A 57671-nucleotide genomic window follows, 5' to 3' on the forward strand; every position below is an offset into this window, starting at 1 on the left:
TATCTTGAAAGGATGATAATTGAAAAACAGCAAATGAATCATACAAAAACAAATGGCTATATATTCTTTGTTGGTAATGGTTTTTTAACAAAAGGACTAAAGCCAAAAAAAATCCTATATATAAAAAACTACATTGAAAACAGAAAATTCTATTTTGATGGAAAATATAACCGAATAATAGACAAATGGAAACTAAAAGATTCATTGACCGATAAATACATAATATACTTTGTCAATGGCAATGAATTTATTCAGCCTAGATATTTAGAGTATCATTCTTACTATCCAATTGGTAAAGGAGAAAATGCCATTACCAATAAAATAAAAGATACACTTTTTTTTAAGTTGGATAATGATTATGTTTATGAATCAAAGATTACTCCTGGGAGTTATTTAATTGAAGATAGTAAAGGGAGTGAAATCATTTTCTTCGAGAAAATGAAAACCATATTTGGTCTAAAGCCAAAAAAAATACTGCATCTTAAAGAATTTGTAAGACACTCAAATTTTTTTGATGAAAATAAATTTGTTAAATTAGATTATTTTGGACTCAGTCAATATCTTAATAATTATGAAGTATTTTTGATTAAAAATAATAGTGAATATCTTCATGTAAATACAACTACTGTGATTTATGATTGATATGCTTCGATAAGGTACGTTTATACAGATAACAGGAACAAAGAATAAGAGAAAAATTAGAATTTGAGGTTAAATAATAATTACAATCCTATCAGGGTTTCGAACCTTGTGTTTCAACGTAGACAATGTGTATTTATACTCTTAAAAATACGATAAAACTACTTTTTTAATTAAAGATGGGGGAAACGAAGGTTTGGGAGTGTTATATTTTCAAAGAATAGATAATGAAAAGCCTGTCAATCATCCAATTGTTTTAGATTTCGAGAAGTATATTCGTCAATCAATTTTTTTTAATATAAAGGATAAAACTTTAGATAAACGGTATCTTGGGTCATTTTTGAGTAATTATGTATTGTTCTTTGTTAATAAAAAAGAGAATGATTGTGATTACATTCAAGTGCAACCAATGTACGTTATTGAATAGGAATACAACAACATTAACTAATTCTAATTCAATTAAGCTAATCTTTTACAATTAGCGACATTCAATCGGAAAGCGAGCACAAGAAGCTGCAAGTGCTACTTGCAAAAAATAAAAAATGAATATAAAAAATGCCGCAAAACATCCATTTTTCGGCATTTTTTATATTGTTAAATGATTTACTTCAAATGCTCCAACATATCGGCAGTCATCGTTTCTAAATTAAACTCATGTTTCCATCCCCAGTCCTTTCTAGCCTCAGCGTCATCAATACTCGCCGGCCAGCTGTCGGCTATTTTTTGACGGAAGTCTGGCTCATAAGTGATGGTAAATTCAGGAATGTGTTTCTGGATTTCGGCAGCAATCTGCGTTGGTGTAAAGCTCATTGCCGCCAAATTATATGAAGAATGAATTTTTATTTGTTCTACCGGAGCTTGCATAATTTGGATGGTCGCAGCAATGGCATCGTCCATGTACATCATCGGCATTTTTGTTTCGGAAGATAAAAAACATTCGTATGTTTTATCCGAAATCGCCTTGTGAAAAATATCTACCGCATAATCCGTTGTTCCGCCACCAGGAGGCGATGACCAGCTAATTAAACCAGGATAACGAATGCTTCTTACATCTACACCAAAAATATTATGGTAGTATTCGCACCATCTTTCGCCTGCTTGTTTACTGATTCCGTACACCGTTGAAGGTTCCATGATTGTGTATTGCGGCGTATTTTCTCTGGGTGTTGTTGGACCAAAAACGGCAATACTCGAAGGCCAGAATATTTTTTTTATTTTTCCGGCTTTCGCCAAATTCAAAACGTGAAATAACGAATTCATATTCAAATCCCAAGCAAAAGCTGGGTTTTTTTCTGCTGTAGCTGATAAAAGTGCTGCCATCAAATAGACCTCGTCAATCTGATGCAATTCCACCAGATGTTCAATTTGATTGAAATCCAAGGCATTTACCACTTCAAATGGACCGGAATTGACAACGTCAATATTTAACTTTCGAATATCCGAAGCAATTACATTTTCTGTTCCGTATATTTTTCGTAATTTTTGGGTAAGTTCCGTTCCTATCTGCCCGCAAGCGCCAATAATTAATATTTTAGTACTCATTTTTGTCTGTTTTAAAAAACAAAGATAACGTTTTCGTAAATAACATAATTTTGATAAAAAATACTGTTAAATTCTTAAAGTTGTAATTAAAAACAAGCTATGTTTCTTAATTTTATAGGTTTTAAATACAAAAACTGCTTTAGGGATATTAGATAGTTATTCCGATGCCGTAATTCGTAATTGTAAATTTACTTTGTAACTTTGCACCTAAATTAATGGCGATTTTTAAACGAGCATAATGGGTTTTCGTTTGCAAAAGTAAGAGCGTATAGCGATTGCATTCAGCCAGTACAAAACAACAAATAGCCACACATGAAATATAAAACAGCAATCTTCTTTGCTCTTGCTTTGCTCTTGTTTTCCTGTCAGGATAATAATCAAAAACGCCTTTCCGAAAATAAAAAAGAGATGCAGCGAAGAGAAATTATTTTTAAAAACATAGAGAAGGGTTGGGTTTTTTATGATACTCCAGTTACGGAGGCTTCTGAAAAAAGTTTGGCTACTTGGAATGCCTGGCGTATTTTTTTGGCTGAATTAGCGCTGAAACCCAGAAAATCAATTAAAGCGTTCCAACAAAAATCAAAAGCACTTTCTAAAAAAGTAATGGATTTAAACGAAAATATCCCTTATGAATACAGTAAACCTCAAATAAAAAGCAGAATTTCGACCTTAATTACTAAGGTACGATTGTTGGATTTATTTATTAATTTAGATGCTATTCCAGATAAAAAAGTAACGCAGCTAGTGTCAGAAATCAATTTAGAATTGGTTTCGCTTCAAAGACAGATGGACAAAATCACCGAGAAAAGTAAGATTCCCATCGAGGAAGGGGAATCTGAGTTAATGAAAATGATGGATACTACAAGAGCCATTCCCAATACACCGATAATCGACCCAAATATTCCACGCGTTGAGTAAAACAGCCTTATACAATACCTACGATAATTCGCCAAAAACCCAGCAAATCGTTGCTCGTTTATTAGAAAACAAGCAAATCAAAATACAGCTGTCGGGACTTTTGGGCTCTGCACTTTCATTTGTAATTCGATCCGTTTTTAAGAAAGCCGAACTTCCTCTTCTAATTGTTCTAAACAATAAAGAAGAAGCAGCGTATTACTTGAACGATCTGGAACAAATGATTGGCGAACAAGATGTACTCTTTTATCCCGGTTCATTCCGTCGTCCATACGAGATTGAAGATACGGATAATGCGAATGTTTTGCTTCGCGCCGAAGTCCTCAACCGGATCAATTCCCGCAAGAAACCAGCCGTTATTGTCACCTATCCCGAAGCCTTATTCGAGAAAGTGGTCACCCGGAAAGAATTAGATAAAAACACGTTGAAGGTTGCTGTTGGTGACAAAATTTCTATCGATTTTATCAATGAAGTATTGTTCGAATACGAGTTCAAAAGAGTCGATTTTATTACGGAACCCGGAGAATTTTCGGTTCGTGGCGGCATTGTCGACGTCTTTTCGTTTTCGAATGATAATCCGTACCGAATTGAGTTTTTTGGAGATGAAGTGGAGAGCATTCGTACCTTTGATGTTGCGACCCAATTGTCAATGGTACAACAGAAGAAAATTACGATAATCCCTAATGTGGAAAACAAAGTTTTTCAGGAAAACAGAGAAAGTTTCTTGGATTATATTTCAGAGAAAACGGTGATTTTCATCCAGAATACTGAAGATTTTTTATCACAATTAGACAAACAATTTGGCAAAGCCGAAGAAGCTTTCGCAAAATTATCGCAAGAAATAAAGCGGTCATCTCCGGAGCAATTGTTCTTGAATCAAGCCGAATTTATAAAACGAGCCTTGGATTTCTCGATTGTAGAATTGAGTTCAAAACCTATTTTTAGAACCACCAAAAAATTCGAATTTCACATTCAACCACAGCCGTCGTTCAACAAACAATTTGATTTGTTGTTGAATAATCTGAATGAAAATCATTTTAATGGCTATAAAAATCATTTGTTTTGTTCCAATGACGCCCAAGCCAAACGATTTCATGATATTTTCAAAACTTTGGATGAAGCCAATTCTGAGAATATCCGCAAGCAGTATCACACGGTTGTTTTGCCTTTGTACCAAGGATTTATTGATGAGGAAAACCAAATTACCTGTTACACGGACCATCAGATTTTTGAACGCTATCATAAATTCAACATCAAAAATGGGTACTCGAAAAAACAGAATATCACTTTAAAAGAGCTTACGACACTTTCTGTTGGGGATTATGTGACGCATATCGATCACGGAATTGGACGTTTTGGAGGTTTGCAAAAAATACAAGTCGAAGGCAAAACGCAAGAAGCCATCAAGCTTGTGTATGCCGATAATGATATTGTGTATGTGAGTATTCATTCGCTGCACAAAATTTCAAAATACAACGGAAAAGACGGAACGCCACCCAAAATTTACAAATTGGGTTCGAATGCCTGGAAGATTTTAAAACAAAAAACCAAGGCGCGTGTTAAACATATTGCTTTCAATTTGATTCAGTTGTATGCAAAAAGAAGACTCGAAAAAGGATTTCAGTTTGCGCCCGACAGTTATTTACAAAATGAACTGGAAAGTTCGTTTATTTATGAAGATACGCCGGACCAAACTAAATCAACGGCAGAAGTAAAAGCGGATATGGAAAGTGACCGTCCAATGGATCGCTTGGTTTGTGGTGATGTAGGTTTTGGTAAAACAGAAGTCGCTATTCGAGCGGCTTTCAAAGCTGTGGATAATAGCAAACAAGTGGCGATATTAGTGCCTACAACTATTTTGGCATACCAGCATTACCGTACTTTTACGGAACGATTGAAAGATATGCCAGTTTCCGTTGGCTATTTAAACCGTTTTAGAACTGCCAAACAAAAAGCAGAAACCTTAAAATTACTAGCCGAAGGGAAACTCGATATTGTGATAGGAACACACCAACTGGTCAACAAAAATGTAGTTTTTAAAGACCTTGGATTGTTGATTGTGGATGAGGAACAAAAATTCGGAGTTAATGTAAAAGACAAACTGAAAACCATAGCTGCCAATGTTGATACACTGACATTGACCGCAACTCCAATACCACGAACATTACAATTTTCGTTGATGGCAGCGCGTGATTTATCCGTAATTACAACTCCACCGCCCAATCGTTATCCTATTGAAACCAATGTAGTCGGTTTTAGCGAAGAGTTGATTCGGGATGCGATTTCGTATGAAATTCAGCGTAACGGACAGGTGTTTTTCATCAATAACAGAATAGAAAACATCAAAGAAGTGGCCGGAATGATCCAGCGTTTGGTACCCAATGCCAAAGTTGGAATTGGTCACGGCCAAATGGAAGGACGAAAACTGGAGGAATTAATGTTGGCTTTTATGAACGGAGAATTTGATGTTTTGGTGGCCACGACCATCATCGAAAGCGGTTTGGATGTTCCTAATGCGAACACGATTTTCATCAATAATGCGAATAATTTTGGATTGTCTGATTTACATCAAATGCGCGGTCGTGTAGGACGTAGCAACAAGAAAGCGTTTTGTTATTTTATTTGCCCGCCGTATTCCGCAATGACAGACGATGCTAGAAAACGAATTCAGGCTTTGGAACAATTTAGTGAATTGGGAAGTGGATTTAATATTGCGATGAAAGATCTTGAGATTCGTGGTGCCGGAGATTTATTGGGCGGTGAACAAAGCGGTTTTATCAACGAAATTGGTTTTGATACGTACCAAAAAATTATGAATGAAGCCCTTGATGAATTGAAAGAAAATGAATTCAAGGATTTGTATCCGGAGGAAAATAATTTGGAAACCAAAGAATATGTCAAGGACCTTCAAATCGACACTGATTTTGAGTTATTATTTTCGGATGAATACATCAATAATGTATCGGAACGATTGAGTTTGTACAGTGAATTAGGCGCTGTAAAAAACGAAGAAGAACTCATTATTTTTCAGAATAAATTGATTGATCGTTTTGGCCCAATGCCGCCACGTGCCAAAGCGTTAATGAATAGTATACGTATCAAATGGATTGCAACCCGCATTGGAATCGAAAAATTAGTAATGAAACAAGGCAAGATGATTGGGTATTTCATTTCGGATCAACAATCCGATTATTACCAATCGAAACGTTTTAATCAAGTCCTACTGTTTGTGCAAAAAAACAGTTCTATTTGTAAAATGAAAGAAAAACAAACGCCGGCTGGTTTGCGATTACTGTTGACTTTTGACAATGTAAAGAACACCAGGAGAGCTTTGGAATTGATGGAGCTATTGGGTGGGGAATAAATAACAAAGCTTCCAGTCTTTTGAAGGCTGGAAGCTTTGTTGATTAACCGAATTTTCTAATTCTTCAAATCCTTAATTACTTTGAAAGCCACATCTACTTGTTCTTCACTTACTAAAATTGTGAATTCATTAGAAGTCGAAATTACTTCGTTTATGATGATTCCTTCCCAAGCCAAACGCTGGAAAATAAAATAGTAAATCCCAGGAACAACGATGTTTTCTTTCGGTAATTTCACGGTAATCGAAGCCAGATTATCCAGTTTTTGAATTAATTTCTCAGAAGCAAAATGCTTGTCAACCAAATTGTTGATGCTGTTGCTGACCACAATATTTGTTTCATTCACACCTCTGGACGAAGTGTAAAAAATATCCGGCAGCGTATTAATATCGGTAATTAAATCTGCTTGTTTATTTAAAACAGTGTCAGAAGCAGCAAATGTATAATCCGTCAAAGCAGAACGAACGGTAATTTCCCCAATATTTTTAATTACTTTATTGATCTTGTGATTCAGTCTGAAATCCAGTTCTTCAGTGAGTCTTTTTAAAGCCATAACCACTGCGCCTTGTTTTACTTCCTTTCCAAATTCACTTTCTAATTCAGTCATTATATTCCGGGATAATGAGGTCAGATTAATGATCCCTAATGATAACGCATTCAACAAAAATGGCTTTGTTTTGATGTAGTTCTCTACAATGGAAGAAACAGTTTTCATAATTTAATTTTTTTAGTGGTTGTAAATATACGCGTAGTCAGTGTGTACATATAACGCAAATGTAAATAAAAAAACAATTTGTTACAAATATAACATTAAAAAAACGAATTAAAAATGATAAAACGCATCGATAAGATGCTCAATGACATAAGATTTGCCTTCTTTATGTATTGCAATAATGTCAAAACGGACATCTATATCTAAATTTCTTTTGTTGACAAAGGCATGAACGGCCTTTACAAGGAGCTGGATTTTTTTTGGTTTTACAAAATCTTGTGGTAAGCCAAATTCTAATGAGGAACGCGTTTTGACTTCAACAACAGCAAGTGTGTTTCCTTTTTGGGCGAGAATATCTATTTCGGCTTTTTGGAAGGTCCAATTGGTTTGCAAAATCGTGTAGCCGTCTTTCCGTAGAAATTCGACTGCCATTTCTTCTCCTAGTTTTCCAAGTTCATTATGTGCAGCCATAAAAAAGTTTTCAGTTAATAAACCTGTGAAATTAATTCCTACAATTCAGAATGGTAATTTATAACCAAAAACCCAAAATGATATGTAATATTACAAACAATTATCCTGAGTCTATTTCTGTTTAGCCTCTCCCTCATTCGGAGGGAGCCGGAGGGAGGATTTCTTTATTCAAAAACTAGTGTGCTGCTTTTTTCGCTGACATTGATCGTTACAGTATTGCCTAAAATTAAGGCTCTGTTATCTTGTATGTGTCCCGCCGGGAAATTATACAAAATAGGAATAGAGTATTTTTTGGTTACATCCTCGATAATTTCGATGGCATTTTTCCCCCACGGAATATCATTATCCTTCATCTTTGTCATCGAACCTACCACAATTCCCTTGACGCTTTCCAGGCAACCATTTCGTTTTAAATTCATCATCATACGGTCAATGTGATACAAATATTCGTCTAAATCTTCTAGAAACAAGATTTTATCGGAACAATCAATCGCGGAGGGTGAACCCAACAAACTGTATAGAATGGATAAATTTCCACCCACTAATTCTCCGGTAGCTTTCCCGGGTCTATTCATTACAAAAGGCGTTATATTGTAGGATAGTTTTTCACCAAATAAAGCAGTCCGCATAGTTTTTATAGCTTCAGGAGTGGCTCTTGGAGCGGTTATCGGCATGATTCCGTGAATGGATTTGAAACCCATAGTGTTCAAATGATTGTGTAAAACAGTCACATCACTAAAGCCAATAATCCATTTCGGATTTTTTCTGAACGCAGTAAAATCTAACAAATCAATCATACGCACGGTTCCGTATCCGCCTTTTACGCACCAAATGGCTTTGATGTTTGGATTGTCCAGTTGCTGCTGAAAATCAGTTGCTCGCTGTTCGTCAGTCCCAGCTAATTGGTTGTTGTCTAAACCTATTGTGCTGCCTATGACCACTTCCAGGCCCCAGCTGCGCAGCAAATCAATAGCGGGTTTCAAGTTATCATCTGTGTTTTTTCGGGCTGTTGCCAAAATAGCTACGGTATCTCCTTTTTGTAAACTAGGGGGTGTAATCATATTGTATTGGGCTTGACTGTTGAAAGATTGTAACACAAAAATAAGCAATAGCAATTGATATAAAATAGAATAACGGGATGTAAAAGTAAATTGATTTTGATTCATGCGGTATTGCTTTTCTGAGAAATTCTAATGATAAAGGCGTTAAATGACAAAAACAAAGATAGACATTTAGAAAATAATTCTAAGTTCACACTCAAATGACTATTTTTACAATAACCAGATTCTAAAAGGGATCTCAGCAACAGCGGTAAATAAATGATATTTATGAGAATTACGTACTGGATTCCTATTCTTTTTTTATTCTTTCCAATTGCAAAAAATACTGCGCAACCAAAAAAATATGTTATTCATACCGTTGCGTTTTATAATTTTGAAAATCTTTTTGACACCATAAACGATCCGGATACTTTTGACGAAGAGTGGACTCCAAAAGGGTTGCAACGCTGGAATTATGGGAAGTACCAAAAAAAATTGGGAAACTTAGCCCGAGTGTTAGCTGAAATTGGTTCAGCTGAAAACACGGATTCGCCCACATTTATTGGCGGTTGTGAAATAGAAAACAGAGGCGTTTTAGAAGATTTAGTAAAACAGCCCAAACTTATTGATAAAGACTACGGAATCATCCATTTTGATTCACCGGACAAAAGAGGAATTGACGTGGCGCTGTTGTATCAAAAAAAGAAATTTCAGCCCACGAGTTATAGTAACATTCCGTTGTACATTTATAAAGAAGGAACCACCACAAACGAAAATTCTAAAGCCAATTCCGAAGAAAAAACAGATGACGAATTGCAAATAAGCACCAAAAATTATCGGGTTTACACACGAGATCAGCTATTGGTAACCGGATTTCTGGACGGAGAGGAAATCAATATTATAGTCAATCACTGGCCGTCGCGTTCTGGCGGCGAGAAAAAATCAAGTCCGTTCCGGGAAGCCGCTGGAGCATTAAACCGAAAAATAATCGATTCTTTGCAACGCATAAATCCAGAAGCAAAAGTGATTACTTTAGGTGATTTGAATGACGGACCATATAATAAAAGTGTCAAATTTGGGCTTGGCGCCAAAGCAAAAAAAGCAGACGTGCTACCGTTTGGGATTTATAATCCCTTCGAGGAAATGGCCAAGAAAGGATTTGGAACTATCGCATTTCGTGATGCATGGGATGTTTTTGACCAAATAATGGTTTCCGAAACCTTACTGCAATCAGACTATTCTAGCTTTCGGTATTGGAAAGCCGGAATTTACAACAAATCTTTTTTGATACAAACCAGCGGACAATACAAAGGCTATCCGTTGCGGCATTCCCCCACCGAAATAGGATTTAGCGACCATTTTCCCGTGTATATTTATTTGATTAAGGAAAAACGGAACTAAAGTACTTGTACTTTTGGAGAGAATTAGTAGGTTCTATCATTTAAAATCTTAGTACCTTAGTACCTTAAAAACTTTGACCTTCAGAAAAAATGGCAATTGCAAAACCTTTCAACCTCAATAAATGGATTGACGAAAACCGTCATCTGCTGAAACCACCCGTTGGTAATAAAAATTTATACACGGAATCCGGTGATTATATCGTCATGGTTGTTGCCGGCCCAAACGCCAGAAAAGACTACCATTACAACGAAACTGAAGAATTGTTTTACCAGCTTGAAGGCTACATCAAAGTGATTATTCAAGAAGATGGGGAACGCAAAGAAATGGAATTACATGCGGGTGATATGTATCTTCATCCTGCTAAAATCCCCCATTCTCCAGTGCGTTCCGAGGGTTCTATAGGACTTGTCATCGAAAGAAAAAGAGCTGGAAAAGGATTCACGGACGGATTACTTTGGTTTTGTGATACTTGTAATCATAAGCTGCACGAAGTCTACTTTGAACTTCATAATATCGAGAAAGATTTCCTGCCTCATTTTGAACAGTTCTATACTTCTACAAAGATGCGAACTTGTGAAAAATGTGGAACCATAATGGAAACCGACACCAGATTTGTAGCCAAAAAATAATTTTAAGTCGCTGCTTAGCGTCAGTTCGCTTCCTTCATGTCCCAATATTTCTGAAAATATTTTGTTTTTAGCAGCAAAAAACAAAATATTTTTTAGGATAAGAACAGCTCGCGACTTGTCTGTACTACGGAGAAATTGTTTGTATTTTTTGGAGCTATTTCCCGCTATTCGTTGCAATCCACGCCCAAAAGCGTGGGATTTCCACTGCTATCGGGGCTAGGGGATTTGGTATTTTCAGTCACAGCAGAGCCAAAAGCATAAATATTTTTAACATTATGACTTTTGCATAATGTTAAAAATTCCGCTAATCTCATTTGTATAGACTCTTTCATTTTCATAAAGTTAAGATAGTTTATTTTTTTAAAAGATATTTTCTGTTTTATAGATAACAAATCCAGAAAGAGTGGTCTCTTTTATATCTTTGTAACGGTAATTAACAAAGTTTCTACATTATGGCAAAAGGACCCGAAAAAAACACCAAAAATAAGGCGTTGCATACCAAATTGCTCAATCGGAAAAAGACCAAACTTCAAGAAGAAAAAAAAGAAAAAGCGATGCGTTTGAAAGCGTTGGTTACCAAAATGAATCAGAAAAAGCGTAGTGACGAATCTGATGTCATTTAAATGGTTGCGCTAATCAATCGGTGCTAATCTGTGGCTAAAAAAAAACATTTCGATTCTTCACTATTTTGCCCGAAATTTGCAGCACATATTCAAATACAAAACCTATGGAATTCGGTAGAATAATTATTTCAGAAACAGCAATGAACAGTGGAAATCTCCAAGATGTAATTCACTCTAATATATCGGTAATCAACTTAATGCGTGAGGAAGGCGTGAACGATGATTTGATTCACGAAGATGCCATAATGAGTTATTATTTAGATTATTATACCTCACAATATACCGAAGGAAATTTTGCTCAATTTGTTCACAATTCGGGTTGGGATAAAGAACTAAACGAATTGATCGAAGAAGGTTTGGCTTTGATTGGTACTGAAAAGCACTTGGAATTGTTTCAACAACAATCCAAAAAAGTGAAATTAATGAGCAGTGTCAAGCTGAATAAATTCCTGAAAGGAAAACTCGAAGGCGTAAATCCTACTCGAGATTTGCTTAACAACGACACTTTTTTCGAAATTGAAGAAAACTTGATTACGTTGAATGCTACTTTCTTAAAAACACACCCAGATTTTGAAGTTCTTTCTGTAGATGATATGTTTGCAACCTTAGAAGAATTTGTGGGACATGAGATTAAAAGGGAGTAGTTATTTTACATAGAAAAAGTACAAATAAACGTGGAGAGAGTTAAAGTATAACGTAGCGAATCTCTGTGTTTTACATTTGTGTTTTTCTATGAAGTAACTTAAAGCATTCCATTCTTAATCTATCAAGACACAATCGCTTTGGTGTGAAATTTATAGTTGTTGTATTCTATTTCTAAGATGTAGATTCCAGATGCCAAGGTATTATCTGGCGAAAATGTTAAGGTATTTCCATATACTTTGAACGATTTTTGGAAGACTTTTGTTCCTTGAATCGTAAACAACTGCACATTTATGTAATCACTTAAACTGTCTTTAAAATTAATATTGATAGTATTGTTTGTAATTGGATTTGGATAAACAACAAAAAAGTGCTCATTTTCATAAGAAACGGTGTCTAAAGTTGCAGTTTTGAACAGGGCTAATTTTGTAAAAGTGCCACCCAAAACTTCCGCAGTTTGTGCTTCACTCATAGACAACCAATCTTGCATAATCGAAGAATAAATTTGTCTAAAGTCAAATTGCATCGCAATCTGGTCTGAAACGGTTGGGTTTAAAGGTATGTTTGGTGAGGTTCCCATCATTCCTGAAACTGGATTTTGAGCGGTTATAGCACTAGATCCAGTATTCAAGGCGGCTCCAAAGAAAATTACAGGCGCTCCAGATCCATGATCGGTACCAAGGCTACCGTTGCTTTTAATTCTTCGACCAAATTCGCTAAAAGTCATTCCTGTTACTAAATTTGATTTCCCCATAAGCTCTAAATCTTGTTGAAATGCATGTATTGCCTGCGATAAAATACTGAGATTTGTAGCATGAGCACCTTTGGTCTTATCAGCAGCATCCACTTGACCACTGTGTAAATCAGATGTATTAGGGTGATTGACAATGTAAATAGGAGTTTGTAATCCGCCGTTGATTAATTTAGCAACAATTTTTAATTGATCACCTAGTTTATTAGCACTGGGATATGTTGCGGTTTGTGACTGAGCAGTGTTAAAAGCAGTTTGTATTGCAGTGCGATACACATTGCTTTGGTCTTTCATTAAACGTAAAAAAGTCAACTCCGTTCCGTAATCAGAATTAGGTGCGGGATCCGTAATTTGATTAATAACGTTCAAAAGTGCATTTGGATCAGGAGCATTATAACCCATATTAATAGTAGGTCCTTGTAAAGAAAAAGGCAAAGTAGAACCTATTTGAATAGCCAATGGATCAGGCATGGCGCTATTAGGATAACCAATAGGGAAATTAGGATATATGGTATCTAGCGATCGTCCTAGCCAGCCATCATCAAGAGTTTGATTGCTATTAGAAGCTGTAAACCAAATATCAGTTGCTCTAAAATGACTGAAACTTGGATTGGGATAGGAAACCCCTTGAATAATCATTAATTTGCCATTATCATGCAAAGTTTTCATTTCAGACATTGCAGGGTGTATGCCAGTAGTGGTATTATTGGCCAGTGGCAGAACAAAATTTTGGGTCATCAATATATTCGAACGTGCGTTATTTAAATTTGTCCATTTATCTAAAGGGAAAACGGTATTTAACCCATCGTTACCGCCATTCATTTGAATGATAACCAAAATTTTTCCGCAATTTACCGCTGCGTTTGCCAAAACATCTAATGCATTACTTTCAATTGAAGCTGACGCCATTACAGGAATTCCATTCAAAGCTAAAGGGATGGAGGCTAATGCACTTGTTTTTATAAAACTTCTTCTTTTCATAACTTCAAAAGATTACATTAATTGGTATTCAGCAAGTTGAGTAAGAGTCACAAGCAAGGATTTAAGTCGAGATTTCACAATGTTTCTATTGGTTGTATTTGACGTGTCATTTAGGTAAAGTGTCCAAGCTGAGGTCCAGTAATCATTGCTTGTTTGATTGGAAAGTAGCGATTGAATTTTTATTTGCTCTTTTTGTGTACTACTAATATCAATGGGCAGTAAGTACTGTATAGATTCAGCAACTAATAAATCTGGATTAGCACAAATAGCAGGACTAAATTGTTGAATAAAACCTATTATATCTACTTCTATCCGAGTTGTGAGCAAGTTGTAAGTAAGATTGTAACCGTTGAAAATTTTATTTAAGAAATCGAATCTTTTTTGAGTGGTACTGGAATTGATCCAATATTCATGAAAAGACGGATTTTGATAAAAAGCAACCCAACCGGAAACATTTGGAATTTCCCCCATAGTTTGTTCTAAACCGCTCAAAACAGTATTGTTGAAGTAACTCCAAACTCTGTATTGCGCTTCAAAATTAGTTGCGTCTGTAACCGTATAATTCAAGTTAAAAGTCCGCAAACTACCAATGACCAGATCAAAAGGCGATTTAATGTAAACGCCTCTATTGGCCATATCATAAAAATGTTGGCTTTTGAAAAGTTGGTTTAATACCGGTGCAATTTCCCAATTGTTAGCTACAAATGTTTGTGCTAATGGTCTAATAATGTTTGACTCTATTGTGGCATCGATATCGTAATATATAAAATAGCGATATAATCGGCGGCAAATATATTCTGAAACTACTTGTGATTTTGTGAAAATCATATCAATCAAAGCATCTAACTCTGAAGCACCAGCATTGCTAATGACGGTGTTGTTAAAAAACGAGGAGAACTGCTTATTGCTTGTATCGTGAAAATTGGTATCAAAATTAGTGCTGGGTGTAGCTGTATTTAAATTTACAACTCTCCATCCTGTTAAAACTTTTGCTGCTTGTAACACATCAGCTTCAGTATACTGGCTTAATGGGTCTTTTCCTAACGTAAAAAGCTCCATAAGCTCTCGCGCAAAATTCTCGTCTGGAGATGTTTTTGTGTTGGCTTGATTATTTAAATAGTACATCATAGCGGGCTGTGTAGCCATTTTTCTGATCAGTGTTTTGTAATTTCCAAGCGGATTATCTCGAAACATTTTCATGTAGGAGTACAATATGCGACATGAATTACTGCCCGCATACGAAAATGGTGTACTGCGTACGGTGTCAAAATCTACTGGAATAAAATGATACCAAAACCAAGTCATTTTTTCCTTAATAGTCAAATTTTGATTACAAGCTAAACCAAAATTCCACTGTGATAATGAATCTATTCTTCTCGAGTTAGTGGTATTGGTTCCCGCAGGCAATGGGTCATTTGTCCAGTCAGCTCCGTAGGGCAAGTTGCTCTCATCTGGAGAATAATTATTGTATGAATTTACGGGAGGCGCAGGCGCAGTAGTGCTGATGTTCAACACGGCATTGACTGCATTTGTCATATTTAAAGCGAGTAACACATCAACATCGGCTTTTCTAAAACCATAACCAGTACGTTTTAGCAAATGCAGTACTTCTTGCTTGCCCCAACTACCGCTGTAGGGATTTAATCCACTGTTAACAGGAACTACTCTATCGGTAAAAGCCGATTTTGTAGCGCTTTTAACGCTTTGATATCTTCTGCCTGTAAATATTTTTCGGGAATATTTTTCAAATAATGGATCTTTGGTATCCTGATTAATTTTTAATTTATTTAGTATTAAATTAAATAAATTTCTACGGTTAATAGTATTACTCATAACGATTTCAAATTTGATTTGTACAATCGACTCCCTACTACTTTATTATTTTCTAATAAGTAAAAATAGCTACTCAAAATTATGTTTTTTTACAATACGTTCAACGTGCTATAAATGTTGTACTTAAATAATGTATTGTTCAAATTGCTGCAAAAATTTATAATCGGGTCATTAAAACTACACAAAAAACTTTCTCGATTATTTATTTTATTTAAATCTATAGGCGCGCAAAAAATGGCGGTGCAATTCCCCTTTTTAATTCGATTTTTGATAAAATTTTTATCTCATACTACCAAACATTTCCCTAAATTTGCTTCCATTAATATATAAGTTAGCGTTAAAAAAATCAAGCTATGTTACAAATCGCATTTATTAGAGAGAATCAGGAAAAAGTAATCACCGCTTTGGCAAAGAGAAATATCGATGCTACAAGTGTTGTTGAAGAAGTGGTACAACTGGATGAAAAACGTCGCGCTACGCAAGTGGAGCTAGACAGCATTTTATCCGAATCTAATAAATTATCCAAGGATATTGGCGAATTGATGAAAGCGGGAGAGAAATCTAAAGCCGCAATCTTAAAAGAAAAAACTGTTTTAAATAAAGAGAAAAGCAAGAAATTAGCCGAAACTGCTGATGCACTTGCCGCTGAACTTTTAGAAAAATTATATACCTTACCCAATCTTCCTGCTGATATTGTTCCTATTGGAAAAACACCGGAGGAAAACCTGAACGTTTTTGAAGAAGGGGAAATCCCAGTTTTGCATGAAGGCGCGCAACCACACTGGGAATTGGTAAAAAAATACGACATTATCGATTTTGAATTGGGAGTAAAAATCACAGGCGCAGGATTTCCGGTTTATAAAGGAAAAGGAGCAAAATTACAACGTGCTTTGATCAATTATTTTCTGGACAAAAATACCGCTGCAGGATATAACGAAGTTCAGGTGCCACACATGGTAAACGAAGCATCTGCTTATGGAACGGGACAATTGCCCGACAAAGAAGGGCAAATGTACCATGATAAAACGGATGATTTATACTTGATTCCAACTGCTGAGGTTCCAGTAACGAATTTGTTTCGGGATGTAATTTTAAACGAAAGTGAATTACCGGTTTTGACCACGGCTTACACGCCTTGTTTTCGTCGTGAAGCAGGTTCTTATGGTGCGCACGTACGTGGATTGAACCGTTTACATCAATTTGACAAAGTCGAGATTGTTCGTGTAGAGCATCCCGATAAATCGTATGAAGCCTTGGACGGAATGGTGGAGCATGTAAAAAGTATTTTGCAGGAATTGAAATTACCCTACAGAATATTGCGTCTTTGTGGCGGCGATATGGGATTCACAGCAGCGTTAACCTATGATTTCGAAGTGTTTTCTACTGCACAGGACCGTTGGTTAGAAATCAGTTCGGTTTCTAATTTTGAGACTTTTCAAGCAAATCGGTTGAAATTACGTTTTAGAGATAAAGATGGAAAAAATCAATTAGCACACACCTTAAACGGAAGTTCATTGGCTTTGCCAAGAGTTTTGGCAGCACTTTTAGAAAATTACCAAACTCCGGAAGGAATCGTAATTCCTGAGGTTTTGCGTGCTTATTGCGGATTTGATAGTATCAATTAGTTAAAACACTACTGAAAAATATTTTGTTGATGAAAAAGATTACGGTGTTCTGTGGCTCCAGTTTTGGGAATGAAAAAAATTATGAGGTTCAAGCGATAGTACTGGGACAGGTAATGGCTAAGAAGAACATTGATTTGGTTTACGGTGGCGCAAAAGTTGGTTTAATGGGTGCGGTTGCTGACGGTGTTTTGAGTGAAAACGGAAAAGTATTTGGTGTTTTACCCCGTTTTTTGATGTCTAAGGAAGTGGCTCACGATAATTTGACCGAGTTAATCATTGTGGAAAGTATGCACGAAAGAAAAACCAGAATGAATGAATTAAGCGATGGCGTAATTGCATTGCCTGGTGGATTTGGAACTTTAGAGGAGTTTTTCGAAATGCTCACGTGGGGGCAACTCGGACTTCATAAGAAACCCATTGGGATTTTAAACGTTGATGGATTTTATGATTTATTATTGCAATTCATCCAAAAAATGGTTGATAACGGTTTTTTAAAAGAAATCAATCAAAAGATGATTTTGGTTAGTGATAATGCGGAAGAATTGCTGAACAAAATGGAAAATTACACCGCACCGGAAGTTGGAAAATGGATTAAAAAAGGAAATGAATAAAGACACGAATATGTATTCCAACACCTAATCTGAATTAGAAAAACAGATAAAAAATGAAAAAAATCGTTCTCTTAATACACCTGTTTTTATCGCTATTCGCTTTCGCCCAAAACGAACAATTGGCACAGTATTATTATGATAAAGGCGATTTTGAAAAAGCCAAAATCAGTTATGAAGAATTACTGCAAGAGATTCCATTAAACTCTCAGTATTTTTTAAGAATAATCGATTGTTCACAGCAATTGCAAGAGTTTGAAAGTGCCGAAAAAGCCATTCAAAAACGACTTGACAAGTACAATCAAGGAAATCTTCTGGTAGAATTAGGATATAATTTTCAGTTGCAAAAAAATGATGATAAAGCCAAGATGTACTACGATCAGGCATTAGACCGCATCAGAAAAAATCCAAATCAAGTGTACGGAATTTCAAACACTTTTGAGCGAAAAGTGCTACTTGAATACGCGCTGAAATCCTACCAAATCGCAGTAGAATTAGAGCCTAATTTTAATTTCAATTATCAAATAGGATTGCTTTACGGTCAATTGTCTAATATAGAAATGATGATTTCCACTTTTCTGGATGAAGCGTTTGCTAATCCTCAAAACTCCATTCGAATCCAAAATCAACTGGTTCGTTTTATGGCTGATGAAGGCGATGCAAATTTCAATGAATTGTTGCGTAAAGCTTTAATTGTAAGGACGCAGAAAAATCAAGACATTTTTTGGAACCATTATCTGAGTTGGTTTTATGTGCAGGAAAAGGAATTTGGGAAAGCATTTATTCAGCAAAAAGCCATTTATAAACGCAATCCGGAATCGCTTGCTACGATTGTAAATTTAGGGCAACTGGCAATTGAAGAAGAGAATGAGGAAGCGGCAAAGGAAATTTTAGGGTTTGTATTGCAAAACACACTAGATTTAGAATTGCTGATCCAAGCGAATTCGTATTTGATTGCGATGAAAATTGAAAAAGCAACCGAAAAAGACTTTGCCGCGATCAGCAAAGAATTAGACGGTTTGATGAAACAATTTGAAATAAGTCCTTTTACCTTATCTTTGCAGCTGATTCAGGCACATTTCACGGCATTTAAGTTAAAAAAACCGGAGGAAGGAAAGGCAATAATCAAGAGAGCGCTGGAATTGCAATTGAATGATTATCAGGTGGCTGATGCCAAAATGGAACTGGCAGATATTTTGTTGTACGAAGAAAAATTCAATCAGGCGTTGATCTATTATTCGCAGATTGAATTGGACTTGAAGAATGATGTAATGGCGCATGAAGCCAGTTTGAAAGCCGCAAAAACGAGTTATTTTAAAGCTGATTTTGCTTGGGCGTTGAAACAATTTAAGGAATTGAAATCAGCCAATACACAGTTGATTGCGAATGATGCTTTGGAATATTTTCTGTTAATCAATGACAATACGGTCGTTGATTCGACACAAACGGCTTTGAAACAATTTGCCAAAGGAGATTATCTGTTGTATCAAAATAGGAATCAGGAAGCGATAACGCAGTTTCTATCGATTTTAAAAAATCATAAAGGTCAGCAAATAGAAGCCGTGACGTTGTTGCGTTTGGGAAATATTTACGAAGAAACGGGCGATTTTACTTTGGCTTTAATCCAATACCAAACGATTATGGATCAGTATAGCGATGGGATTTACATAGACGAAGCGCTGTATTTTTCGGCAGAGATATATAAAAAAGAACTGCTATTGCCTGATAAAGCGAAACCTTTGTATGAGAAGATTATTTTTAATCATCAGGATAGTATTTATTTTGTGGAAGCCAGAAAGAAATTCAGGCAATTGAGGGGAGATACTAATTTATAAGTAAATGTTTAATCGGTTAAATGTTTAACCGATTAACCGAAAAAACAATTAACCAGTTAAACAAAAAAAATGATATTATACAACGTTACTACAAACATACACGAAAGCGTGCACGATCAATGGATGATTTGGATGCAACACAAGCACATTCCAGAAATTCTGGCTACAGGAAAATTCTCTTCGGCAAGAATGGTACGGGTTTTAATTGAAGAAGAAATGGGCGGAGTTACCTATTCCGTTCAATATGTGACGGACAGCAAAGACACTTTGGAGAAATATTATCTGGAGGACGCACCTGCTTTTCGTGAAGAAGGAGCGAAGCTGTTTGGAGACAAAATGCTGGCGTTTAGAACGGAATTAGAATTGATTGCGGATTATTAAAAAAGTGTTCAGTGTTCGTCTTTTTAGTGTTCAGTTTGGGAATAATAAATCTTGAAATGGGAAATTGCGATATTAAGTTCAAATTGTAAAAGTAAATATAATTGGAGGTCGCAATTTGCGACCTCCAATTCTGAAAAGATGGGTTTGCGATATGCTCCGATGGCTTTTACAGAACACGGCGTATTAATGTTATCGAGTGTTTTGAATAGTGAAAAAGCAATTCAAACCAATATTCAGATAATGCGGATATTTACAAAAACGAGGCAAATGCTCTCTGATAATTCGGATTTACGTATTGATTTTGAAACAATGAAAAAGAAAATTGAAAATCAGGGAAAAAACATAGTACTCATTTTTCAATATGTAGATGAACTTATGGAAAAGAAAGAAATCATTCCAGAACGAGGAAAAATAGGATATAAAAAGTAGTTGCAATATTGATTTTGCGATAGTTTTCTGGATATTTAATACAATACAGTAGTGCCTTAGGGACAAAATAAACCTAACAATAAAGTGAGATTGCTTCGTGCCTCGCAAAGACAAACATGGAAAAAGTAAAAGCAAAAAAACACCTCGGACAACACTTCTTGAAAGACGAAAGTATTGCCAAAGACATTGCAGATACATTGAACTTAGAAGGGTATGATGATGTACTGGAGATAGGACCAGGAATGGGCGTTTTGACAAAATATTTGTTGGATAAACCGGTGAACACCTACGTTATTGAAATCGATGCGGAATCAGTGACGTATTTAGACGAAAATTATCCAAAATTAAAAGATAAAATTATTTCTAAAGATTTCCTAAAATACAACATTAACGAAGTTTTTGAAGGAAAGCAGTTCGCAATCATTGGGAATTTCCCGTATAACATTTCGACACAAATTGTTTTTAAAACATTGGAATATCGCCACCAAATTCCGGAATTTGCCGGAATGTTCCAGAAAGAAGTGGCGCAACGCATTTGTGAAAAAAAGGGAACAAAAGCGTATGGAATACTGTCGGTTTTGGTACAGGCTTTTTATGATGCCGAGTATTTATTTACGGTAGACGAACATGTTTTTATTCCACCGCCAAAGGTAAAATCAGGTGTTTTACGTTTGCGCAGAAAAAAAGATTACAGCTTGCCATGTGGTGAAAAATTGTTTTTTACGGTAGTGAAAACTGCTTTTCAGCAGAGACGTAAAACGTTACGAAATAGTTTAAAAACCTTAAATTTGTCGGATAGTTTGAGAGAGGATGAAATTTTCAACCTTCGACCAGAACAATTAAATGTAGCACAGTTTATAGCACTCACCCAAAAAATAGAAGCCGATGGAGTTTAAAATCAGCAAAGGATTAATTCAGGAATTAGAGCAACTCATTCAAAACAAAAACGACCAGCAACTGGAAGTATTATTGAATGATATGCACCATGCTGATATTGCTGAAATTCTCGATGAGCTTGATTTTAATGAAGCGACCTATATTTTTAAAGTATTAGACAGTGAAAAAACTGCTGAAATTCTTCTGGAACTAGAAGATGATTTGCGGGAAAATATATTAAGCAGGCTTTCGCCAAAAGAAATTGCAGAAGAGTTAGATGAGCTGGAAACCAATGATGCAGCTGATATTATAGCGGAGCTTTCACAAGATTTGAAAGCCGAAGTAATATCAGAACTTCAGGATGTAGAACATGCCAAAGATATTGTTGACTTATTGCGCTATGACGAAGATACCGCCGGTGGAATCATGCACAAGGAATTGGTAAAAGTCAATGAAAATTGGAATGTGCTTACTTGTGTCAAAGAAATGCGCATTCAGGCCGAAAATATCTCCAGAGTCCATTCGATTTATGTGGTGGATGATGAAGACCGATTGAAAGGGCGTTTATCCCTCAAGGATTTATTGACCACTTCTTCCAGAACCCCAATTAATGATGTGTACATCCGGAAATTAAACTCCGTAAAAGTAGATACAGAAGATGTTGAGGTAGCCCGAATTATGCAGAAATATGATTTAGAAGCTATTCCTGTTGTAGATGAATTAGGAAGGTTAGTGGGTCGAATCACTATTGATGACATTGTGGATGTAATCAAGGATGAAGCCGATCAGGATTACCAGTTGGCTGCAGGTATCTCGCAAGATGTTGAGGCAGATGACAGCATATTTGAACATACAAAAGCACGGTTGCCTTGGTTAGTTTTGGCTCTTTTAGGCGGTTTTATCTCCGTAAAAGTGTTGGGATTGTTTGAAGGCGCAATGCTGCAACATGGTAATTTATTCTTTTTCACGCCCCTTATTGCTGCGATGGCAGGAAATGTCGGTGTACAATCCTCGGCAATTATTGTACAGGGTTTGGCTAATAATACGTTGAGCGGATCGCTATTTAATAGATTAGTTAAGGAAGTCTCCCTAAGTTTATTAAATGGATTGATTCTGGCTACAATATTATTTTTAGGAAGTCATTTTCTATTGGATGTTGAAATGATAATTGGCGTTATTATCTGCGTAGCATTAATTTCAGTAATTATTATTGCTTCATTAATAGGGACTTTTATCCCGTTATTGCTGGATAAATTTGGTATTGATCCCGCATTGGCAACTGGTCCGTTTATTACAACCAGTAATGATATTTGTGGCATTTTGATTTATTTTTCGATAGCAAAAATGATTTTAGGGTTTTAAGATAGAAGTAAGAGAAGAGAAAAAGAATAGAGAACAAAGAGAATAGATAGGAAATACAACAACAAACGAATACATCTATAACTATACAACCAACACTTTTTCCAGACGGCTTGCTTTCTTTTGGAAAGTCCCGAAGCTTCTGGAGGGGAGAGGAAAAACCACAACCAGCATGAAAGTACACATTATTGGCGGAGGAAACTTAGGAGTTTCTATCGCATTAGGATTATCAAAATTTTCGCCAGATGACCAAGTTACCATAACCCGAAGAAACACCTCCAGCATTCTGTATCTTGAAAAATTAGGAGCAACAGTTTCTACAAATAATATGCATCAGATTCAGGAAGCCGATGTCATTATTTTGACCATCAAACCATACCAAGTAGACACTGTTTTGGCCGAAATTCTTCCCGTAATTTCTAATAAAATCATCGCCTCGGCAGTGAGTGGATTGTCGATAGAAAATCTGCAAAACAAAATCGGTACGGCTAATAGTGCCATCCGAATCATGCCCAATATAGCGGCACAGTTTGGCGCCTCAGCCACCTGTATTGCGTTTCATGAAAAAGACAAAGAGCAGGCACAAGATGTTGTTTCCCTTTTTCAGAATTTGGGAACCGCTCCTATTATTGACGAAAAATTAATGGATGCTGCAACTGTTTTGGCGGCCAGCGGAACCGCTTTTGCCTTGCGCTACATTCGGGCCTCAATGCAAGCCGGTATCGAAATAGGATTTGACTGGCAAACCGCCTTAGCCATCTCGGCACAAACGGTAAAAGGTGCTGCCGAAATGCTACTAGAAGAAAAAGTACACCCGGAACAATTAATAGACCGCGTGACCACGCCGCAAGGTTGCACGATCGCGGGATTGAACGAAATGGAAATGCACGGATTCAGTTCGTCCCTAATCCGAGGCATCAAAACATCCTTGAAACAAATCAAGGGGTAGGCGCATAGTTTTGTAATTTTTTCGTTATATAAGCTGCGCAAACGTCTCCGACTTTGCGCAATTTTTTTCTTAAAAGGGATGAATATTGACATTTCATATTTGTATTAACACTCAAATAAATCTTATATTTGAAAAAAACAACCATGAAAAAACTACTCCTATTAATCCTTATTTTAATTTCAAGTTATACTGTGAATGCGCAAAAAGACGAACAAAAACAAATCCTTAAACATGTAGTGATGTTTGGTTGGAAACCCGGTACAGATGCAGCAGCAATTGACAAAGTAGTCACTGCTTTTGGAAACTTAGAACATAAAATCAAATTGATCAAAGCGTATGAATGGGGAATTAATAACAGTCCTGAAAACCTGAATAATGGTTTGACCCATTGTTTTGTGTTGACTTTCACCAGTAAATCCGACAGAGATGCATATTTAATTCATCCGGATCACAAAGCTTTTGTGGCTGTTTTGAGTCCGGCACCAGACAAAGTTACCGTAGTAGATTATTGGACGAATAAGTAAACAAAAATCGCAGTAAATAATTAAAGAACAATTTTTCTGCATAGTAAACCGTAAAAAATAAAACATGAATCAGAGCACAATTGTTTTCAGAATGTCTAAAAGCAGTGGTATTTACAATGAAGCCAATCGCTATGTAGTACGTATTGATAGCAAAACGGAGTGTGAAATGAACTACAGCAACAACCGGAAAGAATACCGTGTTTTGCCCGGAAAACATACCATAGAAATTGGTGATGGGACTTCTTTTCAAACAGAAGAGATAGTGCTAAAGGCGGGAGAAACGAAAGTACTGAGCATAAATCCCAGTCTTACGTACAATCTTGGATTCGGAATACTGACCGGAATGGTGGTAACCGGTTTGGTTATTCAATTTGCAGTACTTCAAAAATTTTCTCCTGTGATGATTATTCCATTCATGCTTTATTTATTTATTAAAAAAAGAGATTTTAAAAATAGTTTTGCGATAAGTTATTCAAAATAGAAGCAATTATTGAACATAAAAAAGCCTCGTTTAATTGCTTAAACGAGGCTTTTTAGGATCACAATATGTTTTATACTAGTGCTGTTTTCTCTTTTTTAGATTGTTTTCTTAAGGTATATTTCAACCAGAAGAAACCCGTCAGACCAGCAACAAAAGAAGCAATCAGAATGGCAATTTTAGAGTATGTAATAACCTCTTTACCACTTTCTTTGAAAGCAAGAAGGGTAATGAAAATGGACATGGTGAACCCAATTCCACCAAGCATTCCTGCCCCAATTATTTTTTTCCAATTTAAATCTTTGGGCAACGTGCAAATGCCTAAACTCACTCCTAAAAAGGAGAAAAGCCAAATTCCAAGAGGTTTTCCCACCACAAGTCCCAGCATGATCCCAATTGTATTGGTATGATTCAATCCTTCTGACCAATCAGAACCAATGGCAATACTGGTATTGGCGATGGCAAAAAGCGGCAGAATCAAAAATGCAACCGGTTTGTGCAAAAAATGCTGTAATTTATAAGATGATGTTTTCTTGCCTCCGTCTCCAAACGGAATGACAAAAGCCAATAACACTCCGGTAATTGTGGCGTGAACACCTGAATTCAGCATAAAATACCACATAGCAGCACCCCCAATTAAATAGGGGATAAGGTTGTGAACCTTTCTTTTGTTCAGGATAAATAAACCACCCATAATGGCAAAAGCAATAAACAGATTGGTAAAAGCAATTGTTTTTGTATAAAAAACAGCAATTACCAAAATAGCCCCTAAGTCGTCAATTACAGCAAGGGCAGTAAGGAATACTTTCAGCGAGGTAGGAACCCGATTTCCTAAAAGCGATAAAACTCCAATTGCAAAGGCAATGTCAGTAGCCATAGGAATACCGGCACCATTTTGTGTGGGAGTTCCAAAATTGAGCAGTAAAAAAATTCCCGCCGGAACAATCATCCCGCCTAAAGCACCAAAAACAGGTAAAGTGGCATTTCTAATACTTGACAATTCTCCTTTGTAGATCTCCCGTTCTAGCTCTAAACCAATCAAAAGAAAGAAGATAGTCATCAGTCCGTCATTGATCCAGTGGGTGATCGAATGGTTGCCGATATTGGTTTCCCAAAAGGCAATATAGTCAGTTTGAAAAGGGGAATTAGCAAATAGAAGAGAGAGTATCGTAACTAGGAGTAATAAAAGACCTCCCGCTTTTTCGTTTTCAAAAAAGGCTTTGAATGTTTTTGTTAATCTCATTTGTTGTTTTTCTTTTTCTATAATTAATAGTATAAATGATGAATAGGAATTCTGCAAATTTAAGCTTTTGAAAGCTAATTTCCGTTCTTAAAAGTATAAACCGTAATTTTTTTGTTTCTTTGATGTAGTAAAAACAAAGCAATTATGACCATCAAAATACTTCATATCGACAGCAATCATTCCTTACTGTGGAATGAATTGCAAAAATCCGGGTTTATCAATCACAGTGATTTTACTTCTTCAAAAGAAGAAATCGAAGCTAAAATTCAGGATTATCAAGGAGTTGTGATTCGAAGCCGTTTCAAGATTGACAAAACATTCTTGGACAAAGCTACTAATTTGCAATTCATCGCTCGCGTTGGAGCCGGACTGGAAAGCATTGATTGCGAGCATGCAGAATCTAAAAACATTACACTTATTGCCGCTCCAGAAGGAAATAGAAACGCTGTTGCTGAACACACCTTGGGTATGATCTTATCCATTTTTAATAAATTGAATCAAGCTGACAGCGAGATACGAGCAGGCCATTGGAACCGGGAAAGCAATCGCGGTCAGGAACTTGACGGTAAAACCGTTGGAATTATCGGGTACGGAAACATGGGAAAATCATTTGCCAAAAAACTCCGTGGTTTTGATGTCGAAGTCTTGTGTTATGACATTCAGGAAAATGTGGGTGATGCTAATGCGAAGCAGGTTTCCTTAGCAGAATTTCAGCAAAAAGTAGATGTAGTGAGTTTGCATGTTCCATGGACTTCTGAAACAAATAAAATGGTGAATGCTGATTTTATCAATGGATTTCTTAAGCCTTTTTGGGTTATTAATACCTCTCGAGGCAAGAATATTGTCACTGCCGATTTGGTTACTGCCATGCAATCCGGGAAAATTCTCGGAGCAGGTTTAGATGTTCTGGAATATGAGAAGTTGTCTTTTGAAACCCTTTTTAACGATAAAAACACACCAGAGGCTTTTCAGTATTTGTTGAAAGCCAAAAACGCAATTCTGACGCCACATATTGCCGGTTGGACTTTCGAAAGCCATGAACGATTGGCACAAGTAATCGTTGATAAAATAAAAGCAAAGTATCTTAGTTAGGTAAAATTTGTCGTGCCGTAGCAGCGCAATACGGGAATTGGAGTTTCTTCTTTAAAGTAAAAATCCCTAAAACTCGTCGCTTGTTGCGAAGATAACATATTGGTTTAAAGCCAATTCGTATCGTTTTACTTTTTGGTGGAAAGACAAAATGGGAAGGATTGTTCTATCCAATGGCAGCCGTTTATGGATGGTACCAATCATTTTAAGCCAAGCGAAAAACGGTTCGTGCAAAATTTTACAGTTGATGATTTAGAACGTTTATTGCAAAATTATCAGATGAAGGCGTAATAATTGTGGGCGTTATGGAGGTTTGTAACTCTAGAAAATTCGGATGGGTTTTGAATAGTGGAGGAAATAAAACCGAATTTTTGAACCAATTGGTAGAGTGTTTCAATAATTTTTATATTTTTAACCATTGAAAAACAATCTAATACAAATTATTTATGCAAAATTCGAAGATTGAAAATTGGAATAATCCGCTGCCAGTTCGTCAAAACAATAAAAAGCTGCCTGCCGGAATTTTAGCGATACTTTTAGGTCCTCTTGCGATTCATAAATTCCTATTGGGGTATACTACTGAAGGGATAATATGGCTGGTAATTAGTCTTTTTACCTGCGGAACGGTGACATACATTTTAGGTATTATCGAAGGAATAATTTATTTGACAAAATCTGACGAGGAGTTTTACCAAATGTATCAAGTAGGTAAAAAGGCTTGGTTTTAAAACATAAAAAAATCCCGGTTTTAGACTGTCCCCAAAAATTCAGACACTATTTGGGGGTATTTTTCTACCACAAATTTCACTAATTGCCACGAATTAATTTTGTGCTGATTTGTAAAATTTCTAGCAACTAAGTAATAACCATAGTATAATGTCGTATTTTAAAATCAGGATAAAATTATGTAACAATCTGATTTAAAGTTGTTTTACTTAAAGTTAATTCTTTTGACTTTACGACTTTTAAACTTTCGACTTACTTATTTAATGTAATTCTGAAATTAATCTTCTTTCTCGCTCAGTTTCCGCTCCAATTCTTTCTGGAATTCTTCCATTACGGGCTTCATGGTACTTTCCGGAATGTCTGCAATCCTGATGTACATCAATCCGTCTACGGCATTATTAAACAACGGATCCACATTAAATGCGACCACTTTTGCATTTTGTTTGATGTATTTTTTGATTAAAACCGGCAAACGCAAACTTCCCGGTTCCAGCTCGTCGATAATTTTATCAAACTTATTCAAATCCGATTCGGTTTCGTTAAAAATAAAATCCTTATCGGCATCTTTTAATTTTACTTTATACGCTTTTTTGGGATGAATGTATTGCGCAATGTACGGATCATAATAATTGGATTTCATAAATTCAATCATTAAGGATTTAGAAAAATCTGAAAATTGATTACTGATACTCACGCCTCCCAATAAAAATTTATGTTCGGGATAGCGTAAGGTGGTATGCATAATTCCTTTCCAAAGCAAGAAAAGCGGCATTGGTTTTTGTTGGTACTCTTTGATGATAAAAGCGCGTCCCATTTCGATAGATTTGTGCATCATATCATGTAATTCGGGCTCAAACCTAAACAGATCGTTGAGGTAGAATCCATTGATTCCATACTTCGGATAAATTTCTGAACCCAATCCCATTCGGTACGCACCGGCAATCTTATGGGCTTCATTATCCCATAAAAACAAGTGATGATAATATTTATCGTGCTTGTCTAAATCAATAGACTCATTGGTTCCTTCGCCTACTTCTCTGAAAGTGATTTCTCTAAGACGTCCTATTTCATGCAGGATATTTGGAATTTTAGTGGCTTCAGAAAAGAAAACCTCATAATTTTTACTTTGTAAAAGGCGGCAATCGCTATTTCTGGCGGCATCAACTTCGGCAATCATCTTTTCGCTGTTGGCAGCAGTGACAATTGTCTTTGGGCTTTTAGGAATTTTTAAAGTAGGCGTTGGCAAAAAAGGAATTTCTTTCTCAAAAGGATTGGCCAACATGTACGTTTTTTTTCTTAAAAACTCAGAGTATTCCTCTAAAGTCTTGTGCTCATTTTGTTCGCTTACGGAAATTGGTTTACCAATACGCACTTTGATCACACGGCGTTTCTGGCTAAAGACTTCCGAAGGCAGTTTTGCCGTTCTAAAAGTCCCGCTTATTTTAGAAAGCAAATAAAATAATCGACTGTTTTTAGCATGAAAATAAATAGGAACCACAGGCACCTGCGCTTTTCTAATTACTTTGATAGCTCCTTCTTCCCAAGGCTTATCTACCATTAACTTACCATCTTTATAGGTAGAGACTTCGCCTGCGGGAAACATGCCTAAGGGTTTTCCATCGCTTAAATGACGCAGTGTTTCCTTGATTCCCACCACGCTTGATTTAGCATCCTTATGATTTTCAAAAGGATTCACAGGCATGATGTATTTTTTGAGCGGCTTAATTCGGTGTAAAAGAAAATTAGCAATAATCTTGAAATTGGGTTCTCTCTCCAGCATTAATTTCAATAATAAAACCCCGTCAATTCCTCCCAGTGGATGGTTTGAAATCGTGATGTAAGCTCCTTCTTTTGGCAGGCGCTTTAAATCCTCTTCCGGAATTTCAAATTTTATTTGTAAATCATCTAATATTCCATTCAGGAAATTAACATCTTTCAAATGCTTATTTCTGTCGTACATTTTGTTTAAGGTAGAAATCTTTAGCACCTTCATAAGCATCCATCCTGAGAAGGTACCTAGAACTCCATACTTATCAGCATTTATTGCTTTTGCAACTTCTTTGGCGGTTACTAAACCCATGAATTTTTTTCTTTTAAAGCAAGAAACAAAGATAGCAAAAAACTCCATTTTCTCTATTTTTCTGAGTCAAACTTGTACTTTTTTATTACATTTGAAATCGTTATATACACACCATGATTTTTTCTGACAGATTCTAAAAATGCATTTCTAATACCATTTGGGAATTATTTATTTCTACAGAAATTCAAATACACACTTTATGAGAATTATTTCATACAACGTCAACGGAATTAGAGCCGCAATTTCAAAAGGATTTATCGATTGGCTGCAACAGGCAAATCCGGACATCATTTGCCTACAGGAAATCAAAGCCACTGAGGATCAAATTCCTGTGGAGGCTATTGCAAAGGCAGGGTATCCGTATCAATATTATTATTCAGCCACTAAAAAAGGGTACAGCGGCGTAGCGATTCTTTCAAAGATCAAACCTAATAATGTGGTCCACGGAACCGGAATTCACCACATGGATTTTGAAGGAAGAAATCTTCGGGCTGATTTTGATGATTTTTCCGTGATGAGTTTGTACCTGCCATCTGGGACAAATATGGAGCGACTCGACCATAAATTCATGTTTATGGATGATTTTAAGAATTATATTGATGAACTCAAAAAAGAAACGCCAAACTTGATTATCTGTGGCGATTACAACATTTGCCATGAGGCAATTGACATTCATGACCCAATTAGAAACAAGACCGTTTCCGGATTTTTACCCCATGAAAGAACCTGGCTTGACGGATTTATAAAGTCCGGATTTGTCGATAGTTTTCGCCATTTCAACAGTGAACCGCACCAGTATTCCTGGTGGAGTTACCGCGCTGGAGCCAGAGGGAATAACAAAGGGTGGCGCATCGATTATAATTTAGTTGCCAATTCTTTGAAACATAAACTCAAAAGAGCCGTTATTTTATCAGATGCCGTACATTCAGATCATTGCCCGGTCTTGGTAGAATTAGAGTAATCATCTTTAGCGCAGCCAAAGGAGGAGCTATTTCCCGCTATCCGCTACAATCTTTTCTCTCGTTAAAAAACGAGAGAAAAGGATTTTCACTTCTATCGGGGCTAGGGCATCCGAATGCAATTTAAATTTTTGATTTCAAAACAACAATAAAAACGATATAAACACCATTAAAATGATTAAAAAATTTTCCTTAGGATTACTCGTATTGGCACTTTCAACATCCTGCGTGTCAAAAAAAATATACAATGACTTAGAAAGCAAGTATGCGGATTCCAAAAAGGAAAACCGAAGCCTAACGGACGAAAATGAAGATTTGCTGAAAACTAAAAACCAATTGGATTTAGATAGAACTGCTTTAACTTCTGACTTGAGTGCTTCTAAAGCAGCACTTGATAAATTGAAAGCAGATTATGCTGCTGCTCAAAACAAACTCGAAGTCCTGCAGGATTCCTATGCCGCTTTAGAGAAAAACAGCGGAGAGGCTTTACAAAGTAACATGAAGAAAAATCGTGATTTGCTAGGCCAATTGGATGAGAAAGCAAAAGCGTTGGCAGTAGAACAAGAGCGTTTGAGCAAAAGTGCCCAGCGTTTGCAAGAATTAGAAGACTTGATCGCCGCCAAAGAAGCCAACATGAAAAAACTAAAAGAAACACTCTCTAATGCTTTGAATAGTTTTGAAGGAAAAGGATTGACTGTCGAACAAAAAAATGGAAAAGTATACGTATCCATGGAGAACAAACTGCTCTTCAATTCCGGAAGTTGGTCAGTAGGTTCCGAAGGGAAAAAGGCAGTAGTAGAATTAGGTAAAGTTTTAGGAGACAATCCTGAAATCTCCGTTCTTATTGAAGGACATACGGATGATGATGCTTTTTCAGCTTCTGGACCAATTGCGGATAACTGGGATTTATCAACCAAAAGAGCCACCGCAATCGTAGCTATTTTGAGCGAAAACTCAAAAATCAACAAACAAAGTCTTACCGCCGCAGGACGAGGAGAGTTCTCTCCGCTAGCCAGCAATGCAACTGCTGACGGAAAAGCGAAGAACCGCAGAATCGAAATCATTCTTACCCCAAGATTAGATGAAATTGCCGAAATGCTGAATGAAATAAATTAAGGTTTAAAGGTTAAAGTATAGAAAGGTTCAGAGTGTATGCTTTGAACCTTTTTTTGTTCTCTACGGGATATTTTATAAAATAATCTCCAGTTTTATAAGTTTAACCATTAAGGAATTAAGAAAATTATGCGTGAATTCTTAATGAAGCTTAATCTCTTAATGGTTTAAAAAAGGAACCTTTTCTTAACCGCTAATTCGCTAATTTTATCTTTCGTTTCAAGGGCTTTTAATTTGCGAATTCGCGGTTATTTTTTTAACATCCTGTAAACTTTTGTCAATTTTCTGTTAACACTAAATCGTAACCGCAAACTAATTTTATCTTTGTTTTCGAAAATAAAATACAATTTCCTTAAATATGAAATATACAACATTACCAAATACTGATATAAAAGTCAGCAAAATTTGCCTTGGAACCATGACTTTTGGGCAACAAAACACAGAAGCTGATGGTCACGCACAAATGGATTATGCTTTTGAAAATGGAGTCAATTTCTTTGATACTGCCGAAATGTATTCTATTCCGGGGCGTCAGGAAACCTATGGAAGTACAGAGAAAATCCTTGGAACCTGGTTCAAGAAAACAGGGAAAAGAGAAGAAATTGTTTTGGCCTCCAAAATTGCCGGACCCAATCCTAATTTTGGCTACATGAGAGAAAAATTAGATTTTTCGCCCGCCAGTATCAAGTTTGCATTGGACAGTAGTTTGCAACGCCTGCAAACTGATTATCTGGATGTGTACCAATTGCATTGGCCGGAACGTAAAACCAATTATTTTGGACAACGCGGTTTCAAAGTGCAAGACGATGCTTGGGAAGATAATATTCATAATGTGCTGGAAGCATTAGACGGTTTTGTCAAGGAAGGAAAAATAAATCACATAGGTCTTTCAAATGAAAATCCTTGGGGAATTATGCGTTTTCTGGAGGAAAGCAAATACAATAATCTGCCAAGAATAAAGACGATTCAAAATCCGTATTCGTTATTGAACCGACTTTTTGAAAACGGGTCCGCTGAAATTTGCTTGAGAGAAAATGTTGGTTTATTGGCGTATTCTCCAATGGCTTTTGGCGTTTTGTCCGGTAAATTCCTTACTGGCGAAGCGCATCCAAATGCCAGAATCAAATTGTTTCCGCAGTATTCCAGATATAGCAGTCCACAATGCACCGAAGCCACGCGGCTATATCAGGAAATCGCTAAGAAAAACGGATTGACCTTGACGGAATTGTCGTTGGCATTTATAGCCCAACAGCTGTTTGTAACCAGCACGATTATTGGTGCAACCACATTGGAACAATTAAAAGAAAATATTGATACCATTCAAGTGTCACTTTCGGATGAAATCTTAAAAGCGATTGATGAAGTGCAAGCCGTGATTCCGGATCCGGCACCTTAAATGAAACAACCCTGTCTGATTTTTGAAATTGGACAGGGTTGTTTTCAATATTACAGATCAAATTCATCGTCAACCGATAAAGAATCCACTTTTATTTGTGTTGAATCTTGTATTTTGAATTTGATAAAAGATTTTGCAGGTCCTGAAATCAATATTGGTAAGGACTTGTAAATCGTGTCTTCAGGAGTCAAAAGCCCTCTTCGAAACATAATATTGGTTAAGAACAACTCTTGTTTTACAGCAAAATCTTTCAACATCCCTTGATCGTTAAACTGATACATGAATTTCTTAGGACTTGGAATAATTCTGGCAAGATACAAGCATTCGTTCAGCGATAATTCCAAAGGCGTTTTTTGAAAGTAAAACTGACTTGCTTCGCCAATTCCATATACATTTGGACCCCATTCGATAATATTAAAATACACTTCGAGCATGCGTTCCTTGCTTACAATCCGGTTGTTTTCCAGAATATAAACCAATAAAATTTCTTCCAGTTTACGGGAAACAGTTTTTTCCCGACTCAGAAAAACATTTTTCACTAATTGCATGCTGATGGTACTGGCGCCGCGGGAAAACTTTTTAGTTTTTATGTTTTTGATGATGGATTGTTTGAAAGCTTCGCTGATAAAACCACGATGCGAAAAGAAAGAAGGATCTTCCGTTGTCAAAACCGACTTTCGTAAATAGGGTGAAATTTGGTCCAGTGGCGTGAAATTTGGATTAGCAGAGCCCACTAAAACCGGACGTTGCAACACGTTCTTTATAAGTGCGCGATACACAAATTCGCCATTGAGTTTGTTCAGGTTGGCTTCACCGTATTTTGTAATTTTTAGATTTTCTTTTTTTAGTTTGCTGTCAAAAACCAGTTGATTGGGTTTGTTTTGGTTGAATGCAAAGTCCAATTTGTAATCAAAAGTACCACTGGCTTTCATGCCTTGAAAATTGGCAAATAAACCGTCTGGAAGCGAAGTGATAAAATCCTGCGCGTTCATTTTTGGAATATTCACTTTGAGTTTATAAATCGTGTCTTTTTCAGTTTCATAAGCCACATAAGGATGAAATTTTATCTTGTTTAACTGAACTGTTGAGGTGCTGTCAATCGAAATAAAATCAGAACCCAAAAGAAAACGGTAGTCAAATTTGGCGTTTTTTAGCAATACATCTTTGCTGGCGATTTTAGGATGGTTGAGTTTTAAATTAGCAATAGCCATAAACCCATCGATATGCAATTCATCACCGTCTTTATCTATGTTTTGAATATTCAAACGAATGGAGTCAAAGCTTGATTTTAGGTTGAACCGCTCGTCTAAATACGGCATTTTGATGGCACCGGTGTCGATATTAACGAATCTAATATCGGCTTTTTTATTTCTGGGATCGGCAAATCCTTTAATTTTCCAGTGCTGAGTAAAGGTGTTGGTTTGCACTTGAATAGCAGTTTCAAGTTGCTTGTTGACCAATCGCAATTTTTGGAAATTGATGTTTGTTTTTTTTTCGTTATCGTTAATTCGGATCGAAAGATTGTTCAGAATCATATCAGTTGGAACTAAATTTAGTACTTTTGAGATGATTCTGTAGGCAAATTGAGCGTAATCTCTTTTCTCATTTTGTACTGGTGTTTGATTGTCCCTCTTTAAAAAAGCATCGTAATTTCCCTTTTTTCCTTTTTTTACTAATTGAATAAAACCATTCTGAACCTCTAAAGTACCAAGTTGTAGGTCGCCGGTTATCAAATGCCACAAATTAACGCTGGTTTTTAATTTTTTAATTTTAAAAAGCGTATCGGCATTTTTTGGAACCAAAATGATTTCAGTAAGATTTAGACCGGACAATCCTTCAAAAGAAGCTTTTTTTATCGTAAAAGTACTGTTGTAATCCATTTTCATTTCATGGGAAACTTTTGCAATGGTTTGCTGTAAAACGGCATCACGAAAGAGGTAAAAAGCAATAATTATAGTGGTAAACAATACAAAAAGTATTTTTGTTGCTAGAATTATGTTTTGTTTTTTGGTTTTCATAAACAGTTTTAAAAATAAAAGAATCTAAAATACAAGGCGTTTATAATATTATTCATAAAGAAAAGGAAAATAATACTAAAGCTGAGTTTTTTATAATTTTCTTTATAGTTTTGATTGGATAAAATTAATACTATTCCATTTTAGGACATAAAAAAACTACAACATTTCTGCGTTGTAGTTTTTGATATTAGCGGTAGCAGTGCCATTAGTAATTGGATTTCGGTTTTTTATATCCCGATAACGGATTTGCAATCCGTGCCCTTAGAGTATTTGAAAACAAATCAAGACTACAACTTCTGCGTCGTAAACCAAACAATCACAATTAGTTGCAACACTAAATATATAAGAGAAACGTTATTTTAGATTTGTCAACAAATATCATCCAAACAACTCACTCGCCACATCTTCAATTTTGGCTACTAATCGAATGTTAATTCCGGTATTTTTCAATGCAATTTTATTGTATTTAGAAACAAAAATGGTCGAAAAACCTAATTTTTCCGCTTCCTGAATGCGTTGGTCCACGCGGTTTACCGGACGTATTTCACCGGAAAGTCCCACTTCGCCGGCAAAGCAAAAACCTTTATTGACCGCAATGTCTTCATTCGAGGACAAAATGGCGGCAACTACAGCCAAATCTATCGCTGGATCATCTACTGAAATTCCTCCGGTTATGTTCAGGAAAACGTCTTTGGCGCCAAGCCTAAAACCGGCTCTTTTCTCTAAAACGGCTAGAATCATATTAAGTCTTTTGGCGTTATACCCCGTCGTGCTGCGTTGTGGCGTTCCATAAACTGCGGTGCTTACCAAGGCTTGAATTTCAATCATCAACGGGCGCATGCCTTCTAAAGTTGAAGCAATTGCTGTTCCCGATAATTCCTCGTCTTTATGCGAAATCAGTATTTCGGATGGATTCGAAACTTCGCGTAAACCATTGCCCAGCATTTCATAAATACCAATTTCAGCAGTGGATCCGAAACGGTTTTTTAACGAACGTAAAATGCGATATACGTGATTTCGGTCACCTTCAAACTGCAAAACTGTGTCCACCATGTGTTCTAGGATTTTTGGTCCGGCAATGTTACCGTCTTTGGTGATATGACCAATCAGAATCACTGGAATATTAGTTTCTTTGGCAAATTTGATTAGTTCGGCAGTGGTTTCCCGTATTTGAGAAATACTGCCGGGAGTGGATTCGATATAATCCGTATGCAAGGTTTGAATGGAATCGATAATCACGATTTCCGGTTGTATGGCTTCAATTTGCTTGAAGATGTTTTGGGTTTTGGTTTCGGTAAGAATATAGCAATTGTCACCGCTGGGCGTGATTCTTTCGGCACGCATTTTTATTTGTTTCTGACTTTCCTCGCCTGAAACATATAAAGTTTTATACGGTAATTTTAAAGAGATTTGGAGCAACAGTGTGCTTTTTCCTATGCCGGGTTCACCACCTAAAAGGATCAAGGAGCCGGGAACGATTCCGCCACCCAGAACGCGATTTAGTTCGCCATCTGTCGTGTCCATTCGGATTTCCTGAGCAGAATCAATTTCGTTTATTCGTAACGGTTTTGGTGCTTTACTGCTAGAAGTAGTTTCGCTTTTCCAAGCTGTTTTTTCTTGTTTCTGTATAATTTCTTCTGCTATTGTATTCCATTCTTTACAGGAATTGCATTGTCCTTGCCATTTGGCATATTGTGCGCCACAGTTTTGGCAAAAAAAAGTTGTTTTTACTTTTGACATTATTTTTTTGGTATTTGGCTTTTCATAGCATCCTGTTTTTCTAGTAGCAACCGTTTGGTTAAAGTACGGGTATTTCACGCTCACTAGGAGAAGCAATATACTACATTATAAAAAATTAGCCACTGTTGCTTTTCTTTTTCTTATTTAAAAAATAGAGCATCAGTGGCTGGAAGTGACAAGGGCCTTTTGCGTATCATAAACGATACCATAAAGAGCCGTTTTAGAATGGAATGTTTTAGGTCAAAGAATTGTCTTTTTCATTGGGAAAAACAACCCAAGGCTTGAAGGTTTTGGCTTCTTCAAATTCCATTGTTGCGTATGAGATGATGATGATGATGTCGTCTTTTTGCACTTTTCTGGCCGCAGGTCCGTTGAGGGTTATGGTTCCTGAATTTCTTTCGCCTTTGATGGCGTAGGTTTCAAAACGTTCACCATTATTGATGTTTACAATAGACACTTTCTCCCCCTCAATGATGTTAGAAGCATCCAGTAACGTTTCGTCAATGGTAATACTTCCGATATAATTCAGATCGGCTCCCGTTACTTTAACGCGGTGAATTTTTGATTTTAAAACTTGAATTTGCATGCTACAAAAGTAAATTAATTTAATGAAATGGTGTCAATCAAACGAATATTGTTGACTATTACAACAATAAAGGCACGGTATTTTTTATTTTTATATTTTCGGGTACACGGAAGCAGGGTTGCTTCATCAGCAATAACGAAATATTCCAATACAAAAGTAGGATTGTTCCGGAATGATTTTTGAACCCATTCTGAAATTTCTGCGGTACTTTTTGTAAAAAATTGGGCTTTTACAGAAGTTAATATTTTGTAGATGATAGCTGCTTCGGCTCTTTCCAGAGCTGATAAACGCTCATTTCTGGAACTCATGGCCAGATTGTTAGGCTCTCTAAAAATGGGGCAGCCAATTATGGTTATGTTTAAATGGTTTTTAGCTACCATTTTTTTTACGATTTGCAATTGCTGAAAATCTTTTTCCCCAAAATAGGCTTTTGTAGGTTGAACAATCTCAAAAAGACGTTTTACAATTGTACCGACACCATTAAAATGTCCGGGTCTGAACTTGCCTTCCATTTGATTTTCAAGTCCATCAAAATCAAAATGTTCAGCAAGGGGTGTTCCATCATAAATATCGACCACCTCAGGGGCGTATAAAATGATATTTGGATTCAAAGCTGTAAGTTTTTTTACGTCTTCATCAAATGTTCTTGGGTATTTTGCCAGATCTTCGGAATTGTTGAATTGAGTAGGATTGACAAAAATACTCACTACCGTATTCTCATTTTCCAACAATGATTTTTGCATTAATGCCAGATGACCTTGGTGTAAAGCACCCATAGTTGGAACAAATCCAATGGTGGAGTGAAGTGCTTTTATAGGTTTCAAATAGTTCATTAAAGATGCTTTTCCGTAGAAAATAGGCATGACTGTATTATTAAAATTAAATGCAAACTTACTATTTTAGTTAATAACTGCATAAATTATTGTAATTTTGCACTGTTTTTATTGCCAATAAATTAAGTAAATTATAATATGAAAGATAAGAGGATATTATACGTATCATCTGAAGTGGTGCCTTATCTCGCTGAAAACGAGGTTTCATTAATGTCTTATGACGTTCCGAAAATGATTAATGATCAAGGCGGACAGATAAGAATTTTTATGCCAAGGTATGGAAATATTAACGAGAGAAGACATCAGTTGCACGAAGTTATCAGACTTTCGGGCATGAATTTGGTAGTGAATGACTTGGATATGCCTTTGATTATTAAAGTGGCATCTATACCAAAGGAACGAATACAAGTGTATTTTATTGATAATGATGAATATTTCAAGCGCAAAGCGACTTTTGCAGATGAAGAAGGCGTGATGTATCCGGATAACGATGAGCGTGCTATTTTCTTTGCAAAAGGAGTGGTAGAAACCGTAAAAAAACTCAATTGGGTGCCAGATATTATTCATGTTCATGGCTGGATGGCGGCAATGTTGCCCATTTACATGAAACATTATTATAAAAATGAAGCATTGTTTTCAGAGACAAAAATCGTTACATCGGTTTACAGTCAGTCTTTTGAAGGAACTTTAGATGCTGGAATGATTAATAAAGTAAAATTTGATGGCATACCTAAAGAAGATATTGCTGATCTTGAAATCCCGGATTATGAAAATATTATTAAGGCCACGATAAAACATTCTGACGCTGTGATTATTGCCTCGGAAAACCTGTCTTCAAGTTTAACAAAATTTATAGAATCTTCAGGAAAACCTTTTTTATCTTTCGTCCCGAAAGATGCATTCGCGGAAGCTTATACTAATTTCTACAGAAACGAGGTTCTTTAAATTAAACTTTTTTATTAAATATGTACAATAATTCTTTCTTTAAGAAAATTCTGGTAGTGGCAAGTATTGCTTTTTTATATTCTTGTGATAAAGATTATAATGAAATTGGAGCGGGTTTAATAGGTGAAAATAATTTTAACCTGGAAAAAGAAACGTATGATGTAATAGCCTACAATCAAAAAACGGGGCCAATACAATCTAATAATCTTGCGGTAAGTCCTTTAGGGATTTTTAATAATCCTAATTTTGGCGAAGTAACAGCAAATTATGGTACACAATTGACATTGGTCACTCCTATATCTACTATAGGTGCAAATGCTTATATAGAAAGTGTAGTCTTAACAATTCCATATTTTAGCACATTGACCTCCTCATCTACCACAACAGGAAATGTGTATCGCTTAGATTCAATTTATGGTGTTGAAAAAGCTAAAATGAAAATTAGCATCTATGAGTCGGGTTACTACATGAGAGATGCGGATCCGGTAGGTGGTTTTCAACAGGCTCAAAATTATTTTACAAACCAAAATACAGAATTTGATAATGTTAAAGTATCCAGTCGTTTAAATGACGCTGTGGATACAGCACAAAACGATGCTTTTTTCTTTGATCCTGCGGAGCATGTAGTCGCGGTTACGGATTCCTTAACTAATGCTGTTACCACAACAAGAACGGCTCCAGGAATGCAAATTAGTCTAAATAGAGGTTATTTTAAAACAAGGATAATAGATGCTGTTGCTTCGGGGAAATTAGCAACAAATGATGTTTTTAAAGACTATTTTAGAGGCCTGTACTTTAAAATGGAGAAAGCGGCAGGAAGTGCCGGTAATTTAGCAATGTTGGACTTTAAAGCAGGAAAAATTACGATAAAATACAATGAAGATTTGGCCTCAACTACTGGAGGGAGCCCAACACGAGTTAAAAAAACCATAGTGATGAACCTGACAGGAAACTGTGTTAGTTTGTTAGAAAACAATTTTGGAAGTAGCGGACTTGCCTATAATGCTTTGCCTAATACGGGAAATACTTCGGAAGGAGACGAGAAATTATACCTTAAAGGGGGCCAAGGATCCGTTGCAGTATTGAGTCTTTTTAACACTCCGGGTCAGTTAGAAGCCATTAGGAACAGTGGCTGGTTGATCAATGAAGCAAGTCTTGTTTTTCATATTGATGCGGAGGCTATGTCAGGTAGTTATGAACCAAAAAGGATCTATCTATATGATTTTAATAATAATCGGCCTATTGTGGATTATTATATGGACTTAACGTCTAATACTGCCAATCTCAAAAAAGCAAAAACAGTTTTTGATGGGAATATTAACGTAAATGCTACTTCCAAAAAAGGGTTGACATACAAGATTAGAATAACCAATCAAATACGAAATCTTATCAATGTTAAGGATTCAACTAATGTCAAATTAGGTGTTGTTGTTACCGAAGACATCAGTGTATTTCCTTCCCATAAATTGAGAACTCCTAATTCTTTTATCACCGGAGCGCCAAAAGCTTCTGTTATGAGTCCTTTGGGAACTATTTTATATGGCTCAAAATCTACCGTCCCAGTTGATAAACGATTGAAACTTGAAATTTTTTATACAAAACCAAATTAAGTCAAATTTATGTGTGGAATCGTTGGATATATCGGTTATAGAGAAGCTTATCCTATTGTAATAAAGGGATTAAAAAGGCTTGAGTACAGAGGGTATGATAGTGCCGGTGTCATGCTATATGATGGCGAAAACTTGAAACTGTGTAAGACAAAAGGAAAGGTTTCTGATCTGGAGGAGAGCGCTTCTTCTAGCATTACTACCAACGGAACAATTGGAATAGGACACACACGTTGGGCTACTCATGGAGTTCCTAATGATGTAAATTCGCATCCGCATCTTTCTAATTCGGGAGATCTAGCTATAATCCATAACGGAATTATTGAAAACTATTCGCCCTTAAAGGCAGAGTTGATAAAAAGAGGGTATGTATTTCATTCAGATACGGATACCGAGGTGTTAGTGAATCTAATTGAAGAAGTACAAAAAAAAGACAATCTAAAATTAGGCAAAGCAGTCCAGGTCGCTTTAAACCAAGTGGTGGGCGCTTATGCAATTGCTGTCTTTGACAAAAAAAATCCAAATGAAATTGTGGCTGCCCGTCTGGGAAGTCCATTGGCTATAGGTGTTGGAGAAGGAGAGTTTTTCATTGCTTCTGATGCTTCCCCATTCATAGAATATACATCGAATGCTATTTATTTAGAAGACGGTGAAATGGCGAATATCAGGTTGCACAAACCGATGAAAATCCGAAAAATTAAAGATGATTCTTTAGTAAATCCGAATATTCAGGAACTTCAAATGAATTTGGAGCAAATTGAAAAAGGAGGATATGATCATTTCATGCTGAAAGAAATTTATGAGCAGCCAAGTGTTATCAAAGATACTTATCGTGGAAGGCTTCATGCTAATCAGGGATTGATTCAAATGTCTGGTGTGGAAGATAATTTAGAAAAATTTTTAAACGCCGATAGAATTATAATCGTTGCTTGCGGTACTTCTTGGCATGCCGGTTTAGTTGCGGAATATATATTTGAAGAATTTGCCCGTATCCCAGTTGAAGTTGAATATGCATCAGAATTCCGTTATAGAAATCCTATAATTAACAGTAAAGATGTTGTGATCGCCATCTCTCAATCTGGAGAAACAGCAGATACAATGGCAGCAATTAAGTTAGCCAAAGAAAACGGGGCATTTGTTTTTGGAGTATGCAATGTGGTAGGTTCTTCTATTTCTAGAGAAACACATGCTGGAGCCTATACACATGCCGGACCTGAGATAGGTGTTGCTTCGACCAAGGCTTTTACCACTCAAATTACGGTTTTGACTATGATTGCGTTGCGTTTGGCTAAAGCCAAAGGGACATTGTCAAATTCTGTTTTTCATGCTTATTTACAGGAATTAGAAATTATACCTGAAAAAGTAAAAGAAGCTTTAGAGACAAACGAGAGAGCAAAAGAAATTGCGGCGATGTTTAAAGATGCTCCAAATTGTCTTTATCTGGGGAGAGGCTATAACTTTCCTGTAGCGCTTGAAGGAGCCTTAAAGCTAAAAGAGATTTCCTATATTCATGCTGAAGGTTATCCTGCTGCTGAAATGAAACATGGACCAATTGCACTGATAGATGAACACATGCCAGTAGTCGTTATTGCGCCTAAACAAGGCCATTACGATAAAATTGTAAGTAATATACAAGAAATAAAATCCAGAAGTGGTAAAATTATAGCAGTGGTGACTAAAGGCGATACTCAAGTTAGGGAGTTAGCAGATTATGTTATCGAAATACCAGAAACTTCAGATGCTTTATCGCCGCTGATAACTACAATTCCGTTACAGCTCTTGTCGTACCATATTGCTGTTATGCGGGAATGCAATGTAGATCAACCTCGTAATTTAGCAAAGTCGGTTACTGTAGAATAAAATAAAATATAATAGGGATATTACTGATATCCTTTTTAGTAGTGCCAGCCTCGAAAGAAAAACTTTCGAGGCTTTTTTTATTAGTACTTCTTTTGTCTTTAATTTTTTTCCGAAATACAAACGAATCATAAATGTTTTGCTCTTTTGACACTTTTATCATATATCCAAAAATCAATAATAATTTTGTGATAAATGTATTTTTTATATGCATGCATAGTGAAATTTTGATTTTTTAATCTAAATTTTAACATTTTGAAATAAAATATAAATGTAGAATAACTGCAAATGAGGCAAAATTACTGATAAATATGAAATTTTACAGGTGATTTTTTATTAATATCAAAAATATTTGTACTTTGGCTTCCTAAACCAACAAAATAGAACCCAATGAGAGTGTATTTACTTTTTTTGTCATTGTTTTTTTGCAGTCTAACCTTTGCTCAAAACTCAATTTCAGGTACTGTTACTGATAGTAACAACCAACCAATTCCTGGAGCCAACATCAAGATAGTTGGAGATGCTTCTGGTACAATTACGGATCTAGACGGTTCTTTTGTATTGCAATCCTCTAAAAAACCACCTTATTCAATTGAGGTGACCAGTGTGGGGTTTGTTTCTCAACAAATTAGTGTTGTTTCTAGTAGTCAAAAACTACTCATAAAGCTTTTAGATGAAGAGAACAAGCTAGATGAGATCGTTGTTTCTGCTTCAAGAACACCAGAACGAGTGATCGAGTCTCCGGTTACTATTGAAAGAATGGGAATTCAGCAGATAAAAAACACCACGGCGCCAACCTTTTATGATGGTTTAGAAAACCTGAAAGAGGTGCATTTTAATACCAGTAGTATTTCCTTTAAATCGATTAATACAAGGGGGTTTTCAACTGTCGCTAATACGCGTTTCATGCAACTGGTAGACGGAATGGATAATTCATCTCCGGCCTTAAACTTTGTTTTGGGGAATTTAATAGGGCTTTCTGATATTGATGTTGCTAATGTAGAATTACTGCCGGGAGCTTCCTCTGCATTGTATGGTGCAAATGCTTTCAATGGTATTTTATTTATGAACAGTAAAAATCCGTTCACAAATCAAGGGATCAGTACCTACGTAAAATATGGACAAACAACCCAGAAAGTAGCAGGAACTAATGATTATTTTGATTTTGGACTTAGAGCTGCCAAAGCGTTCAGCAAGCATTTTGCCGCCAAAGGGAATTTTAATTTTATGAGAGCTACAGAATGGATTGCTGCTGATCAAAGAAGCGTTACTGGCGGATCAATAGGTCATGCTAATAATCAAAATTATGACGGATTAAATTTATACGGTGATGAGGTAACTACTTTCATCACTAATGTTGGTCAGGTAAGCAGAACGGGATACCGGGAACAAGACCTGAATGACAATAAAGTAAGAAGTGTAAAGGCAGATTTTTCTTTACATTTTAAACCATGGGAAGGGGAAACCGAAATTATATTACAGCACAAAATAGGTTTGGGGAGCACTATTTATCAAGGAGCGAATAGATATGCACTCAATGATTTCTTTATGCAACAAACTAAAATAGAAGTAAAAGGAAAAAATTTCTTTGTAAGAGGGTACATAACGGATGAAGATGCAGGGAATTCCTATGACATGCGTTTTGCTGCTTGGAATGTTAATAGAGCGGCAAAATCAGATACAGAATGGTTTACGAACTATGCTACAGCATATCAACTTTCAGGTGCAGTTTTGGGAACTAATGCACAGTTATCTGCTGCGAATGCAAGGAACTATGCCGATTACAATATTAAACCGGCTGGACTTCCTTTTTTGCCAACTCCAACAGGGAGTGCGCGATTTGAACCGGGTTCGGTACAATTCAATCGTGCTTTGGCGGCTGCAATCGCGGAACCGGATCTAACCAAAGGAGCTAAATTTATTGATCAATCAAAAATTTACCATTCAGATGTAAATTATAATTTTAAAGATCTAATAAAATTTGCAGAGATCCAATTAGGAGGGTCATTCAGACAATATGAAATGAATTCTCAGGGAACAATCTTTACTGATTTTGATGGTCCTTTACGTTATAATGAGTATGGTGCTTATACGCAATTAACTAAAAAATTCTTAGATGACCGATTGAAATTTACTGGGTCTGCACGGTACGATAAAAGTCAAAATTTTAATGGAAATATATCCCCTCGTGTCTCTTTAGTGTATTCTGCGGGAGAGTCAAAAAGACATAATTTCAGGGTTTCTTATCAAACTGGTTTTAGAAATCCAACAACTCAAGACCAGTATATTGGTCTTGACTTAGGGCCATTTGCTTTAATTGGTTCAGCTCCTGAAAACTTAGATCGTTTTACAGAGGTTAGAGGAGTTAGTGCGGCGGGACAAGCAATGGGCGTTCCTGCTACGTTAACATTAACAGGACAAAATGCGTATAACAATTCGTTTACGCTAGCTTCAGTTCGGGCTTTTAGTGCGGCAATAGCGGCTAATCCAGCTAATGTTCCGGCTGCAGCAGCTTTGTTGCAAGTGGCTAATATAGGGCTGGTAAAGCCAGAAGAAGTTCAGGCACTTGAGCTAGGATATCGTACGGTTGTAAATAATGACTTATCAATTGATATTAATGGATATTACAATGTGTATAATGATTTCATGAATGTTTCAAGAGTAATTAGTCCTTATTATGGGGACGTTAACACGACATTTGATTTTGGAAATCCAGCAACTTTAGCGACGCTTTCTGCATTAAGTAATGGAGATAGAAGAGTGTACCAAGTGTATACGAATACTACTGCAAAAATCACGTCTCAAGGTTTTGGTGTAGGCTTGTCTAAGAAAGTGTATAAAGATTTTGAGGTTGGTGTAAATTATAATTTTGCTGAATTTAGTTTTGATCAAGCAGAAGATCCAGGTTTTGTAGCTGGTTTCAATACGCCAAAACATAGGGTTAAAGCGTCTGTAGGAAATGATAAATTATTCAAAAATTTTGGTTTTAATATCAATGCGAGATACAATACGGAATATTTATGGCAGTCCTCTTTTGCTGATGGAATTGTTCCTGAAAACACGGTCTTAGACGCTCAGATTAATTATGGTTTTCCGGCCTTAAAATCAGTGCTTAAAGTGGGAGCTACTAATATTGGAGGAAGGGATTATATTCAGGTAATTGGAGCGGGTGCCATCGGACAGCAATGGTTTGCTTCTTGGACAATTAATCCGTAGTTCAGAAAAGTCAATAATTTTAAAAAATATATTATGATAAAAAATTTCAAATGGCTGTTGTTGATTTCGCTAACCTTCGCAGCATGTAATAACGAGGATGACAATGCTGGGCCAGTTGAGGTTCCTATAACTTCCGGAACAGCAAGTTTTTCAAAATACGTTGCTTTAGGAGATTCATTTGCCGCAGGATATAGTGATGGCGCTCTTTTCAAAAAAGGACAAGAAAATTCGTACGTAAACATCCTGTCGCAACAGTTCGCTTTAGCAGGTGGTGGTGAATTTAAAACGCCATACACCAATGATAATATTGGTGGCTTATTGTTGGGAGGGAATGTAATTGCAACAAATAGGTTGTATTTTAATGGTTCAGGACCTGTTCAGGTAAGCGGTACTCCTACCACAGTAGTTACAAATAAAGTAGCTGGGCCTATTAACAACCTAGGAATTCCAGGGGCTAAAAGTTTTCATTTAGTAGCCCCGGGCTATGGAAACGTAGCCGGAGTGGCTTCTGGTGCGGCTAACCCGTATTTTGCTCGTTTTGCTTCAGCTTCAGGAACGACTGTTTTAGCAGATGCCCTGACTCAAGCACCAACGTTCTTCTCCTTGTGGATTGGCGGGAATGATGTCTTGACGTACGCTACCTCTGGAGGTATAGGAGTGGACAGAACCGGAAATTTTAACCCTGCTACTTATGGTTCTAATGATATTACAGATCCAACTGTTTTTGCAAATGTGTATACCGGGCTGGTGAATGCCTTGACGGCTAATGGTGCAAAAGGGGTGGTTGCGAATCTTCCTTATGTAACTACACTTCCTTATTTTACAACAGTTCCTTATAATCCAGTTCCATTGACTGCCGCTGTGGCTGCACAATTAAATGGAGGTTATGCTGCTTATAATGGAGGTTTGCAGGCAATGGTCACTAATGGGTTACTTACAGCAGCTGAAGCAACAAGAAGAACTGTTAAGTTTGCTGCAGGAGCGAATGCCGTGGTGATTGTAGATAGCTATTTGACAAATTTGAGTGCTTTTGGAGTTCCTTCGTTCAGACAAGCAACTAAAGAAGATCTTTTAGTGCTTACGTCGAGAACTTTTATTGGAACACTAGTAGGAGGGAATGCTGCAGCCGTAAACGGCGTTTCGGTGCCTCTTGCTGACAACTGGGTTTTATCTAAAGCGGAGGTGGCGGAAGTCAAAGTTGCTACAGATGCTTATAATGTTACCATCAAAGCAGTTGCTGATGCTAAAGGATTAGCTTTTGTAGATGCTAAAGCCACTATGGCACAACTGTCTTCAAGCGGAATTCGTTTTGGGAATTTTCATATTACGGCGGCTTATGTTACTGGTGGTGCTTTTTCACTCGATGGAGTGCATCCCAGCGCAAGGGGATATGCATTAATAGCAAACCTTTTTGCAAATTCTATAAATGCTAAATATACAGCTACGCTAAGACCTGTTGATTTAGGGCTCTACCCTATTCAATATCCGGCTTCTATTCAATAATTAGAATTTGATTTTCTATAATAACAACCACCCGTTTGATGACGTGGTGGTTGTTTATTTTAGTGACAACTCGGTCTTTTGTTAGTTTCTAAGTCGTTTCTAAATAATCTATTAAAAAAATATCTTTTTTTATAAAAAAATATCTTGATTTTATATTTTAAAAATTATCTTTGCACACTGAAAAAAGGGTATAATCGATATGTTTCGATTGGTTCTGTTTCATAAACCTAAATAGCTATTTAATAAATACATAAGTGATGTCAAAAGTAATAGGAAAAGTTGCCCAAATCATTGGCCCAGTAGTTGACGTTGTTTTCAACGGTAAGGATGTTGAACTTCCAAAAATTTATGATTCATTAGAAATCACAAAAAAAGATGGTACACTATTAGTACTTGAAGTACAATCTCACATTGGTGAAAACACAGTACGTACCATTTCGATGGACTCAACAGATGGTTTGAGTAGAGGTTATGAAGTAGTTGGAACAGGGAATCCTATCCAAATGCCAATTGGTGCTGATGTTTACGGTCGTTTATTCAACGTGATTGGAGATGCAATTGATGGTTTAGGAAACTTGCCAAAAACAGGAGAAAACGGGATGTCTATTCACAGACAAGCACCGAAATTCGAAGATTTGTCAACTTCATCTGAAGTTTTATTCACAGGTATTAAAGTAATCGATTTAATTGAGCCTTACTCAAAAGGGGGTAAAATTGGATTGTTTGGTGGTGCTGGAGTTGGTAAAACAGTATTGATTCAGGAGTTAATTAACAATATCGCAAAAGGTCACGGTGGACTTTCTGTATTTGCAGGAGTAGGGGAAAGAACACGTGAAGGGAATGACTTACTTCGTGAGATGCTAGAGTCAGGAATTATAAAATACGGAGATGAATTCATGCACTCTATGGAAAATGGAGGATGGGATTTGTCTAAAGTGGATATGCCAGGAATGAGAGAGTCTAAAGCTACTTTCGTTTTCGGACAAATGAATGAGCCTCCAGGAGCTCGTGCTCGTGTAGCACTTTCTGGATTGTCTATTGCGGAATATTTCCGTGATGGTGCAGGAACTGATCAAGGGAAAGATGTATTGTTCTTCGTGGATAATATCTTCCGTTTTACACAAGCAGGTTCTGAGGTTTCGGCACTTTTAGGCCGTATGCCATCTGCAGTGGGTTACCAACCAACATTGGCTACTGAAATGGGTGCGATGCAAGAGCGTATTACATCTACAAATAAAGGTTCTATTACATCAGTGCAAGCGGTTTACGTTCCTGCAGATGATTTAACGGATCCGGCTCCGGCTACAACTTTTGCTCACCTTGATGCAACAACAGTATTATCTCGTAAAATTGCTGAGCTAGGTATTTATCCAGCGGTTGATCCATTGGATTCAACTTCAAGAATCCTTACGCCTCAAATTTTAGGTGATGAGCATTATGACTGTGCACAAAGAGTAAAAGAAATTTTACAAAAATACAAACAATTACAAGATATCATTGCGATCCTTGGTATGGAAGAATTATCGGAAGAAGATAAATTAGCCGTTTCAAGAGCACGTCGTGTACAACGTTTCTTATCTCAACCTTTCCATGTTGCTGAGCAATTTACAGGATTAAAAGGAGTGTTAGTGGATATCAAAGATACTATCAAAGGATTTAACATGATTATCGACGGTGAATTAGATCACTTGCCAGAATCCGCTTTTAACCTTAAAGGTACTATTGAAGAAGCTATCGAAGCTGGAGAAAAAATGTTAGCGGAAGCATAAATTAGTGTTCAGTGTTCAGGCTCAGTATTCAGTACTGTGACTGTAAACTGAGACTGTAAACTAAAAAGTATGTTATTAGAAATAGTATCACCAGAAGCAAAATTGTTTTCAGCAGAAGTAACTTCGGTTACATTGCCCGGAGTTGATGGAAGCTTTCAAATTTTGAATAACCACGCACCGATCGTTTCTATTTTAGGAAAAGGTGTCGTGAAAATTACAGCTTCTACTTTTGCTTTTGCAAAAGAGGTAGTAGGTAAATTCACGAAGTTAGATGATCAAAATTATACGCTAACGATCACTTCAGGAACAATTGAAATGAAAGATAATAAAGTTATTATTTTAGTTGACTAAAATAATTTTGAGTTATAAATCAAAGCTTCACAATTTGTGAGGCTTTTTTTTTGGAGCTATGTCCAGCTGTCCACTATATCTTTTACAAAGCTTCCAGCCTTCAAAAGTCTGGAAGCTTTGTAAAAGGATGCCGTTTCCATCTGGGCTAAAAAGTCGAGAATAAGAGATTATTTATCCTTTACAAACTCCATAATATCTCCGGGTTGGCATTCCAGAATTTCACAAATCAGTTCTAGAGTCGAAAACCGAATCGCTTTTGCTTTTCCGGTTTTCAAGATAGACAGATTGGCTGTTGTGATTCCCATCCGTTCCGCCAGTTCATTGGAGCGCATTTTTCGTTTAGCGAGCATTACGTCTAAGTTGATGATTATAGACATGATTATATTGTTAAATTATTTTCAGTTTCTATAATATTTCCTTTTTTAATAACATCAGAAAAAGCTAATAACCCAATGCCAATTGCAAGTAGTAACAAATACATAATAATATCAGAAAGTATTTGGTCCTTTGGATTCTGACTCATGCCCAACAGTCTAATTATGATCCCATAAACGCTTAAAAGCAACAAAAGGTAGCCACTTCTTTTAAATCTCTCTGAGCCTTTGAAATTAAAAAAGCCTTCTTTAATAAATCCTTGTAGCCCTTTTTGAATATTAAACAACGCTAATATTAATACAGCTATCCGTACTATCATTATATAAGGACTTAAATTTCCGAAAATAGATTCCTTGTACATTATAGTTATTTCTTCGCTAGACATGTTATACCGTAAGCACTCGTTTATTGGGATAGCTAAGATTAATAATCCTATGAAGATCTTTAAAACCCAATTTAAAATAATAATTTTTCTCATATTTTTTCTTGTAAATATATAAAAATTATTGACAAACAATAATTAAATGTTTAAAAACAATAAAATATAAAAAAAAATTAATTACAGGTATTTTTTTTCTTTTTATTTTAAATCTGAATTAAAAACTGTTTTAGACAAAACTCATTTTTAATAGTTTTTTTTATAAAAAAGCCTAACAGGTTTCCAACATCTGTTAGGAGGTAGTTGATAAAATTAGATATTAAAACAAACCATTAAAACAAATCACCAACTTGATTATTTTTAGTTATTCGGCACCATCAATAAGAGCTCTTGCAACTGCAAAGCCACCCACTTTTTCGCCTAATTCAAGTCCTTTTTCACAATCGCTTCTATAATGAATGCATCCAAACATTCTGGAATCCGAAGCTTCTTTTGCCATAGCTACAAAACCTTGTGCTTTTGCAGGGATGAGATGTGATAAAACAACATAGGCCGCACCGCTGAAGGTAGAATGGCCGGATACATAAGCAGGGAAATTTGGAATCCCGGTTAATGTTTTTATAGACGGATCTATTTGGGAAGGTCGGGGGTTAAAGTACGTGTATTTTGCGTCCCAGCAGCAGATCGCCGCATCCATCATAGCAATATTTAGCAACGCTAGATTTCGTGCCCAGCGCACCTCACTATAATTGAGTGCTACAAATGACTCTGATGCAATTGCATTCCAGTGTCCGGGTGGCGTATAAGTTCCTACTCCATCAGCCCAAAAAGCAACAATTTCCATGTTTTTTCTAGTGGCATTTTTTCCATAGCTTTTTACTTCAGCTAATTCTTTTGCAAATTGTTCTGATTTTGTAGATGGTGGTGGAATCGGGCGGCTGGCCACAACCATTTCAGGAGTCATAAGAAATGATTTTACTTTTCCAAATAATGGTAGCATTGGAGGTCTTGCTGGTATATCTAATGATTTCCATGGAGTTTCTCCGGTTGCTGCCGTTTGAGTTTCCAGTTGTGTCCAAAGCGCTTGATTGCCAATAGCAGCTCCTGTTCCGTCAGCAGCTGCTCTTGCGATAAATTTGGTTGCTATTTTTCGCCCTAAAATAATTCCAGCATCCACATCACTGCGAACATTGGCACCACTAATGATTCGATACAATTTTTGTTCCTCTGCCTTTTCTTGTATGTAAGCGCTTTCTGTTGGGAATAATAATTTTAATAACTCAACCGTTACTCCTGCTAAAACAGCATCTTCAGAGGGATAGGAAGGCAAGTTGCTTTTTGGGATTAAAACCGGTAATGTAGCATCAACCGTAAAAGGTGCAGCTCTATTGTACAGTTTTTTATAATGCCAAGTTGCTATCATCGCATCGCATTGCGCCGCACTCACATAGGCATACGCTCTGGCTGCATAAGGCGGATTTGAGAATGGAAACTGCGGATTCGCAAACGGATTTGCTCCAGATGGTGCAGGGTAGGTTCCGTCTTCATTTTGATACGGCGGTCGATTGTGTCTTGCCACTAATGTTCGCATGATTTCATTCCAACGCAAAACTCCTCCGGCACTCCAGTATTTTATGATGTTTCTTTGGTCTTCCGTGATGTTTGCCTGATAGCTTTTTATCTCATTTATTTCTCTTGTAAAAGCCGCTGCAGTAGTTGCTATTGGTGCATCCAAAGAGAACTCATCCGGAGTAGTCAGTAAGAATGTTTTCCAGGTCCCTGCTAATTCGTCTGTATTGATAGGATTTAATTGAGGGAATTGCTCGTTGCGTTCTGTTAGCTCATCACTGCAAGATTGGTTCAATGTAAGAAACAGAACCAAAAGACTGTAATAGGCTATTTTTTGTGTTTTATTTTTCATTTTCTTGTGCTGTTTTTTTTAAATTAAGGATGTAAAATAAACCACCATAGAAGGTGTTTGATTGCCCAATATTTCTACCTTCCGTAACAAAATTGCACCCCCCAATAAGAGATAATCCCGGAATTTTCTGGAGTGTGTATTTAGTATTCACGCCAATTTTTAAGGCATTCATAGTATTGCTCGGGAAAGGCATGTTGTTGGTAGTGATGTCAAATCCTCCGGATAGTGATGCCCAATTGTCCAGAATCGCTTCGGCTATTAATCTAGTGGAACGATAGCCAATTCTCAAGTTAACCGAAATAGCATCTGGCATGTCTACTTCATTGGTGTAATGTATTTCGGTTGTGTAATAGGAATTTCTATCAATAATTATATTGGCCCTTTTTACATACGCTCCCGAAATAGTGGTAAAAAAATGACCTCTTTGATAATCACCCATGATGCGTAAAGATGCTGTCTTGCTTTTTAGGCCAAGACTCAAGGGTAAATAATCAGCTGAATAATCAGAAACTGGAGCCGAAAGTCCTCCCAAAGCATATAACGAGTAGGTAGCTTTACCAATTGTTTTTTCAAATGGCATGTATTTTACTGTTAGTGAAATATCTTGTAATCCTTTTTGGCCTTCCATTGTTCCAGCACTTGCATGTGTATCCACGTAAGGAAGACTGAAAATAATATTCAATTTATCAGAAACACCATAGTTTCCCATTAGAGCAATTGATTTTGTTGAAACAGTACCCAGATTAAGATTTTCTCTTTTGAAAGTTCCTTCCCAATACTCGTTCCAGCTGCTGTACTGGTAAACGGCTCCAAAACAAAAATTATTTTTACTCATCATAATTCCGTCAATCTCGGTTTGGGCATTTATAAATAGAGGAACCAATAGCAGGCAGTTCAGATAAATTTTTTTCATTAAAAAATGGTTTTTGGTTAATGGTTTTAGCCTTTTTTAGAATGGATAATGGTATAAAATAGTACAACAACAACAACTTTTTACCTAAGAAGGTCTGAGTTAAAAAATAGTGATTGTTTGTCAAGTAATATCGCTGTAAAACAAGATTTGTTTTTGGCTTCAGCCAAAAAACCTCTTTGAATTTACAAGGCTAAATGCATTGATTAAGGGCGTTTTTCAAACAGAGAACTGTTCTATAAATCCATTTTAGTCATGGTCCTAAAGGCTAGTTATACAAAGTATACCAGAATAGCAATGCAAAATGGCCTATCAAATTATTCACAAAAGTGAATTTAGAAAACACAAAAACCTGTTTTGTATTTATAACGGGCACAATTTCTATCGAAAGGGTGTAATAAATGTACAGATGTAGCTAAAGCAATCATGAATTATCTTGACTTATAAAAACCGGATAAAAGCGAATGATTCTACTAAAATGAATGAAGATTTAAACGAAATCAGGTGGTGAATACGAAATGGAAGTGTACCCGGAATCTAACGCCTGGTTTGGCGTAATGATAGGTTCAGCAGAAAGCATCGCTGTTTTTGGATAAAAAGCTACGCAAACAGTATTATTTGAAATATAATCTTGAAGAAAAGACTTCATGAGTTTTTTAACCGGAGACTCTTTAGAGGAAGATCCATTAAATAATTGATTGTCAACAATATCTTTTAAATCCTGGTTTATTGCATCTTGATGTGCATTGCGCAGGTAATACAAACTTAGTATGTTATTTTGAATTCTTTTCTTGAAAATATGATACCTTTTATTGTTGATAACCACATCTTCATTGACGTACTCAAAATCAGTGTCTTCAATAAAAGAATATAAAGTTGCATTCAATTGGATTACTTCAAACTCTGTATCATGTCTTTTTTCCATAGTAGATACCCACGCTTGCTCTTCTTGATAAGCAAACATTAGATAGTATCCCATCACGTTGTAAAACAACGTTACTATTAAAAAAAGTGATGCAATTCGTTTCATATTTGCCGAAAGTAGAAAACTATTTCATAGGTTATTATCTTCAATATTAATTTTAAGTTTTTTTTAACACAATTTTATAAAAATATAAAACGAAACCGTTTTCGGAAAAATTTGTAGATTTTTTTTTAATAGTTGTTTTTTAATTGTTAATTTTTATAGAATTATTTTTTTTTGAATAATGAAACAAGATTCTGTATTAGAATTTCTATTTCAAAATTCATTAATTGGAAGAAATTAGTAAACAAAAATGGCGCAAAATCCATAAACCAAAAAAGATGCTTATTTTTGTGGACTATGAAACATTTCCCAGAAAATCTATCCGCTAAACTTGAAATTCGAAAGCAAAATAATGCGTTGCGAAAATTGCCTTTATCAAGTAAAAGAATTGATTTTTCTTCCAATGATTACTTGGGATTTTCACAATCAGAAATTATATTTAATCAGACGCACGAGTATTTAATTACGAATACTATCATTCAAAACGGGGCGACCGGTTCCCGATTATTATCCGGGAACCATAAGCTGTATCAAGAAACAGAAAACTGTATTGCCAGTTTCCACCAATCAGAAACAGCCTTGATTTTTAATTCGGGTTACAATGCCAATATTGGTTTTTTTAGTGCCGTTCCACAAAAAGGCGATTTGATTTTATACGATGAATTGTGTCATGCTTCTATTCGGGACGGAATCCAACTGTCGAAAGCCAAAGCCTATAAATTCAATCATAATGATTTTGAGGATTTAGAAAAATTGATTTTACGGAATCCAAACACTATTATTTATATCGTTACTGAATCTGTTTTTTCTATGGATGGTGATTGTCCCAATTTGGAAGAATTGGTTTTGGTTTCAACTAAATACAATTGTTATCTTGTTGTGGATGAGGCGCATGCTTTGGGCGTTTTTGGTGAAACAGGCGAGGGATTGGTTCAAATGCAGGGTCTACAAGAACATGTCTTTGCTCAAATTATGACTTTCGGGAAAGGACTGGGATGCCATGGAGCCGCGATTTTAGGCTCGGTTGAATTGAGGGATTATTTAGTAAATTTCTCCCGCAGTTTTATTTATACCACAGGGCTTTCGCCACATTCTGTTGCTGCGATTTTGGTTGCGTACCAGCATTTAGAAAAAGATTCGGCTTCAATTTTAAAATTAAAAGAAAACATTGTCTTTTTCAATCAGCAGAAAAATCTATTGAGTTTAAAACCACTTTTCGTCCGAAGCAAATCGGCAATACAATCGGCCATTATTCCCGGAAATGAAAAAGTAAAAACCATCGCCAGTCAACTACAGGAAAAAGGATTTGATGTGAAAGCTATACTTTCGCCAACAGTTCCCAAAGGGCAGGAACGCCTGCGTTTTTGCATTCATAGTTACAATTCGACGCAAGAAATTACGGAAGTGTTGCATTTGTTGTGCACTTTTCTTTTTTAGCGTGCGGATGCTTCGGATTTAAGGATTAAAACAGATTAGTGTATTAACGTACTTCTTGCTGTAATTATGGGTTTACTTTTGATTGCAGATTAATCCTGAATTCAAATAATCAAAAAAGCATAAAGAATACGTGTGAATTGTAGTATAAACTATCGATACTTTATTAGGAAAGAAGCGATTAGTATTTAAACCTAATATGGTTTGTAAATTAATTTTTTGTTGTACGAATTTTGAGTGCTCAAATTGGTCCCTATTTAACGCAGCGCCTATATTTTCTTTCTCATTCTCGCCACAGGAATATCGAGTTGTTCTCTGTATTTAGCAATGGTTCTTCTCGCAATTGGATATCCTTTTTCTTTTAGGATTTCGGCTAGTTGATCATCTGGAAGCGGTTTTTTCTTGTCTTCTTCCTCAATTGTATTTTGAAGGATTTTCTTAATTTCCAATGTCGAAACATCCTCGCCTTGATCGTTTTTCATGGATTCCGAGAAGAATTCCTTGATCAGTTTCGTACCATAAGGCGTTTCTACATATTTGCTGTTTGCTACACGTGAAATCGTCGAAATGTCAAGGCCTACCATGTCGGCAATATCTTTTAAGATCATTGGTTTTAACTTGGTTTCATCACCATCCAGAAAAAACTCTTCCTGATAATGCGTAATTGCATTCATGGTTACAAAAAGGGTTTCCTGACGTTGGCGTATCGCATCGATAAACCATTTAGCTGAATCCAACTTTTGCTTTATAAACTGCACTGCATCTTTTTGCTGTGCCGATTTGTCTCGGGAATCCTTATACGTTTGCATCATTTCCTGATACTCTTTAGAAACGTGCAGAGAAGGAGCATTTCGACCGTTTAGAGTCAGTTCCAGTTCACCGTCTACAATTCTAATGGCAAAATCAGGAACTACGTTTTCTGTTATTTTATTGTTTCCGGTAAAGGATCCTCCTGGTTTTGGGTTCAGTTTTTCTATTTCGTGAATTGCTTTTTTAAGCTGCTCATTTGAAACATTGTATTTTTGTAACAGCTTGTCATAATGTTTTTTAGTGAAAGCATCAAACTGATTTTCGATAATGTCAGTGGCCAGTTCTACGGATTCTGTCGGTGTTTTATGTTTCAATTGTAACAACAAACATTCCTGTAAATCTTGTGCGCCTACACCAGATGGTTCCAGTTCATGAATTACCTGCAGCATTTTTTCGACCATTTTCTCATCGGTATAAATGCCTTGCGTGAATGCCATGTCGTCTACCATATCAGCAACACTGCGACGAATATATCCCATGTCATCAATACTTCCTACAAGGAATTCGGCAATATCACGCTCTTCATCATTCAGGATGAAGGTATTCAACTGATTGATTAAATCCTGATGAAAACTCACTGGCGCGGCAAAAGGCGTTTCGCGATCATCGTCATCATCACTATAATTGTTAGCCTGCGTTTTATAATCCGGAGTTTCGTCATTGCTTAAATATTCGTCAATGTTGATGTCTTCGGCGTCAATTCGCTCTGATTCCGCATCATCATAATCGTCATAATCTTCGTTTTCGAATTCATCCTTTTCATACTCATCTTCTTCTTTTCCAGTTTCCAAAGCTGGATTCTCGTTCATTTCTTCCAGTAAACGCTGTTCGAAAGCTTGCGTAGGCAATTGAATTAACTTCATCAACTGAATTTGTTGAGGAGATAATTTCTGTGATAATTTTAAATTTAAGAATTGCTTCAGCATTTTTATTGTTTAATCGGTTAACCGTTTATTTGTTGAATCGATTAACCGAATAACCGACTAACCGAATAAACTTTTTTAAAACTCCGCATTCATTGGCGTTCTTGGAAAAGGAATTACGTCACGAATGTTTGTCATTCCTGTTACAAACAATACCAATCTTTCGAATCCAAGTCCAAAACCAGAGTGAACCGCTGAACCAAATCTTCGGGTATCAAGATACCACCATAATTCTTCTTCATCAATTCCTAAGGCT

Annotated in this window: 49 protein-coding genes (2 of these 49 running past the window's edge); 30 read left to right on the top strand and 19 right to left on the bottom strand. The window is 36.3% G+C overall.

Annotation, left to right across the window (positions count from 1 at the left end; genetic code table 11):
* On the top strand, positions 1 to 642 hold the 3' portion of the coding sequence (locus tag EKL97_RS01490; protein WP_126552939.1) for a hypothetical protein. 147 nt of this gene lie to the left of the window's left edge; only the last 642 of its 789 coding nucleotides appear in the window; the start codon falls outside the window, past its left edge; its stop codon occupies positions 640 to 642.
* Positions 643 to 1242: 600 nt separating this feature from the next.
* Here EKL97_RS01490 and EKL97_RS01495 read toward each other — a convergent pair.
* Positions 1243 to 2181 (bottom strand): L-threonine 3-dehydrogenase, encoded by a 939-nt coding sequence (locus EKL97_RS01495; protein WP_126457859.1) that lies wholly within the window; start codon positions 2179 to 2181, stop codon positions 1243 to 1245.
* A 312-nt stretch (positions 2182 to 2493) separates the two neighbouring features.
* Between EKL97_RS01495 and EKL97_RS01500 the strand changes: the two genes are divergently transcribed.
* Together EKL97_RS01500 and mfd are read left to right on the top strand one after the other, a co-directional pair.
* The gene (locus EKL97_RS01500) at positions 2494 to 3099 is read left to right on the top strand and encodes a hypothetical protein (protein ID WP_126515243.1); all 606 of its coding nucleotides are present in this window, start codon (positions 2494 to 2496) and stop codon (positions 3097 to 3099) included.
* Positions 3092 to 6460 carry a transcription-repair coupling factor gene (gene mfd / locus EKL97_RS01505; RefSeq protein WP_126567870.1) on the top strand — a complete coding sequence of 1123 codons (3369 nt, stop codon included), beginning with the start codon at positions 3092 to 3094 and terminating at the stop codon, positions 6458 to 6460. The genes EKL97_RS01500 and mfd overlap by 8 nt, the downstream gene beginning before the upstream one ends.
* Positions 6461 to 6516: 56 nt before the next feature.
* Here mfd and EKL97_RS01510 read toward each other — a convergent pair whose 3' ends face one another.
* The 3 genes from EKL97_RS01510 to EKL97_RS01520 all read right to left on the bottom strand — a co-directional run bounded on the left by EKL97_RS01510 (position 6517) and on the right by EKL97_RS01520 (position 8807).
* On the bottom strand, positions 6517 to 7173 hold the full coding sequence (locus EKL97_RS01510; protein ID WP_126451909.1) for an aspartate kinase: 657 nt from the start codon (positions 7171 to 7173) through the stop codon (positions 6517 to 6519).
* A 108-nt stretch (positions 7174 to 7281) separates the two neighbouring features.
* Positions 7282 to 7641: a YraN family protein gene (locus EKL97_RS01515; RefSeq protein WP_126451910.1), complete on the bottom strand. Its 360-nt coding sequence runs from the start codon at positions 7639 to 7641 to the stop codon at positions 7282 to 7284.
* Positions 7642 to 7805: 164 nt separating this feature from the next.
* Entirely contained in the window at positions 7806 to 8807 is a 1002-nt protein-coding gene (locus EKL97_RS01520; protein ID WP_126567872.1) for an LD-carboxypeptidase, read from the bottom strand.
* Positions 8808 to 8969: 162 nt separating this feature from the next.
* Here EKL97_RS01520 and EKL97_RS01525 point away from each other — a divergent pair, with 162 nt between their 5' ends.
* The 4 genes from EKL97_RS01525 to EKL97_RS01535 all read left to right on the top strand — a co-directional run bounded on the left by EKL97_RS01525 (position 8970) and on the right by EKL97_RS01535 (position 11978).
* On the top strand, positions 8970 to 10082 hold the full coding sequence (locus tag EKL97_RS01525) for an endonuclease/exonuclease/phosphatase family protein (RefSeq protein ID WP_126567873.1): 1113 nt from the start codon (positions 8970 to 8972) through the stop codon (positions 10080 to 10082).
* A gap of 89 nt (positions 10083 to 10171) precedes the next feature.
* On the top strand, positions 10172 to 10711 hold the full coding sequence (locus tag EKL97_RS01530; RefSeq protein WP_126567875.1) for a 3-hydroxyanthranilate 3,4-dioxygenase: 540 nt from the start codon (positions 10172 to 10174) through the stop codon (positions 10709 to 10711).
* Between the two features lie 452 nt (positions 10712 to 11163).
* The gene (locus EKL97_RS15645; protein WP_197037238.1) at positions 11164 to 11334 is read left to right on the top strand and encodes a hypothetical protein; all 171 of its coding nucleotides are present in this window, start codon (positions 11164 to 11166) and stop codon (positions 11332 to 11334) included.
* A gap of 104 nt (positions 11335 to 11438) precedes the next feature.
* Positions 11439 to 11978, top strand: coding sequence for a DUF4375 domain-containing protein (locus tag EKL97_RS01535; protein ID WP_126552947.1), 540 nt, complete (start codon positions 11439 to 11441; stop codon positions 11976 to 11978).
* Between the two features lie 122 nt (positions 11979 to 12100).
* On the opposite strand, the gene EKL97_RS01540 is transcribed toward EKL97_RS01535, so the two are convergent.
* Positions 12101 to 13708 (bottom strand): DUF1501 domain-containing protein, encoded by a 1608-nt coding sequence (locus EKL97_RS01540; RefSeq protein WP_126567876.1) that lies wholly within the window; start codon positions 13706 to 13708, stop codon positions 12101 to 12103.
* Positions 13709 to 13720: 12 nt separating this feature from the next.
* The gene (locus EKL97_RS01545) at positions 13721 to 15541 is read right to left on the bottom strand and encodes a DUF1800 family protein (RefSeq protein WP_126567878.1); all 1821 of its coding nucleotides are present in this window, start codon (positions 15539 to 15541) and stop codon (positions 13721 to 13723) included.
* Positions 15542 to 15894: 353 nt separating this feature from the next.
* Between EKL97_RS01545 and serS the strand changes: the two genes are divergently transcribed.
* The 10 genes from serS (at position 15895) to EKL97_RS01595 (ending at position 24608) form a co-directional block, all read left to right on the top strand.
* Positions 15895 to 17166 (top strand): serine--tRNA ligase, encoded by a 1272-nt coding sequence (gene serS, locus EKL97_RS01550; protein ID WP_126451915.1) that lies wholly within the window; start codon positions 15895 to 15897, stop codon positions 17164 to 17166.
* Positions 17167 to 17195: 29 nt separating this feature from the next.
* Positions 17196 to 17777 carry a TIGR00730 family Rossman fold protein gene (locus tag EKL97_RS01555; protein WP_126451916.1) on the top strand — a complete coding sequence of 194 codons (582 nt, stop codon included), beginning with the start codon at positions 17196 to 17198 and terminating at the stop codon, positions 17775 to 17777.
* A 53-nt stretch (positions 17778 to 17830) separates the two neighbouring features.
* A complete protein-coding gene (locus tag EKL97_RS01560; RefSeq protein ID WP_126567879.1) occupies positions 17831 to 19609 on the top strand; it encodes a tetratricopeptide repeat protein in 1779 nt (592 codons plus the stop codon).
* Between the two features lie 69 nt (positions 19610 to 19678).
* A complete protein-coding gene (locus EKL97_RS01565) occupies positions 19679 to 19990 on the top strand; it encodes a DUF4286 family protein (protein ID WP_126451918.1) in 312 nt (103 codons plus the stop codon).
* Positions 19991 to 20128: 138 nt separating this feature from the next.
* On the top strand, positions 20129 to 20419 hold the full coding sequence (locus EKL97_RS01570) for a hypothetical protein (RefSeq protein ID WP_126567941.1): 291 nt from the start codon (positions 20129 to 20131) through the stop codon (positions 20417 to 20419).
* Between the two features lie 116 nt (positions 20420 to 20535).
* On the top strand, positions 20536 to 21315 hold the full coding sequence (gene rsmA / locus EKL97_RS01575) for a 16S rRNA (adenine(1518)-N(6)/adenine(1519)-N(6))-dimethyltransferase RsmA (protein ID WP_126457893.1): 780 nt from the start codon (positions 20536 to 20538) through the stop codon (positions 21313 to 21315).
* Positions 21305 to 22657, top strand: coding sequence for a magnesium transporter (gene mgtE / locus EKL97_RS01580; protein WP_126552959.1), 1353 nt, complete (start codon positions 21305 to 21307; stop codon positions 22655 to 22657). Before rsmA ends, mgtE begins: the two co-directional genes overlap by 11 nt.
* A gap of 169 nt (positions 22658 to 22826) precedes the next feature.
* The gene (proC, locus tag EKL97_RS01585) at positions 22827 to 23603 is read left to right on the top strand and encodes a pyrroline-5-carboxylate reductase (protein ID WP_126552960.1); all 777 of its coding nucleotides are present in this window, start codon (positions 22827 to 22829) and stop codon (positions 23601 to 23603) included.
* Positions 23604 to 23746: 143 nt separating this feature from the next.
* Positions 23747 to 24127, top strand: coding sequence for a Dabb family protein (locus EKL97_RS01590; RefSeq protein WP_126457908.1), 381 nt, complete (start codon positions 23747 to 23749; stop codon positions 24125 to 24127).
* A 64-nt stretch (positions 24128 to 24191) separates the two neighbouring features.
* Positions 24192 to 24608 (top strand): hypothetical protein, encoded by a 417-nt coding sequence (locus EKL97_RS01595; RefSeq protein WP_126552962.1) that lies wholly within the window; start codon positions 24192 to 24194, stop codon positions 24606 to 24608.
* A 70-nt stretch (positions 24609 to 24678) separates the two neighbouring features.
* Here the strand turns inward: EKL97_RS01595 and nhaA are convergent, their stop codons facing one another.
* The gene (gene nhaA / locus EKL97_RS01600) at positions 24679 to 25848 is read right to left on the bottom strand and encodes a Na+/H+ antiporter NhaA (protein ID WP_126552964.1); all 1170 of its coding nucleotides are present in this window, start codon (positions 25846 to 25848) and stop codon (positions 24679 to 24681) included.
* A gap of 144 nt (positions 25849 to 25992) precedes the next feature.
* Here nhaA and EKL97_RS01605 point away from each other — a divergent pair, with 144 nt between their 5' ends.
* Together EKL97_RS01605 and EKL97_RS01610 are read left to right on the top strand one after the other, a co-directional pair.
* On the top strand, positions 25993 to 26940 hold the full coding sequence (locus EKL97_RS01605; RefSeq protein ID WP_126552966.1) for a 2-hydroxyacid dehydrogenase: 948 nt from the start codon (positions 25993 to 25995) through the stop codon (positions 26938 to 26940).
* Positions 26941 to 27383: 443 nt separating this feature from the next.
* Positions 27384 to 27665, top strand: coding sequence for a TM2 domain-containing protein (locus EKL97_RS01610; RefSeq protein ID WP_126451929.1), 282 nt, complete (start codon positions 27384 to 27386; stop codon positions 27663 to 27665).
* Positions 27666 to 27940: 275 nt separating this feature from the next.
* Here the strand turns inward: EKL97_RS01610 and EKL97_RS01615 are convergent, their stop codons facing one another.
* Positions 27941 to 29743, bottom strand: coding sequence for a GNAT family N-acyltransferase (locus EKL97_RS01615; RefSeq protein WP_126457917.1), 1803 nt, complete (start codon positions 29741 to 29743; stop codon positions 27941 to 27943).
* 199 nt (positions 29744 to 29942) lie between these two features.
* On the opposite strand from EKL97_RS01615, the gene EKL97_RS01620 reads away from it, so the two are divergent.
* From EKL97_RS01620 to EKL97_RS01630, 3 genes are all read left to right on the top strand, one after another.
* Positions 29943 to 30704, top strand: a complete 762-nt coding sequence (locus EKL97_RS01620; protein ID WP_126457920.1) for an exodeoxyribonuclease III — start codon at positions 29943 to 29945, stop codon at positions 30702 to 30704.
* Between the two features lie 172 nt (positions 30705 to 30876).
* Positions 30877 to 31818, top strand: a complete 942-nt coding sequence (locus EKL97_RS01625; protein WP_126457923.1) for a flagellar motor protein MotB — start codon at positions 30877 to 30879, stop codon at positions 31816 to 31818.
* Positions 31819 to 32173: 355 nt separating this feature from the next.
* The gene (locus EKL97_RS01630) at positions 32174 to 33211 is read left to right on the top strand and encodes an aldo/keto reductase (RefSeq protein ID WP_126457926.1); all 1038 of its coding nucleotides are present in this window, start codon (positions 32174 to 32176) and stop codon (positions 33209 to 33211) included.
* A 50-nt stretch (positions 33212 to 33261) separates the two neighbouring features.
* On the opposite strand, the gene EKL97_RS01635 is transcribed toward EKL97_RS01630, so the two are convergent.
* The 4 genes from EKL97_RS01635 to panC form a co-directional block, all read right to left on the bottom strand.
* A complete protein-coding gene (locus EKL97_RS01635) occupies positions 33262 to 35229 on the bottom strand; it encodes a transglycosylase domain-containing protein (RefSeq protein WP_126457929.1) in 1968 nt (655 codons plus the stop codon).
* Between the two features lie 378 nt (positions 35230 to 35607).
* Positions 35608 to 36969 carry a DNA repair protein RadA gene (radA, locus tag EKL97_RS01640; protein ID WP_126451935.1) on the bottom strand — a complete coding sequence of 454 codons (1362 nt, stop codon included), beginning with the start codon at positions 36967 to 36969 and terminating at the stop codon, positions 35608 to 35610.
* A 235-nt stretch (positions 36970 to 37204) separates the two neighbouring features.
* Positions 37205 to 37555 (bottom strand): aspartate 1-decarboxylase, encoded by a 351-nt coding sequence (panD, locus tag EKL97_RS01645; RefSeq protein WP_126451936.1) that lies wholly within the window; start codon positions 37553 to 37555, stop codon positions 37205 to 37207.
* A gap of 14 nt (positions 37556 to 37569) precedes the next feature.
* On the bottom strand, positions 37570 to 38418 hold the full coding sequence (gene panC, locus EKL97_RS01650; protein WP_126561311.1) for a pantoate--beta-alanine ligase: 849 nt from the start codon (positions 38416 to 38418) through the stop codon (positions 37570 to 37572).
* A 108-nt stretch (positions 38419 to 38526) separates the two neighbouring features.
* On the opposite strand from panC, the gene EKL97_RS01655 reads away from it, so the two are divergent.
* The 7 genes from EKL97_RS01655 to EKL97_RS01685 all read left to right on the top strand — a co-directional run bounded on the left by EKL97_RS01655 (position 38527) and on the right by EKL97_RS01685 (position 49636).
* Positions 38527 to 39333 (top strand): glycogen/starch synthase, encoded by an 807-nt coding sequence (locus EKL97_RS01655; protein WP_126457938.1) that lies wholly within the window; start codon positions 38527 to 38529, stop codon positions 39331 to 39333.
* A gap of 20 nt (positions 39334 to 39353) precedes the next feature.
* Positions 39354 to 40943, top strand: a complete 1590-nt coding sequence (locus tag EKL97_RS01660; protein WP_126567881.1) for a DUF4270 domain-containing protein — start codon at positions 39354 to 39356, stop codon at positions 40941 to 40943.
* Positions 40944 to 40952: 9 nt separating this feature from the next.
* Complete coding sequence (gene glmS / locus EKL97_RS01665) at positions 40953 to 42800, top strand: glutamine--fructose-6-phosphate transaminase (isomerizing) (protein ID WP_126457944.1); 1848 nt, start codon at positions 40953 to 40955, stop codon at positions 42798 to 42800.
* A gap of 387 nt (positions 42801 to 43187) precedes the next feature.
* Positions 43188 to 46013: a TonB-dependent receptor gene (locus EKL97_RS01670; protein WP_126457947.1), complete on the top strand. Its 2826-nt coding sequence runs from the start codon at positions 43188 to 43190 to the stop codon at positions 46011 to 46013.
* Between the two features lie 33 nt (positions 46014 to 46046).
* Positions 46047 to 47516 carry an SGNH/GDSL hydrolase family protein gene (locus EKL97_RS01675; RefSeq protein ID WP_126457950.1) on the top strand — a complete coding sequence of 490 codons (1470 nt, stop codon included), beginning with the start codon at positions 46047 to 46049 and terminating at the stop codon, positions 47514 to 47516.
* A gap of 257 nt (positions 47517 to 47773) precedes the next feature.
* Entirely contained in the window at positions 47774 to 49285 is a 1512-nt protein-coding gene (gene atpD, locus EKL97_RS01680) for a F0F1 ATP synthase subunit beta (RefSeq protein ID WP_073204939.1), read from the top strand.
* Positions 49286 to 49354: 69 nt separating this feature from the next.
* A complete protein-coding gene (locus EKL97_RS01685) occupies positions 49355 to 49636 on the top strand; it encodes a FoF1 ATP synthase subunit delta/epsilon (protein ID WP_126457953.1) in 282 nt (93 codons plus the stop codon).
* A gap of 167 nt (positions 49637 to 49803) precedes the next feature.
* Here EKL97_RS01685 and EKL97_RS01690 read toward each other — a convergent pair whose 3' ends face one another.
* The 5 genes from EKL97_RS01690 to EKL97_RS01710 form a co-directional block, all read right to left on the bottom strand.
* Positions 49804 to 50013: a helix-turn-helix domain-containing protein gene (locus EKL97_RS01690; protein WP_126567883.1), complete on the bottom strand. Its 210-nt coding sequence runs from the start codon at positions 50011 to 50013 to the stop codon at positions 49804 to 49806.
* 2 nt (positions 50014 to 50015) lie between these two features.
* Positions 50016 to 50396, bottom strand: coding sequence for a hypothetical protein (locus EKL97_RS01695; protein ID WP_126567884.1), 381 nt, complete (start codon positions 50394 to 50396; stop codon positions 50016 to 50018).
* Between the two features lie 358 nt (positions 50397 to 50754).
* Complete coding sequence (locus tag EKL97_RS01700) at positions 50755 to 52311, bottom strand: phosphatase PAP2 family protein (protein WP_126567885.1); 1557 nt, start codon at positions 52309 to 52311, stop codon at positions 50755 to 50757.
* Positions 52301 to 53224 carry a hypothetical protein gene (locus EKL97_RS01705; protein WP_126567887.1) on the bottom strand — a complete coding sequence of 308 codons (924 nt, stop codon included), beginning with the start codon at positions 53222 to 53224 and terminating at the stop codon, positions 52301 to 52303. The genes EKL97_RS01700 and EKL97_RS01705 overlap by 11 nt, the downstream gene beginning before the upstream one ends.
* Positions 53225 to 53711: 487 nt before the next feature.
* Positions 53712 to 54251, bottom strand: a complete 540-nt coding sequence (locus tag EKL97_RS01710; RefSeq protein ID WP_126567889.1) for a hypothetical protein — start codon at positions 54249 to 54251, stop codon at positions 53712 to 53714.
* A gap of 294 nt (positions 54252 to 54545) precedes the next feature.
* On the opposite strand from EKL97_RS01710, the gene EKL97_RS01715 reads away from it, so the two are divergent.
* On the top strand, positions 54546 to 55685 hold the full coding sequence (locus EKL97_RS01715; RefSeq protein WP_126567890.1) for an aminotransferase class I/II-fold pyridoxal phosphate-dependent enzyme: 1140 nt from the start codon (positions 54546 to 54548) through the stop codon (positions 55683 to 55685).
* A gap of 266 nt (positions 55686 to 55951) precedes the next feature.
* Here EKL97_RS01715 and rpoN read toward each other — a convergent pair whose 3' ends face one another.
* Together rpoN and asnS are read right to left on the bottom strand one after the other, a co-directional pair.
* Positions 55952 to 57418, bottom strand: a complete 1467-nt coding sequence (gene rpoN / locus EKL97_RS01720; RefSeq protein ID WP_126451949.1) for an RNA polymerase factor sigma-54 — start codon at positions 57416 to 57418, stop codon at positions 55952 to 55954.
* Between the two features lie 75 nt (positions 57419 to 57493).
* On the bottom strand, positions 57494 to 57671 hold the final stretch of the coding sequence (gene asnS / locus EKL97_RS01725; protein WP_126567892.1) for an asparagine--tRNA ligase. It continues 1259 nt past the right edge of the window; 178 of the gene's 1437 nt are visible here — the last part of the coding sequence; the start codon falls outside the window, past its right edge — the gene reads right to left on this strand; it ends in the stop codon at positions 57494 to 57496.

It is taken from the genome of Flavobacterium sp. LS1P28 (genome assembly GCF_003970335.1).
Lineage (GTDB): Bacteria > Bacteroidota > Bacteroidia > Flavobacteriales > Flavobacteriaceae > Flavobacterium.

Excerpts from the sequence above, each read along its gene's own strand:
- EKL97_RS01495 (WP_126457859.1), bottom strand. The coding sequence starts at position 2,181 with ATGAGTACTAAAATATTAATTATTGGCGCTTGCGGGCAGATAGGAACG.
- EKL97_RS01500 (WP_126515243.1), top strand. The coding sequence starts at position 2,494 with ATGAAATATAAAACAGCAATCTTCTTTGCTCTTGCTTTGCTCTTGTTT.
- EKL97_RS01510 (WP_126451909.1), bottom strand. The coding sequence starts at position 7,173 with ATGAAAACTGTTTCTTCCATTGTAGAGAACTACATCAAAACAAAGCCA.
- EKL97_RS01515 (WP_126451910.1), bottom strand. The coding sequence starts at position 7,641 with ATGGCTGCACATAATGAACTTGGAAAACTAGGAGAAGAAATGGCAGTC.
- EKL97_RS01520 (WP_126567872.1), bottom strand. The coding sequence starts at position 8,807 with ATGAATCAAAATCAATTTACTTTTACATCCCGTTATTCTATTTTATAT.
- EKL97_RS01525 (WP_126567873.1), top strand. The coding sequence starts at position 8,970 with ATGAGAATTACGTACTGGATTCCTATTCTTTTTTTATTCTTTCCAATT.
- EKL97_RS01530 (WP_126567875.1), top strand. The coding sequence starts at position 10,172 with ATGGCAATTGCAAAACCTTTCAACCTCAATAAATGGATTGACGAAAAC.
- EKL97_RS15645 (WP_197037238.1), top strand. The coding sequence starts at position 11,164 with ATGGCAAAAGGACCCGAAAAAAACACCAAAAATAAGGCGTTGCATACC.
- EKL97_RS01535 (WP_126552947.1), top strand. The coding sequence starts at position 11,439 with ATGGAATTCGGTAGAATAATTATTTCAGAAACAGCAATGAACAGTGGA.
- EKL97_RS01540 (WP_126567876.1), bottom strand. The coding sequence starts at position 13,708 with ATGAAAAGAAGAAGTTTTATAAAAACAAGTGCATTAGCCTCCATCCCT.
- EKL97_RS01545 (WP_126567878.1), bottom strand. The coding sequence starts at position 15,541 with ATGAGTAATACTATTAACCGTAGAAATTTATTTAATTTAATACTAAAT.
- serS (WP_126451915.1), top strand. The coding sequence starts at position 15,895 with ATGTTACAAATCGCATTTATTAGAGAGAATCAGGAAAAAGTAATCACC.
- EKL97_RS01555 (WP_126451916.1), top strand. The coding sequence starts at position 17,196 with ATGAAAAAGATTACGGTGTTCTGTGGCTCCAGTTTTGGGAATGAAAAA.
- EKL97_RS01560 (WP_126567879.1), top strand. The coding sequence starts at position 17,831 with ATGAAAAAAATCGTTCTCTTAATACACCTGTTTTTATCGCTATTCGCT.
- EKL97_RS01565 (WP_126451918.1), top strand. The coding sequence starts at position 19,679 with ATGATATTATACAACGTTACTACAAACATACACGAAAGCGTGCACGAT.
- EKL97_RS01570 (WP_126567941.1), top strand. The coding sequence starts at position 20,129 with ATGGGTTTGCGATATGCTCCGATGGCTTTTACAGAACACGGCGTATTA.
- rsmA (WP_126457893.1), top strand. The coding sequence starts at position 20,536 with ATGGAAAAAGTAAAAGCAAAAAAACACCTCGGACAACACTTCTTGAAA.
- mgtE (WP_126552959.1), top strand. The coding sequence starts at position 21,305 with ATGGAGTTTAAAATCAGCAAAGGATTAATTCAGGAATTAGAGCAACTC.
- proC (WP_126552960.1), top strand. The coding sequence starts at position 22,827 with ATGAAAGTACACATTATTGGCGGAGGAAACTTAGGAGTTTCTATCGCA.
- EKL97_RS01590 (WP_126457908.1), top strand. The coding sequence starts at position 23,747 with ATGAAAAAACTACTCCTATTAATCCTTATTTTAATTTCAAGTTATACT.
- EKL97_RS01595 (WP_126552962.1), top strand. The coding sequence starts at position 24,192 with ATGAATCAGAGCACAATTGTTTTCAGAATGTCTAAAAGCAGTGGTATT.
- nhaA (WP_126552964.1), bottom strand. The coding sequence starts at position 25,848 with ATGAGATTAACAAAAACATTCAAAGCCTTTTTTGAAAACGAAAAAGCG.
- EKL97_RS01605 (WP_126552966.1), top strand. The coding sequence starts at position 25,993 with ATGACCATCAAAATACTTCATATCGACAGCAATCATTCCTTACTGTGG.
- EKL97_RS01610 (WP_126451929.1), top strand. The coding sequence starts at position 27,384 with ATGCAAAATTCGAAGATTGAAAATTGGAATAATCCGCTGCCAGTTCGT.
- EKL97_RS01615 (WP_126457917.1), bottom strand. The coding sequence starts at position 29,743 with ATGGGTTTAGTAACCGCCAAAGAAGTTGCAAAAGCAATAAATGCTGAT.
- EKL97_RS01620 (WP_126457920.1), top strand. The coding sequence starts at position 29,943 with ATGAGAATTATTTCATACAACGTCAACGGAATTAGAGCCGCAATTTCA.
- EKL97_RS01625 (WP_126457923.1), top strand. The coding sequence starts at position 30,877 with ATGATTAAAAAATTTTCCTTAGGATTACTCGTATTGGCACTTTCAACA.
- EKL97_RS01630 (WP_126457926.1), top strand. The coding sequence starts at position 32,174 with ATGAAATATACAACATTACCAAATACTGATATAAAAGTCAGCAAAATT.
- EKL97_RS01635 (WP_126457929.1), bottom strand. The coding sequence starts at position 35,229 with ATGAAAACCAAAAAACAAAACATAATTCTAGCAACAAAAATACTTTTT.
- radA (WP_126451935.1), bottom strand. The coding sequence starts at position 36,969 with ATGTCAAAAGTAAAAACAACTTTTTTTTGCCAAAACTGTGGCGCACAA.
- panD (WP_126451936.1), bottom strand. The coding sequence starts at position 37,555 with ATGCAAATTCAAGTTTTAAAATCAAAAATTCACCGCGTTAAAGTAACG.
- panC (WP_126561311.1), bottom strand. The coding sequence starts at position 38,418 with ATGCCTATTTTCTACGGAAAAGCATCTTTAATGAACTATTTGAAACCT.
- EKL97_RS01655 (WP_126457938.1), top strand. The coding sequence starts at position 38,527 with ATGAAAGATAAGAGGATATTATACGTATCATCTGAAGTGGTGCCTTAT.
- EKL97_RS01660 (WP_126567881.1), top strand. The coding sequence starts at position 39,354 with ATGTACAATAATTCTTTCTTTAAGAAAATTCTGGTAGTGGCAAGTATT.
- glmS (WP_126457944.1), top strand. The coding sequence starts at position 40,953 with ATGTGTGGAATCGTTGGATATATCGGTTATAGAGAAGCTTATCCTATT.
- EKL97_RS01670 (WP_126457947.1), top strand. The coding sequence starts at position 43,188 with ATGAGAGTGTATTTACTTTTTTTGTCATTGTTTTTTTGCAGTCTAACC.
- EKL97_RS01675 (WP_126457950.1), top strand. The coding sequence starts at position 46,047 with ATGATAAAAAATTTCAAATGGCTGTTGTTGATTTCGCTAACCTTCGCA.
- atpD (WP_073204939.1), top strand. The coding sequence starts at position 47,774 with ATGTCAAAAGTAATAGGAAAAGTTGCCCAAATCATTGGCCCAGTAGTT.
- EKL97_RS01685 (WP_126457953.1), top strand. The coding sequence starts at position 49,355 with ATGTTATTAGAAATAGTATCACCAGAAGCAAAATTGTTTTCAGCAGAA.
- EKL97_RS01690 (WP_126567883.1), bottom strand. The coding sequence starts at position 50,013 with ATGTCTATAATCATCAACTTAGACGTAATGCTCGCTAAACGAAAAATG.
- EKL97_RS01695 (WP_126567884.1), bottom strand. The coding sequence starts at position 50,396 with ATGTCTAGCGAAGAAATAACTATAATGTACAAGGAATCTATTTTCGGA.
- EKL97_RS01700 (WP_126567885.1), bottom strand. The coding sequence starts at position 52,311 with ATGAAAAATAAAACACAAAAAATAGCCTATTACAGTCTTTTGGTTCTG.
- EKL97_RS01705 (WP_126567887.1), bottom strand. The coding sequence starts at position 53,224 with ATGAAAAAAATTTATCTGAACTGCCTGCTATTGGTTCCTCTATTTATA.
- EKL97_RS01710 (WP_126567889.1), bottom strand. The coding sequence starts at position 54,251 with ATGAAACGAATTGCATCACTTTTTTTAATAGTAACGTTGTTTTACAAC.
- EKL97_RS01715 (WP_126567890.1), top strand. The coding sequence starts at position 54,546 with ATGAAACATTTCCCAGAAAATCTATCCGCTAAACTTGAAATTCGAAAG.
- rpoN (WP_126451949.1), bottom strand. The coding sequence starts at position 57,418 with ATGCTGAAGCAATTCTTAAATTTAAAATTATCACAGAAATTATCTCCT.